We start from the raw sequence: 57,671 nt of genomic DNA, 5'->3' as shown, positions 1-57,671 counted from the left end.
TACTTCTCTAGGTGATGCCTCCGTATCCAGGCGAGCCTCCAGGGCAGCCATATCAGCGGGCAACGGGGCTTGGAAAGTCATACGGCTTTGCAAAATGGGATGGTCAAACGCCAGCTCACATGCGTGCAATGCCTGACGGGCAATCCAAGTATCTCGTTCCTCCCGAACAGCCATGGTCTGCCCATCGATCTCATGCACAGGAAGGGTCTTGTACATCCGATCCCCAATTAACGGGCAGCCGATCGATGTCATATGTACCCTTATCTGATGGGTTCTGCCGCTCTCCAGCTTCAGGTTCACCGCACTGGCGCTTCCGCCCGCCCATCGGACAACGGTCGTGTATAACGTTCTTGCCGCATACCCGTCAGGTGTAACGATTCGACGATGCGGCTCTTCGGGATCACGATCAATCGGGCCATCGATGGCCCCCTCTTCTTGGGCAGGACTACCGTGCACTAAGGCAATATATTGTTTATCCACCGTTCCTGCGATCATCTGTTCAGACACATGCTGGTGCACATATGGATTTTTTGCGATTGCCAGCACACCCGATGTTTCCTGATCCAGTCGATGAATCGGCCTGAAGCGGAATCGCTCGCCTTTGGACTTCCAATAATGGACAACCCCGTTTGCCAAAGTACCTGTGTAATGCCCATGTGTTGGATGTACGATGACACCGGTATCTTTGTTCACGATAAGCAAGTGCTCATCTTCATACAGTATCGTAAAGGGAATCGGCTCAGGTAAAATATCATCCGACTCTTCCTGTTCCATTCGGACTTCCAGGACGTCACCTGCGCTAACTTTGACGCTGATGTATACCCGCTCGCCATTCAACATAATTCCCTGCTCTGTAAGTTTGATTCTCGACAGGAGCTTGCGCGAAACCTGTAGGCGCCGCTGAAGCACGGTTTTCAGCAGCCAGCCATCTTCATTTTCGGGAACCGTGTAAATAAGTGGTGAATAATAATCGCTCATTCTTTGTCTTTGCGGCGGAATACTTTTTTGCTCCGCACATACTCAATGTCAGCTACCTGTTGTCTCGCATTAGCAGTCCGAGCTACAACGAAGAAATAATCAGACAGACGATTCAAATAACGTCGTACAGAAGGGTTGATATCCGTGTGCTGTCCGAGTGTTACGGCGCGGCGTTCAGCGCGACGACATACTGTACGGCAGACATGTAATGTGGAAGAGAGCAAACTGCCCCCTGGCAAAATAAACCGTTCCACCTTCGGATTTTCCGCATCATACAGATCAATCCATTGCTCAAGCCGGGTGACCATCTCATCCCGTACTTTATATTTGGTTTCGCTAATTTTTACAAAGGCGAGATCGGACCCGCAATCAAACAATTCTTGCTGAATTTCGAGCAAGTGTTCACGCAAATCCTCAAATTCCCCATTTGCTTGATCAATAAAACTGATGGCCTGCCCAACAAAACAATTCAGCTCATCAATTGTCCCGTAAGCTTCAACCCGGTCATCGTCCTTGATGACCCGTCCACCAATGACTGAGGTCTGCCCCTCGTCACCTGTTCGTGTATATATGCCCATTGTAATCCCTCCTATTGTTAATATCATTCGCATGGTAGAACGCTGGGGTTAAATATAAATGCATTGCCCTTCTAGAGTTTAACTTAATCAGTATACTTGACCTGCTATGAATACGGGAATGCTATTATTTTCAGAAACCAGTGAGATCCTTCACACGTATATATGAGTTGGTGTACTCTGCCGAGTATACGCCAAATCCTTGCAAACCAAAAGTAGAGGAGACGATTATGCAAAACTGGATAACCGATTTCATGGAACAATACGGCTACATAGGCATTGCACTCATTATTGCGCTTGAAAACGTATTTCCCCCCATCCCCTCCGAAATCATATTACCTTTTGGCGGCTTCATGACCACCTACACCAGCCTGACCCTTCCCGGTGTTATTATTGCTGCTACCATTGGTTCTGTGCTTGGGGCTGTCATTCTCTATGGGATCGGACTGCTGATTGATGTCAATCGGCTGGAGAAGATTGTAGAACGTTGGGGTCATATTCTGCGGATCAAAAAAGAAGATATCCACCGTGTCGATGCATGGTTTGACAAATATGGAATGTGGACCGTACTATTCTGTCGCATGGTTCCCCTTGTTCGAAGCCTGATCTCAATTCCTGCCGGCATGTCCAACATGAAATTTGGTTTATTCCTACTCTTCACAACCATTGGAACACTGGCCTGGAATATTATTCTCGTCTCGGTTGGTGCGGCTCTCGGTGCTTCATGGGAGAGTATTCTGCACTTTATGGACGTGTACTCCCTGGTCGTATATGTACTTCTGGCGATTATTGTTGTTGGCTGTATAATCTGGTGGATCAGACGCAATAAAACTCGGAAATAAAGAAATTTACACGCATAGCTTTTGTCATAAAATAAAGCCTCCGCACCACCATTTGTGGTAACGGAGGCTTCTTTAGGCTCGTCCATCGTTTAACACTATGAAATACTAATCTTCATATCGCAGCCCTCGATCTTTGAGATCAACAGGCAAGCCAGATATCAACAGATACATCTGTTCCGAATGCGCCTGCAACGCCCGGTTAACTGACGCCATTCTTGCTGCAAAAATTCGTTCTTCCTCTGAAGGATATAAAGAACCGTGCATTTCATTGGTAATCACGAGCAGCTTTCCCTGGTAAGACAGAAGGGCGTTCAGCAACAGCTGTGTCTCTGAACGCTGCTGATCCAGATCATCACTTGCCCTGAACCCGGCTGACATCCATGCGGTCAGACTATCCACAATGACAATCCGCTGATCTGCCAGGAAGAGATTGGATTCTCGATTAATCTGGTGAAGCACCTCCGTCAGGTGCTGGCCGTTCCCAGCCTGGATGGCACGATAATGAGCGGATGGCAATTCGGGAATCACGGGATCATGATCACCAGTGGATAAATAGATGCCCTCCCGGCTAATCCGGGCTGCGTATCCAAGCGCAAATCGGGTTTTACCACTGCCTATGCCGCCTGTGACCGTAATTAGCAATCCGCTCCCCTCCTTCAGTAGCCATACTAGATTGCATTTACTCTGTCAGCGCCTTCAGCACTTTCTTGGACTCTTCGACATTAGACGCCGACACCGGAATGGTAGCAAACAGATTTTGCGCAGCATAATCTACATCTTTGAACATTTGCATGTCTTCCAAGGGAATGCCATAGAGATGTGATTCTGTCTTGATATCTGAACCGTCATCTCCTTCACCCTTTTCAACCAGGACCCCGCCTTCAAATACACCGCGCTTATACTTCTCCGCATCAAATGTATCATCCAGCGGAATATTGGAGCCGTTACTTCCGTACTGCTTCATATCAGCCTCAGGCAAAATGAAAATATCATGACCACCGGCCGCGTACTCTACCATAATTTTCTGCACATCATACATCGCACTGGTGATAACCTCCACCTTGGGCTCCTCGCCCAGCTTCTGCTGCAAATTAGCTTGCAACTGCTCCGAGATCACGGATGGATTTCCTTGGTTATCAATGATAAAAATTGTAAAACCGTCCTTACCGCCACAGCCAGCAAGCAGAAAAATCATAGAAATGATTGCGGTAAGCCCCCAAAATCTCTTCATTCCAGTTCCCCCTTTAGTCTCCTATGTACAATATATCACAATTGTTCCACGCAAAAAAATAACCCTACCTATCCAAAGCAATCTGTTCATAGATCAAAAAAAAAGACCCTTTCCGGGTCTTCTTCCAATCGAATATGCGTAACGTTTCGATACAACGAAAAATTACTTTCCTTTAATCGGATTAGCCTTCATGTATTCATTAATCTTCAAATCTAGCAAACTGCTAATTTCAATTACAATATCGGATGTGAATGATTTCTCTTCAAGGAATATCTGTTCCATCTTGCGGCGTAGCATATGGATCTCATCTTCCAAGGAAACGTTATGCAAAGATGCGTGATCCGGTTTCACCGACCATCGGTCGCCATGATCGCCTTCTGCCAAATAATGCCCACGATTAGTCGGTAAATCATATTCAACACAAAACAAAGCCAACCCCTCCTTGGAAAAATTAGTTTCCAAATACAAGAAAAACTTATTTCAAATTGAAATTATATCACAATATTTTGTAAAAGAAAGTTATTTTTTTCTAGTTTGAAGAAAGTTTATGTCGATCAGAAGCTTCTAATCCCTATTAACCCTCTTTTTGCAGTTTGTAAACAAAGTTTCCGATTCGTTCCAAGGCTTCATTCAATTGGGTCACAGATGTTGCATAGGAACAACGAAGAAATCCTTCACCTTGTGGACCAAATACATTACCAGGAACAGCCGCCACTTTATTTTCCGTTAGCAAACGCTCAGCAAAAAGATCCGAACTCAGCCCCGTCTTCTGGATACTAGGAAATGCATAAAATGCTCCCTGGGGTTCATGGCAGTCCAGTCCAATATCTCTAAAACCCTGCACGATAAGGCGTCTGCGCTGATTATAGGATTCAACCATTCTATCCTTCTCACCCAAACCGTTCGTCAATGCCTCAAGCGCGGCCACCTGTCCCATAGCAGGTGCACACATCACCGTGTACTGATGAATTTTGAGCATGGCTGCAATCAGTTCAGGATGTCCGCACATATACCCAATTCGCCAGCCGGTCATCGCAAAAGCCTTGGAAAACCCACTAACCAAAATGGTACGTTCCTTCATATCCGGAATCGTAGCGAAACTAACATGTTTTTGCGTATACGTCAGCTCAGCATAAATCTCATCCGCAATGACGATCAGATCATGCTTTTTAATCACTTCAGCAATAGGCAACCATTCTTCATAGGTCATGATGGCACCTGTCGGATTGCTCGGATAACAGAGGATAAGAACCTTCGACTTCGGCGTAATTCCCGCTTCCAGCGCCTCGGCAGTCAGTTTAAACTGATCCTTCGCATACGTTTCTACACCAACCGGTATACCTCCACCAATCGAAGCGATTGGAGAATATGCCACATACGAAGGTTCTGGAATCAGAATTTCGTCTCCGGGTACAATCAATGCACGCAATGCCAGATCAATGGCTTCACTGCCACCAACGGTAACGATAATTTCGTCCTTTGGATCATACTTGGTATCAAATTGAGTATCCAGATACTCGCTGATGGCTTCCCTCAGTTTCGGCATACCCGCATTGGAAGTGTAACTGGTCATGCCTCTTTCGAGTGAATATACACAAGCTTCACGCATATGCCACGGTGTTACAAAGTCCGGTTCACCTACACCCAGTGTGATGATATCCTTGTTATCGCCAACCAGATCAAAAAATTTGCGTATGCCGGATGGCGGTATCTGTTGAACCAAAGGTGCCAAATACGAAGTCATTTTCTTGTTGTTTCCTGTTGTCTGTTCATTCACTATCATGACGCATCTTCCTTTACGGCGAGATCATGAGACGGTTGTCTTCCTGATGGTCTTCAAAAATAATCCCGTCCTGCTTATATTTTTTAAGAATAAAATTCGTTTTGGTTGAAAGTACAGAGTCAATCGGAGACAATTTCTCCGATACAAAATTAGCGACTTCACGCAGGTTGCCACCTTCTACTTCTACGAGCAGATCATATGCACCTGACATGAGATATACCGATTTCACTTGCGGATACAGATAAATGCGTTCAGCGATCCCTTCGAAGCCACGACCACGCTCAGGCGTAATCTGTACTTCAATCAAGGCCGTTACTTTCTCATCATCAATCTTGCTCCAGTTCACAACGGTTGCGTATTTCACAATCACGTGGTCCTGTTCAAGCTGGGCCACGGCGTTCTTGATCTTATCTTCCGACTCCCCCAGCAGCGTCGACAGCAGTGCGGGAGTCCTTCTCGCGTCTTCCTTCAACAAATCCAGAACTTTTAATTGCAGATCGTTCAGATCCTTCATGTCTTTCCCTCCAGCGTCATCCAGCTTCCTGAAAATGAATTAATACTTATATTACATGAATTCAACGATCATGCAAAGACAAAAACCGCCCGCCCTGAATTCGGGCAAGCGGTGGTATGGTCTGTAACAGTACCTGCTTCAAACCATAATTACAAAGGTTACATGTAATAAGGGTTACCGTAATTCGGTTGATGCTGGGGTACATTAGGCGCCTGGTTGTAAGCACTGGCCTGCGTATTCTTTTCCTGAATGAACTGCTGGCATTTCTGTTGGGTCTGGTGGGCCGATTGAATCTGCTTGTCCACATCCTGGCGCAATGCCTTCGAGCCTACCGAATACATGTTGTTCTGCTGCATCACATTAAACAGCTCACCTTGCAAACGGAGTGTATCATTGGTCAAATCTGTGAACATCCGACGTGTAATGGGACAGGAAGCTTCGGTTGTTGCTGTCGTATATTCGCGCGCGGTTCGTCTTAAATCCGCAAGAATCGACTTCAACAAATCCTGTTCCTGCATAAAAGATCCACTAGATGATAAAGATTGAGAATACACACGATTTCCTCCTATACGGTTAGATTCGGCTTCTATTACTGTGCTTGTGTTGGAGCAATAGATTGATGTTGTTGCAAAGCATTAACGAGTGTGTTCAGATGCTGTTCATGGGAACGAACATAGTGATTCAGTGCCTGCTGAATTTGCGGATTATGTGAGATAGAAGCTGTAGCCGCGCACTGCTTGATCAGCAGTTCTTCATTGGTTATTGAATCCGCAATATAATTCAATTCTTTCGGACTCAGCGCTTGCATGGATTGATTCTGCATGTTTCGTTGACCTCCTCGGCATAAAGTTTATGCGCAATTATTGTTAACCCGGTCACTCAAAAGTATACAAACGTAATCATGAAGGAGATGTTTCTAATGGATCTGGTCTATGGTACACCGTTCTGGCCTTCCACTTTCAACCCAAATTCTAACTATCCCTCGCTACAAACCGACATCTCCTGTGACTGCTTGATCATAGGTGGTGGTATGGGGGGGGCACTGACTTCCGAATTGCTTACGGAGCGTGGAGTTAATACGGTTGTTATTGATAAGAGAAAGATTGCGCATGGCAGTAGTTCAGCCAATACAGGACTTTTGCAGTACACAAACGACAAAACACTGACCTCCTGTATCAATACCTTTGGTGAAAAGACAGGCGTGCGCTTCTATGAACTATGTCGTGAAGCCATGCAGAAACTCACACAAATTGCGGACAGGCTGGATACCGATCCCTGGTTTATTCCACGGACCAGTCTCTGTTTTGCCAGCAGCATTGATGATGTAGCCATGCTGGAGGAAGAATATCAAACGTTGAAGCATTATGGCTTTGAAGCTGAACTGTGGAATTCCGACAAAATCAGCACCCATTTCCCCTTCAGCAAACCTGCCGCATTATATACGTTGGGGGATGCTGAAGTGAACCCGTATCGTTTTGTTCATGCCTTGTTTGAATCGGCAAGCAAACGAGGAGCACGAATCTATGGACAGACTGAGATGATTCATTGTGAATTCGATGATGATGGTGTGCTGTGTCATACTTCAGGTGGGAAAATCCGCGCCAGCAAGGTTATTTTTGCTGCCGGTTATGAGACGCAGGCCATCAAAAAGGATCAAGGAGCCTACCTACAAACCACCTATGCTATCGCTACTAAACCGTTGCCTGACCTTAAGGAATGGTATGAGCACAGTCTGATCTGGGAGACGGCACGCCCTTACCTGTATATGAGAACCACACCAGACGGACGGATCATTGCTGGCGGTCTGGATGAAGAGACACCGAGGGAAGATCAGCGTGAGATTCGGGCAAGACACCGGGGAGATACACTCCTGGAAGAAGTTCGCTCTTATTTCCCACTGGAGGGTCTTGAAGTTGATTATGCCTGGGGTGCCGTATTTGGCAATACGAATGACGGACTTCCGTTTATCGGCCCACATCCTGAATACCCGCATTCTTATTTTCTTGAGGGTTATGGCGGTAACGGTACAGTGTACAGCATGTTCGCTGCTTCTATTTTGGCCGATGCTGTTACAGGAGTTGAGAATGGCGATATGGAACTTTTCTCATTAACGAGAACGAGTAAACCTTCTCCTGTGTAAGCAACGCCTCAAATAAATAAGGGTACAGCTCAGGATTATTCCCTGGACTGTACCCTTTTCCCTATGCTGAGGGTTCTTGCTGATCCGGATGTACTAACAAGTTGCGCATGAATATCCAGCCAATAAGCGGGAAAGCCCCAAGCGCCACAATAAGCCAGGTTAATGTTTGTAAAGAAGGGCCATTCATGACCGTCAGAATAAATACAGCAAGGCCAAATAAACGACCGACCATCAAACAAAGCTCCCTTAATACGACAAGTTCAACCCTTTTCTCTACATTTTCGCCGCTCGCTCCCATCAGGTCGAATCCTGCCGAAATCATTGGCAAAATATACAACGGCATCGACAAGGCAGATCCAATTCCCATAATTAAAAGCGTACCATAGCTGACCTTCCATAATAGCGGAATTAACACGATGAATAACAGTATCGCACCGGCTAACATCCCTCTGGACCTGTATTGCGGCTTAAACCATTTTCCTGCGGCCCAGTAACTCACCAGTGCTACGGCTGAAGTAATTAGCGAGAACTGCCCTAGTTTATATTCCTGCTTAGTTGCCACATAGACAAGCAATGCAATCAGAAAGGCAAATACGCCTTCCCGCACGCCTTGTGCAAACAGTCCCATGCCAAGCGGTCTCCATGCGCTATCCTTGGCAGACAACTGTCGCCACGGTTCAGACCAGCGGTATGTGCCGCTGACCTCCCTTTTTTTCAGAAAAAAACTGAACACAACGGCAATCACATATATGACCAATGACACCGTAAAAATAAGGCGATAACCCGAATTATCAACCATTCGTGAAATAATAAGACCTGAGAACCACGGACCGATGATGCCTGTCATGGAACCCAGCAGACCCACCCAGCCATTGAACAGGTCCCTATTCTCCCGGTCAGTCACCTCAAAATAAACCACATTGAACGCAATCCAGAACAATCCAAGTGCACATCCAAACAAAATCCCCAGAGGCCATATCCAGTCAACCGCTTTTGGTCCCGCCCATAAAACAAGCATGTAAAAAATACCTGACAAGGCCGTTCCTAATCGCAACGCACTCATTTTGTTATGTTCCTTGACCCACTTTCCCGCAAGCCAAAACGTGAGTCCAAGTGCAATTTGCTGGCTGATCGTAAACCATCCCAGCATGGCGTAGTCGGGACGACTTTTCCACAGATACACATTCAGAAACGTTCCCGACAAAGCTCCGGCTAACACAAACAATCCATTCACGCCTAGTAGCAGAATGGATTGTCGGCCCAGAGAAATCTTCATCTGCTCCCTCCTTATTCCACCTGAAGTCAGCACTTCACAGGCAAGGTCTAAGGGTTAACGTACCCCAAGCAGAAGGAAAACATGATGAACTTCTCCGATTATTATATTTTCAGAAACGTCTTACTCTCTTATTTCCGTGCACTCAAATTCTGGATCAGACGCAGACGGTCATCTTCGGACAGGTTATATTGAACCTGGAAGCAACCTGAGCATACATACATTTGTACAGAGAACGGCGCATCCAGCAACGAATCCGTACCAGAGACAGCATTGGCAACAGGATTGAACGTATCCTTGGTTGCCTTCTGTGTACCCGTGAGGATCATGAATTCACGGCAGTGTGGGCATTCCGGAACCTCTTCTTGCAAATCAAGCTGCTTCTCCACGCCTTCTTCGTATTGAATCAGATCATTGCCCTCATCCGCATATTTCGTCAATGTACGAAGCTCCGGCAATTTCAGCTCTACTTCATCTCCCCACAAATTGGCGAGATCCGTAGTTTGTTCATCGTCCTCAACATCATCCATATCATAGATGTCTTCCTCGGCTTCATTGTTCTCTTCATCACCGATATTGATGTTTAGAGTACGATATCCCTTTAATTCATTATGACAGTAAGGGCATTCTTCTTCTGGACCTAGCTCCTCATCCCATACAATTTCGGTGTGGCACCATGGACATACTGTTGGTTCCATATTAAATCAACCTTTCTCTTTCAGATAATCATGTGTTTAACACATATATGATGCCTATGGCAAAAAATACAATCGATGCAGCAAACAGAATCCGTATCAATATCTTCATGAACGGTCCCCCTACATGATGCTCGCGCCAATAACAAATGACAACGAGACGGAAATAATCATGGATATCAATCCAACGGCCCGGTTATCCGCTTCAATCTCCTTGTCAATGGAGAACACCGGTGTCAGAAACTCGAATAGAAAATAGGCAATGAGCAGAAGGACAAATCCTACAAATGACCACGTCATAGCTTCATACACCGATGATTTGGCCTGAATGCAGAAATGAAGCACGTTGCAGATTCCAAAGATCTTGCCTCCTGTAGCCATCGCAACCGCCACATTGCCCTTCTTGATTTCATGCCAGCATTTGTACTTGGTCACCAGTTCAAAGCAAGCAAGAAATACAAGCAGCTCCATAATCGCTACGGAGAAAAATCCGAGCACCATCCCCAAGGGATGAGACAGCAATTCGTCAATCGTCCCTTTCACTCATCGTTCCCCTTCCCCATTCTGCCGCCTGAACTCACTCAGGCGGCAGAACTTCTTTCATTCCTGGTCGGGCTATTCCAATTCTGCGACGGTCACACCGTTTCCGCCTTCTCCGTAATTGCCCAGCCGGTAACTTTTTATATGTCTATGCTTACGCAGGTAATCCTGAATACCGGAACGCAAAATTCCTGTTCCTTTACCGTGAATAATATACACCTGACCCAGATTAGCAAGGAAAGCTTCATCGATAAAACGATCTGTCTCCATCAAGGCTTCTTCCAGATTCGTCCCCCGCAAATCCAGTTCACTTTTCACATGGTCATCGCGAGTTCGTTTCACGCCGGTTACCGGTTTCTGCTTCGGTTTGGCTTCTGCTGGTGCAGACTGCTGTAATTCCAGGTCATTCAGGGATACTTTCATTTTCATGATCCCCAATTGAACCATGGCATCCTTGGTGCCTGACATCTCCACCACATGACCTTTTTGATTCAAACTGTAGACAAGAACTTCATCGCCCGGTCCGATGGCCCGAGACTTCGTTGCCGTTGAAGTGCGCTTAGCCGTCTTCTTGCGTTTCTCAGGTTCAGCTTCATCCAGTTGTTTGCGAGCAGCAATAAGTTTGTGCTCCTTCACGGATGCGCCTTCTTCCATAGCGAGCTGACGAAGATCAGTTATAATCTTCTCAGCTTCCGCTCTTGCCTTGTCCACAATGTTGCGGGCATCTTCTTCCGCTTTTTCAATGCGTCGGTCACGCTGCTGTTCCAGCTTCTCCAGTTCGGCTTGATGACGGCTGCGCAATTTCTCCATGTCCTGGCGCAGACGTTCCGCACTCTCACGTTCTTGCTCCGCAGTAAGCCGGTTCTCTTCCAGGGAAGCGATCATATGCTCTACACGCTGGTCTTCTTCTTTCACTTCGCCACGCGCGTAATCCAGAATGTATCCTGGCAGACCTAGCCGCTCCGCAATTGCAAACGCGTTACTCCGTCCCGGCACACCGACGAGTAGTCGGTAGGTAGGGCTCAGTGTATTAACGTCGAATTCCATGCTGGCATTAATAACACCTTTTCGCTCATAAGCGTAAGCTTTCAGCTCACTGTAATGCGTTGTTGCTACCATGCGGCATCCGGTCTGATGCATATGCTCCAGAATGGAGATCGCCAGTGCAGAACCTTCTGCCGGGTCGGTACCTGCCCCAAGTTCGTCAAGCAACACCAGACTTTTGGTTGTCATGTTCTTCAGTATCCGAATGATGTTCGTCATATGACTGGAGAATGTACTCAGGTTCTGTTCAATGCTCTGTTCGTCACCAATGTCCGCGTAAATCGCATCAAAAACACATAACTGGCTGCCATCTTCCGCTGGAACGAACAAACCTGACATTGCCATGAGGCTCAGTAAACCAATCGTTTTGAGTGTTACTGTCTTACCACCCGTATTTGGACCCGTTACGATAATGGATGTATAATCGTTGCCGAGTTCAATGTCGGTTGGCACTACATTTTCAATCGAGATCAGCGGATGGCGTCCCTTTTTAAGCTTGATGAATCCGCGATCGTTCATGCGTGGCAATGTGGCTTTCAATTCTCGGGCAAGACGTGCTTTGGCAAATATGAAATCCAGCGATCCCAACAGGTCAACATCAACCAATAACCACTCTGCCTGTTCACTGACAAGTGCCGTTAATTTCTGCAAAATCACTTCAATTTCGCGTTCTTCCCGGATTCGGGTCTCGCGCAATTTGTTATTCATCGCAACGATGGATTCTGGCTCAATAAACAGCGTTGCTCCTGAACCGGATTGATCATGTACAATCCCGCCAAAGTACGAGCGATATTCCGATTTTACGGGAATCACGAAACGGTCTCCCCGAATGGTAATCAGCTGGTCCTGCAGCATTTTGGATACCGTAGAAGAACGGATCATCGAATCCAGTTTCTCACGGATGCGAGCTTCACCGCCGCGCAGCTCACGACGAATCTGCGCCAGTGTTACACTCGCGCTATCTGAGACTTCGGCATTGTCGTCAATACAGATCCGAATCGCATCTTCAAGCGTTTTTTGCTCAGATAACTGATCACTGATATAGAAAATCGATTCCACCTTTTCATCATCGTGGAGTGCAGCGATCTGACGTTTCAATCGACGTGCTGCCATAGTGGTGTTGGAAATTCCCAGTAACTCATGCGGGTTCAACGTGCCCCCTATTTCGGCGCGTTTGATCGAAGCAGTAATATCCACAATTCCCCCAAAAGATGGAGAGCCTTTCAGACGATCAAACGTAAAAGCTTCATCGGTTTGCTGGAGCAGTCTCTTCACTTCTTCCAGTTCACTGATCGGCTCCAATTGTTCCGCTTTCTTTTTTCCCATCGTAGTCTGGGCAAAGCTTTGCAATGTATTTAAAATTTTGCGATATTCCAATGTTTTTAAAATTTTCGTGTCCAAGTGTACAACTCCTTCCAAACTATAACTGTATTATAACGAAAGAAACTTTCTAGCGCTATTTAACGAATCCTTCCACACATAACTTGGGACATAGCGCCGCAAACTACAGGTGTCAGGATTGTGCAACCTCACCATTGAACAGGATGTACAATGCTCAATCCGATCTGAATAAAGGAGGTATAACACCATGAATTTTCTGGGACATGTCGTGCGATTTATCATCGCCGCAATTGTATTGATGGTCGTCAGCTGGATCGTACCCGGATTCGCCGTCGGTGGTTTCTGGAGCGCACTGATGCTTGCTCTGGTTATTGCTCTGCTTGGCTGGGTTGTTGAAGGCATCTTCGGTAAAAGGGTTAATCCTTTTGGCCGCGGTATAGTCGGCTTCATCGTCAGCGCACTGGTGATCTGGATTGGTCAATATGTCGTAGATCATGTACATGTCAGTCTGCTTGGTGCTGTTCTGGCTGCATTGGTCATTGGGATCATTGATCTGTTCATCCCGGTTTCCACCCCTTTTGATGCCGGAAGAAGATCCAAAGATCACGCATAGGCTCCAACGGTACCCACTCCTCATAGACTGTTGCTCACTTCCCCTAAACCTCTGATGGCTTAAACGCCTGATGAGGTTTATTTTTTTAGGTCGTGTGCATGCTTATGTTCAAAAATACGACATAGGCAGCATGTACAGGCATCGTCAATTTGCGGTATGATGACTGGAGAAATCATTCAAATTTTATCCATATCACGCTTTTTGAGGAGGCATATGATGAAGAAAGGCATGGCATGGCTTGCGGCCTGTATGTTGATTCTGGTCCTTGCTGCATGTGGTGGAACTGGACAATCCGCAGAATCAAACGGCGAGTCCGACTCGGGTGCAACTGCAAGCGAAGAACTGGTAATCAAAGCAAGCAACTATGAATTTGACCAACCTGAATACCATTTGAAAAAAGGTGTCCCGGTTAAGATTGTTTATGAAAATACAAACGGAAACCATGGTGTTCTCGTGCCTGAGCTGAACCTTCGGCTGGATACCAGGAACAATTCCAAAGTGATTACTCCCGACAAAGCAGGGGAATTTGAAATGTCCTGTTCCGTCTATTGCGGAAGCGGTCACGGCAGTATGATCTCCAAAATTATTGTTGAAGAATAGTGTTCAAGACAAGGAGCCCCCGTAGCGACGGGAGCTCTTTCTTCATTATAACAAATTGTACAAGAGTGCGCTGTCCAGGATTCCAGTTATGACATAATCATCAGCTAGGTCTGATCCTGCTCAATCAATTCAATCCATTCGTTATATTCCGTCTGCAATTTCGTATATTCATCCCGCAATTGGCGGTAATCTGTATTCAGTTGCTCCGCCTTCTCCTGCTCCATCTCACGTTCAACCTGCAGCAAACGTAACTGATTGGCCGCAAGTTCATACCGCTCACCGATATCCAGCAGTTCATTTTCCATCGTCTGCTTTTCTTCGATTGCTTCCGCACGCTGCTGGGCAAGCTGCTGCCGCTCGTGTTCCAGCTCTTCTACCTTCTCCACACTGGCAGCACTTTCTTTCTGCCAGAGATTCAATTCATTCTCCAGTGTAGTCCATCGATCTTGCCAGGACTGTTCCTGAGCCGCCCATTCATCTGCACGACGTTGCCAAACCTGATCTTGTTGTTCCGCTTGTTGTTCTGCTTGTGCTACTCTTGAGCTTAGCTCAACTTCCCGATCAGTCAGCTCTTTCAGGCGAGAGGAGAGCTCTGCTTGTTTGGCAGACAATTCTTCATGCTTAATCTGCCACTCAAGTGCTTCTTCTTCTGTCTGAGTCAGTATGCTACCTTGTTCATCGATACGCCCAGATAGCTGATTAGCATTCTGTCTTGATTCTTCAAGCGCACGCACGATTTCTTTCTTTTCTTCGCTCATCTCATTCAGCTTGCGAGTATAGTCTTCTTCACGCTGCAGTGCATCACCATAATCCTTACGGATTTGTTTATAATTTTCCTGCAGCTTGTTCAGTTCTTCACGAGCTTCATTCAATTCACCATCAAGCTCTTTATGTTGTAGCTCCAGACGACCAGCTTGCGCAAGATAACGTTCTGCTTCTTCGCTGGCGTGACGAGCTTCTTCTTTAACAACGGATAATTCATCATGAAGGGACTGTACACCAGACTCTAACGTTTCATTCTGTTCTGCAGCTTCAAGTACCTGTGTCTCCAATTCGCCGATCTCGATCAGACGTTGTTCAGCCTGCTCTTTCCAAGACTGCTCGCTCTGCGTCAGTGCACCAAGTTCATGTTGCAATGTGCGTACTGCCGCATGGGCCTGCTCAAGCACTTTTTGCAACCTGCGCTGCTCATCCTCGGACTTCACTTCGGCTTCACGGAGTTTTTTGATTTCCTGTTCAAGCTGACCGTGCTGATCCTGTACTTTTCGCAGTTGTGCTGTCAGAGAAGATTCACGTTCAACGGTCTCGTTATACTGCTGTTTCCATTGCTGTTCCGCTTCCCGGAAATGTTCGGCCTCAGCTTCTGTGTTGCGGAGTTGTTCAGTCAGCAGAGCACTGTCCGCTTTTAGTTGTTCCAGCTGCTGCTCCAATTCCGTAATTCGACGAAGCTGAACATCTTGCTCCTGTTTGTATACGGCTTGTTCACTGCGCAACGTTTCAGTTTGATTACGCTCGTGTTGGAGCTGTTGCTCCTGATCCACAACAACCTCTTGAGCATTCTTGAGCTGCTTGCGTACCTCGGCTAATTGGCCTTCAACATCGATTAAGCGCGATTTGGCCTGTTTACGTTCTTCTTCCAACTGCTGCTTCAGCTTGCCTTGCTCTTCTTGCAGCAAAGCTTCAGCAGTTGCCGCAGCTTCGTTCGCCTGAGTCTGAGCTGCTTCATGGATTTGCTGAAGCTGTTCTTCATAAGCCGCTTCTTTTTCCATCCATTCCAATTCCGCCAGTTCGGATGACTCCTTGAACGTTGCATTCAGCTGTTCAATCTCATCCAATCGCTTCTGCTCTGCTTGTTGCTGCAGTGCGGCTTGTTCTTCTTTTGCCTTCTCAGTCAGTTCTCGAGCTTGATTGACGGCAGCTTGCTCTGCCTGCTGTATACGCTGCTCCATCTCGGACTGAAGTTCACGGTATTGAAGCTGGGCTTCTTCCTGAACCTTTTGCAATTGAGACTCGGCTTGTTCCAATTCAGACAAAATTGCCGCTTCTGCTTGCTCCTTCGCCGTTTGTACTTGCTGTGCAGCCTGCACCTCAATTTTTTGACGTTCTGCCACGGCCCGAGCTTCGGCTTCTTTCAGTTGAGCTGCCGTCTTATCCTGCAGCTCCTTGTATTGTGCAGCCGCTTTAGCTTGGGCTTGCTGCAACTCATTTGCTGAACGTGTCTGTGCTTCTTTCAGCTGAGCTGCCGCCTGAGTCTGTGCATTCTTGAGTTGATTCGCTGCTTTTTCTTCTGCTTCTTTGAGACGCGCCTGTGCCTTCTCCTCAGCCGCTTTCAGTTGCGCCGCCGTTTGAGCCTGAAGCTTTTGCTCGCGACCTGCTGCCTGAGCGCGTTCCTGCTCCAGTAATGTATTCAGCTTGGCTACTTCTGCCTGCTGATCCTTCTGGAGTTTCGCGATGGCCTGTTCCACCTCAGCCTTAAGTTTCATTGCTTCAGCGAGTTCTTGGTCACGGCGTTCCAGTTCCTGCTGATGTTCATTTTGTATGGCATTCAGCCGATTGAGTTCATTTCTCAATTCGGTACGTTCACCGGTCAGCATTTTCAGCTCATTCCGAATTTCCTGAGTCTGAAGAGACTGCTCAGCCATATGTACAGCTGCCAGAACTGCAATACGCGGGGTATCCAGTCGGGAATTATGTTTGGAGATGGCGCTCATTCGCTCATCCACCAGGTTAGCTACTTGTTTCATATAGTCGGCACTGCTGCCAACCAGTTTATAGGAAGTCCCGTAGATCTCTACGGTGACGCGTGTACGATCAGGTATAGTCACAGTTGTGCCCTCCTTAAAGTCTGTATGTTGATTCTAAGCTGTAAAACAAAAAAAGTCACATCGATCCTCTAATGCTAAGGATTCGATGTGACTTCAAGCAATTCCTGCTAATCTTTGTTCAAAAAATTGACTTATGTTCTATTTACGCAATTCGGCTCCAAATTGCTCCTCCAGACGAGCAACAACACGAGCATGAACCTCGGTAATTTCCTCATCTGTCAATGTGCGTTCACGGTTGCGATAAACGAGAGCCATCGCTACGCTCTTCTTGTCTTCACCCAACTTGCTGCCTGTAAACACGTCGAATACCTGTACGGTTTGCAACAGTTCCCCAGCAGATTCACGAATTGAGCGCAGCATATCCCCAGCTTCGATTTCTTTACTCACAACAACTGCGATATCCCGCTCAACTGCCGGGAATCGTGGAAGCTCACGATAACGGATATCCGCATCCGCTTCACTATAGATAGCTTCAAGCCCGATCTCTGCGAGATATACATCGTTCAAATCATATTGCTGTTGCAGTTCAGGATGCAATTGACCCATCGTACCAATCAGTTTGCCCTCTCCGCCATCTTTTGCTTCAAGGTATACCGACGCGGAACGACCAGGGTGGAAGCCTTCTGGACTGTTTGCTACCAGGCGAATGCGCTGCTCCAGGCCCACATAGGCGAACAGGTTCTCAAGTGCACCTTTCAGATCGAAGAAGTCCACTTTCTCTACTCCCACATTCCACTGCTGGGATGCACGATTTCCAGTGAGCAACAAGCTCAGGACCGGAATTTCATGCGGTTGCTTCGTCAGCTTTTCTTCTTCAGTGAAGAACACACTACCTACTTCGAATACAGCCAGTGAATCATGTTTGCGGTTCATGTTATACACCGTGGCATCCAGCATTTGCGGCAAGATGCTCTTACGAAGCACGCTGCGGTCCTCACTCATTGGCATAGCCAGCTTCACGGCTTTATTGCCTTCTGTTAGAGAAGGGAACAAGGATACTTTATCCGGGTGTACGAATGAATAGCTGATCATTTCCTGCCAGCCACTACCTGCAAACAAACCACGAATGGTACGGCGCATTGCTTGTGAACGCGTGTAAGCACCCGGTGTTGTTGGTCCTTCGATCAACGTGGTTGGAATATTGTCGTATCCGTACAGACGGGCAATCTCTTCAAACAGATCCACATCAAGTGTAATATCCCCTCTGCGGCTAGGCACTTCAACATCAAGCAGACCCTGCTGCGCATCACCACATGCAAAGTGCAAACGAGCGAAGATGGTTTTCACTTCAAGCAGGGACAACTCGGTTCCCAGATAGCGATTCAGTTTATCCAGCGACAGCTGCACAACATGTTTATCCGCAGCGGCTGTTCCAGCTTCCACAATCCCCTGATGAACTTCGCCTTCCGCATAACGCTGAATCAATTCAGCCGCACGGTTCAATGCCGTAATGACAGCAGCCGGATCGACTTCTTTCTCAAAACGCATGCTTGCTTCGGAACGCAGCCCCAGTTGGCGCGACGTTTTCCGAACGGTTCCGCCGTCGAACTTGGCGGATTCCAGCAACAGATTCACTGTGGTTTCCGTTACCTCGGAATTCTCGCCACCCATAACACCCGCAATGGCTACCGGTTTCACGCCATCCGTAATGAGCAGCATATGCGGCTCCAGCTTGCGCTCCTGGCTATCCAACGTCACGATCGTTTCGCCTTCTTTGGCCATCCGCACTTCAATATGGCCCTTCTCCAGCTTATCTGCATCAAAAGCATGCAGCGGCTGTCCGTATTCCAGCATGACATAGTTCGTGATGTCAACGATATTATTGATCGGACGGATGCCAGCGGCCATCAAACGGTTTTGCATCCACTGCGGGGAAGCTCCCAGCTTGATCCCAGTTACATAGCGGGCTGCATAATGACTGCATTGTTCGTCAGCCGTAATCTCAACCGAGATATGATTCGCAGCCGCATCACCGATTTCCACCAACTTTTGAGTTGGATCAGGCAGTTTCACTTCACGACCAAGAATTGCACCTACTTCATAAGCTGCACCCAGCATGCTCAAACAGTCGGAGCGATTCGGTGTCAGGTCCAGTTCAAGAACATGATCGTCAAGACCAAGCACTTGGCTGATTGGTGTGCCAATTTCCGTTTGTGCCGGCAATACGAGAATGCCTTCTTGTTGGTCCTTCGGCAGCAACTTGTCGTTCATGCCCAGTTCTTTCGCAGAGCAGATCATGCCAAGGGAAACAACGCCGCGCAGCTTGGCTTTTTTGATATCGAGTCCACCAGGGAGCTTCGCTCCTACCAGGGCAACGACTACCTTTTGACCGGCATCCACATTTTTCGCACCACACACGATCTGCAGATCTTCTTCCTGTCCGGCATCAATCACACATACATTCAACTTATCAGCGTCAGGGTGTTTCTCCTTACTCTTCACGTAACCAACAACCACTTTGTTTACGCCCTGGTTCCGGTTCTCCACTACATCAATCTCAATCCCCGCACGGGTGAATTTCTCTGCCAACTCCTGCGGTGCCACGCCTTCCAGCGCGATATAATCAGACAGCCAATCTGTCGATACTCTCATGGACGTTCACTTCCTAATCTATGAATTGGTGTTGCAAATGAAGGGCGTTCGCCCTGTATGCTACTTCGGTAATTACAGTCGTCCGAATTGTTTCAGGAACGCCATATCACTGTTGTAGAAATGACGAATATCATCAATGCCATATTTCAGCATGGCGATACGCTCTACGCCCATTCCGAATGCAAACCCACTGTATTTCTCCGGATCATAACCGCCCATCTCGAGCACTTTCGGGTGAACCATACCGCCGCCCAAAATCTCAAGCCAACCGGTCTGTTTACATACCCTGCAGCCACTGCCACCACATTGCACACAAGTCACATCCACTTCAGCACTTGGCTCTGTGAACGGGAAGAAGCTTGGACGGAGACGAATTTCGGTATGTGAACCGAACATTTCGCGTACGAATTGCAGCAAGGTACCTTTCAGGTCACTCATGCGAATGTTCTCACTAATAACCAAACCTTCAACCTGATTGAACTGGAACGAATGCGTCGCATCGTCATCGTCACGACGGTATACTTTACCCGGACAGATGACTTTAACAGGCACTTCACCTTTCATGCTTTGCATCGTACGAACTTGAACCGGTGACGTATGCGTACGCATCAGCAGATCTTCTGTTACATAGAAAGAATCCTGCATATCACGTGCCGGGTGGTTCTTCGGCAGGTTCAGTGCTTCGAAGTTGTAATAATCCATTTCAACCTCAGGACCTTCCGCTACGCGGTATCCCATACCGATGAAAATATCTTCGATTTCCTGTACCACTTTGGTCAGTGGATGCAGTCCGCCTTGACGTCCGCGACGTCCTGGCAGGGTCACATCAATTTTTTCGGATTGCAGACGTTTCGCCGTCTCTTCCTTCTGGAACTGCTCCTGCTTGCTGTCAATGACTTCTTCAATCGCCCCGCGAACATCATTGGCAACCTGACCAATCACCGGACGTTCCTCTGCACTAAGCGCACCCATACCGCGCAAAATCTCGGTCAATGCACCCTTTTTCCCCAAATACTTTACACGCAGATCACTCAGCGTCTGTGGATCGTTCACGCCAGACAGTTGCTCCAGCGCTTCGATCTTTAATGCCTCCAAACGTTCTTTCATGTGTAAATGCCCCCTTTATGTGGTTTAATGCAACAAAAAAAGGCCTTCTCTCCCCTGAAGGGACGAAAAGACCGTGGTACCACCCTTGTTAGACATTCAGTGCTGCCCGGCCCTTCCGGCCTGCAACATGTTTGCCTCACTCTATACGGAATAACGACCGTTAACCGTTACCCCCTACTGACTCCTGCGATGAATCGCAAGATATGGTTCAGGGAACCGCTCCGGAGTGAATTTCAGCAGCCTTGTTCTACAGAAACGCTCTCAATCTACGGCGCTTCCTCCCTGTACAGAGGCACTGCTTACTTGTCTCCATCATCACGTTTGCATGTCAGATAAACCTTCAAATTTACTGATGATCGTCCATTATTATATGCAAAATCGCCCGAAATAGCAAGCTGTAAAGCCGCATGATCAAACGTTAAGCCAAAAAGTAAAACGGCATAAGCTTCGTCAATCGATTACTTCTGTTTTCGCAGCTCGTGCAACTGTTTTAAACGACGCTGAATTTCGCGAACCTCGGCAACTTCAGCCGCCCGTTCAATTACATCATCAGGCTTAGTCAACACATCATTGCCCCCACTGTTCATGGGAGATAACAATTCGGATAAACGCATTTCAAGCCGCAGCCGTTCATCATCTGACTCCCGAACCTCAAGGGCAGACTCTCGCAGTTTGATGGATTGCTCCCAGTCCACCACTCCGCCTTCATACAGTGTAGCCTTCCCACCGGGTTCTAAATCAAGCAAGCGGCTGGCGAGTACTTTGGTCAACATACGGTCATGGGATACGAGTACCAGTGCTCCGGATGCCTGCTTCAATATATTCTCCATCACTTCCTGTGTGTCAATATCCAGATAATTGGTCGGTTCATCTAACACCAGTACATTAGATCCCCCGAAGTACAACCGCAGGAATGCAACTCTGCACTTCTCTCCCATACTCAAATCCCCAATACGCTTGAACACATCATCTCTTGAGAATAAAAAGCATCCGAGAATGGTACGTGCAGCACTTTGTGTCATGGATGGAAGACTGAGCAAACAGTCCAGAAGTGTCTCTCTTTCCGGTAACCCCTCAAGCTCTTGCGAAAAATAACCGATCTTCAGTTGTGGATGACGTGTCACTTTGCCCTGGGATGGTTCCAGATCTCCAATCATCAGTTTGAGCAGTGTCGTCTTGCCTGTGCCATTCGGACCACGTACGGCAAGACGATCTCCACGTTCGACTGCAATCCGGAGATTGTGAAGCAATGTCGGGCTCCCCGGATAAGCAAAGCTAACGTCTTCCAGTGCAAGGAGTTGGCGGGCAGCCAGCGTGTTCACCTGCAGCTCCATGTTCAATTTTGCAGCTTCGCGGGGTTTATCCACGCGTTCCTTCTCCAGGCGCTCCAGTTGCTTTTGCTTGGCATGGTAGCGGGAAATGTTCTTGTTGGCTTTCGCTTTGTAAAAGCTCTGAGTTATTTTCACTTCCACATCGCTTGCTGAATTATGAGCCTGATGAAACCACTGCTGATAATTGCGAATCGTCTCTTCTAGCGCTTTCCGTTCCAGCTCCTGCTTGCGATAGGTTGCTTCCTGCTCACGTAATTCGCGTTTCTTATGGCCTTTGTAATCAGTGTAACCACCTTTATATTTGGCCAGTGCATCCGGACTAAACTCAATGACACCCGTTGCGACCTGATCAATAAAGGTCCGGTCATGAGAAACAAACAACAATGTTCCAGCATAGGCCGAAAGCCATTCTTCAAGCCAGCGCATGCTCTCTTCATCCAGATGATTCGTCGGTTCATCCAAAATCAGAAATTTGGGTTTACTGACCAATAATCCTGCGAGACGGGCCTTCGTTTTTTGCCCACCACTCAAAGAATGATACGGCCGATTCCAATGTTCCGACGATAACCCCAGACGAGTCAGTACCTTCTCTACCTCAGTCTCCCACATATACCCGTTCAATTGCTCATATTGCTCCATCGCTATCGTATAAGCTTCGAGCAGCCGCTGCTCATCTGCCGCTCCACTGTTGCTCATCCGTTGTTCCAGTATTTCCAGGTCACGCTTTACTTCGTAAATCCGTCCACTTTCCTGCCGGACAGCATCAAGCACATTCATCTCAGGCTTGATCAATGAGCGCTGGCGCATGAAACCCCACTCCTGCTGCGGAATGTGACGTTCGATGCGTCCGCCACCTTCTTCTTCTCCAAGAATGATGCTTAATAAGGTGGTCTTGCCACAGCCGTTGCGACCTAGAATGGCTAGCCGCTCACCTTCATTTATTTCAAGATTTAATCCTGCAAACAACTCATTCCCGTTCCACTCTTTCGATACTTCATGTAGGCGTACCAATGTCATCATGAGGCCTCATCCTTCCTGCAATTCAAAATAAAAAAACCGCTGGCATCAGCCGGCGGTAGGCAATTCAGGATTGGATAAAGCGTCAAAAAACAAGCATAAGATACCCCACGGTATGAACAAAGAACCCTTAAAAGGGTACACACAAGCAAAGCCAGAACAGCCTGCCTGTTTCCATACCTGATCCCATAGCTGAATTTGGACACACGAATCCCCTCATTGCTCAGCCGCTTTTTGGCTGACTGCGTCATAAACTCTCTGCAGTTACTGGGGTTCAATTCATGTGTTTTACTTCATGGGACGTATGGTTACCTCTCATTCATGTGTAGTATCGATTTCTCCGTTATTGTACCAGATGATGGGGAAAAAGCAAAGGTTTTGAATTTGGAGTCAGTGATATTCTCCATTCAAACATGACTTAAAATACACTAACTAACTTCTAGAAAAAGAAAAAACCCTTGTTTTCACAAGGATTTCAGGTGTTGCATTAGTTAAGCGGGTGATGGGAATCGAACCCACGCTATTAGCTTGGAAGGCTAAAGTTCTACCATTGAACTACACCCGCATATAAAAATCGGGATGACACGATTTGAACATGCGACCCCCTGGTCCCAAACCAGGTGCTCTACCAAGCTGAGCTACGTCCCGTCAAGTTCCGAGGAACATTAACATGAATTTTACAAAATTAATATACCATGATCATCCAATGCTTGCAACTTCTTTTTACCATTTCTCCCCTAATCTTTCGAAACAAAACAAGACAGAAGCGTGTCCACGCCCCTGTCTATCCTTACCCCGTGGGTTTATCCACATCTCTCAAAAATTTTTTTTCAAAATCGGCTGCCACAATGGGTTTGCTGAAAAAGTACCCTTGAGCCTCATGACAATGCTGATCACGAAGAAATGAAAGCTGGTCCTCATTTTCAACGCCCTCAGCTGTCACTTTCAACTGCAGGTGATGAGCCATCGACGTAATGGTCGACACAATTGCCGCGTTATTGCTGTCCTCCATCACTTCATTGACAAAGGAACGGTCAATCTTGAGGCGGTCAATCGGCAAATCTTTCAAATAGTGCAGTGAACTGTACCCGGTACCAAAATCATCAATACTGATGTGCACACCAATTTCCTTGATTTTGCGCAACTGCTCAAACGCACGATCCTTGTCAAACGTCATGCTCTCCGTAATCTCGAGCTCAAGCCAAACAGGTTCCAAGCCTGTTTCCTTGAGAATGCCGCTGATGTTGTCCAGCAGATGGGAATGTCTGAATTGTCTCATGGACAGGTTAACCGATACACACAGCTTGCGGTAACCTGCTTCTTGCCAGCGCTTGTTCTGTGCACAGGCCTCACGCAATACCCATTCTCCAAGTGGCACGATCAGCCCACTCTCCTCCGCAAGAGGAATAAATTCCCCAGGGGATACTGACCCTCTCAGCGGATGCTGCCAACGTACCAAAGCCTCCATACCCACAATCAAACCACTAGCTAGATTAACCTGCGGCTGATACACAAGATAGAACTGCCCTCGATCCAACGCTTTGCGCAAATCATTCTCAAGCTGCAAACGTTCTTGGGCTTTCATCTGCATCGCATGAGCATATCGGTTTAGCTCTATTCCCTGCTCTTTGGCATTATGCAGCGCTGTATCCGCATTTTGGATGATCTCTTCCGGTGAGTCTCCGTCATGCGGAAATATCGCCATACCAATACCCAACGTGAGATGGTACTCGTTCCCATCCACCGTTACAGGTTTTTCGAACAGTTGCAAGATCGATCTAGTCCGTCGCAACGCCGTATCTGTTGTGCAGAAGTCTGTCATTGTCAGTACGAATTCATCTCTTCCCAGTCCGAACACTTCCTCTCCCGGGAGCGAAGAATGATTCAAACGCTGTCCAACCTGACGAAGTACACGGTTTGCCGCTTGTTGCCCCAACGAATCATTAATCGTTTTGAACCGATTAATATTCAATACCAAGACTCCAACAAGCTGCTCCTCTACCATAGCTGCATTCATCATCACTTTCAGTCGCTGAGAAAGACGACGGCGATTCGGCAGCCCTGTCACATCATCATGGTGAGCAATAAAGTTCATTTTAGCTTCAGCCACCTGTTGTTTGAGGAAAGGCGTATCCACCACAGACGAATACAGTCCCTTCTGGATGAAGAAATAACCCAAACAATCGCTTAACAGACCTAGCAACAGATTGAGATCATTAATCTTCGTAGCAGAGACAAAGTAACATTCTCCAAAGAAGAAACAGAGGATTGCACAAAGGATGGTAGGCAGATCACCATCTTTACCTTTTTTCCATTGAACGAATAACACAACAGCAGTCACGCCATACAGGATTCCGATCAGAAAATGAATTCGGGTAAACATGCCTCCAAGTACATTGCCCACCAGCAAGTTCGGCAGTACAGCCCATTCCTGAATAGCCACTGTATACAAAACAACAAAAATGCCGAGTGTTCCGCTGAAGAGTAAAAATTTGCGTGGTAACGCAATTTCCCTCTCGCTAACTGCATATATGAACAGCAAACCTGCCGCACAAACAAGAGATCCCAGCGACATCATCTTCAGCGAGAATTCTGATTCCACCATTGCGCCATTCGGCATTTCTTCGGCAAAAGAAACGATGTGAACCAGTTCAAATAAACCAATTAATAAAAACAGTGTAGTCATAAGGACCCTTCGGAGGGTCAGTCTTTGAGTCTGAAATAACCAGCTTTGATTATAAATGCCGATACAGGCCGCTGCTGCAGCGAAGCCACCCAAGAGTGTCAAAACCGGGTAACCCGATATGATCAGATCAGAGCTTGCAGAGGAACGAAACCATTGACTTGCGAGGAAACACAATAAGCCGCCTATCGCGACCCAACCTATTTTTCTCTGATCTTGCTGATTAGCCTTCATGCCGTGTTTTCCTTCCCGGGATCACCTATCCTGAAATAACTTTAACGATATAAATTTACATTGTTACAATATTCGACATTTTTACATCTACCAACGTTCAATTCACATGCGAATACATGCTATCTGGTACATAATAACATTTATTTCCGCAGACGTGAACAAAAAAATAAGCACTCCTAGGAATATTTATTCATAGATATGTAGAAAAACAAGGCAATAAGAACTAAAAAAACATGAACTCCTCATTGGAGTCCATGTTTTTTTGATTTGCAACTGTATTTTAGACTAATTTTCGCCACATATGCATCATTCGACTTAAAACGCTAATGCGCTAAAGTTATAGTCGTATTAGATCCATCTCTTGTTGACTTGAAGTCAATCTCAAGAATTATGCAACAAGCTTATTTGTCAAAATTCACTTCTGGTGTTGTCAATTTATCATAGAAATCAACAACCTTGTCTTTGTCTTCCGACGAACGCAGTGCCATCGCCGAGCGAGGATGCTCGTCCAATGTACCTGTAATCATATAAGGCAAAATGTAACCCCACTCTTCTTTTTCACGGAGAGGGACCATCAATTGCTCCAATACACCCAGTACTGGACGCAGGTTGTATTTTGTGCCTTTCAAATGAGCAACGAGCAGTTCAGTAGGACAGTTTCCTGCAGCACGTCCCATACCGTATACGGAAGCATCCAGCAGTTCAACGCCAAGCTCAGCTGCTACCAACGAGTTCGAGAACGCCAGTTGCATGTTATTGTGTGTGTGAACGCCAAGACGTTTGTTCGGCAGATGAGTTTTGAACTTCTCCACCAGATATTTCACATCGTTATGATCCAGGCTTCCATAGGAGTCTACTATGTATACAACATCCACAGAACTTTCCTTGATCAGTTCAAAAGCTTCCAGCAGTTCATTTTCCATAACATTAGACAATGCCATAATGTTCAGCGTTGTTTCATATCCACGATCGTGGAATGTTTGAACCAGAGCAAGTGCCTTGTCTACATCTTTGCTGTAACAAGCTACACGGATCAGATCCAGCATGCTTTCGCTGCGCGGCAGAATGTCATTTTCGTCCACACGTCCAACGTCAACGAGTGCAGACAATTTGGTATTGCCTTTTTGCGGAATTACTTTGCGCAGGAAATCATCATTCAGAAAACGCCATGGTCCTGCTTCTTCTGCACCTTTCAAGAGCTTAGGTGAGTTTTTGTATCCAATTTCCATATAATCAACGCCCGCTTCATTCAATCCAGCATAGAGCTGTTGAACAAAGTCCACGCTAAAGTCCCAGTTATTTACCAATCCGCCATCACGGATTGTACAATCTACTATTTTGCAATGATTTGTCTTCATTAATGTCTGCTCCTTTTCTGACCAACTTGTGTATTCCTCTCATGATACTTGAACGTAACAAGAAAAGTAAAGGGATTCCCGACTTATTTACTTCGATAAGATTTCCATATCCGATCAATCTCACTCATCTCGGAATCGTCTGGAGATTTCTTCCCATAGCGCACAACGTTATAGGTATCTGGTAGCATTGCAGAGAGCTTCTGATCATCTTCTCTGGCCCCATGCTGAACAATCGTCTCCGCAGCCTCCAGTGGCGTATGTGCACCCTGTATATGCACGCCCCGATGTGCAGCTCTGTCAATCCACTTTCGATAATAATATCGAACACGTTCAGCTTCCTGTGAGGGCAGCGACTCCTTCTTGCGGAACCAGGATTTGCGCGTTTTTGCAGGCACCTCTAACGTTTCGCTAATGTCCACATACTCCGTCCGGGGTTCTACCTTCTTCTGACCGGGCTGCAGTAGCCCTTTGAAACGCTCCATAAGTTTGTTTATCGCCTTCTGTCCCAAACGTAGGATAAGCCACAAGATCACAACTGCGACAGCCCCCATGACTACCCAACCCAGGATATCCCAGAAAACAGAGGGCTCCCCTGCCGGTTCCATCCCTTCAGGTATCATTGGCGGTTCATTTGGAGCTGTAGGCGTAATAGGTGGCTCCTGATTGGAACTCGAACCTATTAAACCTCTGATCCAAGCAAGCAGACGGTCACGCAGTGGTCCTAGCCAGGCAACAAGACTGGGAAAAGCACCAATTCCTGCGATCACAATCAGCATCCATAACAGACGCTGATGATTCGCCCGGGCAAACTTACGTAACACGATCCTTTTTGAGCCATCATTTAATATCGCCCGATCCAGCTGCACACTGTATTGGCCTACCAACCAGCCAACAAAACTGATTAATCCCGCTGCATATATGGTTCCGGTGTAAGCCCGAAGAGGTTGCATGAATTCAATTCCATTGGCCGCCCCACTAAGCACAATTGCACTGACTACACCCCAAATCTGCAAGCGCCAAATCAAAATCGAACGGAAGACAGGTTGAAAATTCAACCCAATATAGGCTGAAATAATACCCCATACCACTGCCGTCAGCAAATCAGGTAAAGGAAAAGCCCACACTAGTGCGATAACCAATGAGACCAACAGCCCCATAAGCAACGCTGCACCCCATCGAATAAACGTGTTTTTTTCACTGATGGTTGGTAACCTGTGTTGTACCCACTGACCTAACCAGCCAGCAATAACAAAGATAGCCATTAATGTGTATGGAAAATGTCCCGTTGCATAGAGAGAAGTAAGCGTTAATAGCGGATAGAAATATACTCCAATCAACAGAACGGCCGACAAGGATAAAAGTACTTTTTCCTTGGTATTGTTGCTGTTGGACTCATTCATGCACTCACCGCCTTGGAATCGCTTTTCCCGCCCTCTACGGGGAGTACGGTCACACGGTGGCCTTGCTCATGCAAACGCGCAATTTCATGTTCCATAGCTGGAGATACATAGGACGTAATTAAGAGATAACTGCGAACCTGCTGAGCCTCTTCATTCCGTTCGACCTCATCACTCAGGAACTGCTCCATGGGAACCATGCATTTCAGCTCCGTCTCTGCCATAGCTTCCAGTAACATTTCCAGATGAGGACTGCCGTAATCTGGCTCAATCCGTAATGGATCACGCCCTCCACTTACACGGTAGCCATTATGAGCAAATCCTGCGGGTAACCCTCTTCCAATCGCATCTACCGCGGCTGTTGCCGCATAACGGAGTGCCCGTTCGATCATCTCGGGGCGGGTAACGACACTCCACATGTCTGCTGACTCCTGAATGTTAACCACAATCCAGGATTGAGGGTCCGCAGTCCATCCCTGCTTATAAACCTGCAATTCTCCTGTGCGTGCACTCGCTTTCCAATGAATACGGTTCATCGGATCACCCGCACCATACGGTCGTACCCCGAGAATCAGAAAGGGATCTTCAACAATCCAACGGGATACTTCAACCTCACCCTGCCATACCTGATAAATCGCAGGCAGATCCTCCGCATGAACAAGTGAAGGATAGACGACCATGGACAGATGAACGGGAATAGGCTTCGAGGTACGCCAAAGGCCGAACAAGTCCCCTCCGGTCATGGTTACGGTGTTTAACGTGTAGATCCCACGTCTACTGCATACAAAAGGATGCTTGCGCGTAATACGGGTAAACGGTTTCAAAGTAAAGATACTTTTATGATTCTGATAAATATCTCCCTGACTGATATCCATGCCTGAGCCGGAACGGAATACAAATGAAACTGGCATCATAGCTTCAAGTCTGAGCCATGGAACCGATATTCGTTTTTCATTCGCAATCGTCTCAACCATCTCCAGCTCATCCCCGGCGTAACAACGCATTTTGCTGAACTGTCTGGTATACTTCAGCTTGCGTAAAGCCGGACGGCCGAACCATATGCCGTGTACTCCAATAACAATGCCTCCAACAACGACAAGCCATAGTAATGCCATATGTTATCGCCCGCTGCCTGTAGCAAGATTCTCCGTCGGCACTTCAATCTGGCTCAGAAGTTCCTGAATAATACGCTCCGCCAAGCCCTCTTGTTGTCTCACACGGTTACGGAATACAAGCCGATGGGCTAACACGGGCTCCGCCAATAATTTAATATCATCAGGGAGAACGAAGTCTCTGCCATGTAAAGCAGCCCAGGCCTGACTTGCCTTGAGCAACGCCTGAGCTCCTCGTGGGCTTACGCCCAGTGAAAGCTCGGGATGCTGCCTAGTCGCTTCTGTCAGACGGATAATATATCGTAATAGATCTTCGTCGATTTGGACCGATGTATAAGTGCTCTGTGCCTCAAGCAGCTGCTCGCGACTAATGATAGCGGACAGATCGGCAACAGAAAGGCTCGCTACCGTACGTCTCAGAATTTCTACACTTTCTTCACTGCTTGGATAGCCCATTCGGATCTTCATCATGAAACGATCCATCTGTGCCTCGGGTAATGGAAAAGTTCCCTGGTTATCTACCGGGTTTTGTGTGGCAATGACGATAAATGGTCGTTCCAGCTGTCTGGTTGAACCATCAATACTGATCTGCCGTTCCTCCATACACTCCAGCAAACTGGATTGGGTACGCGGTGTAGCCCGGTTAATCTCATCTGCCAGCACCAAGTTGGCAAACAGGGGGCCAGGTCTGAATTCAAAGTCACCTTCTTTTTGGTTGAAAAAATGAATACCTGTCAAATCGGATGGCAACAGATCCGGTGTGAACTGAATACGCTGGAAGGTACAATCCAGTGAAGAGGCTACAGATTTGGCCAACATGGTTTTCCCCGTACCGGGTACGTCCTCCAACAGAACATGCCCTGAGGCAATGATGGCTGTCATTACAAGCTCAATCGTATGGTCTTTTCCCACAATGATCTTCCCTACATGGTCCATTAGCTGTTTGTTCATTTGTTCCATTCCCTGGATATTCATAATTGGTTCTTCCTCCCGTAAATTGAGCTATGTATTCGCATTCATTCTAACTATAACCCTAATCGTCCCAACAAAAAACAACAGGAATCGGCGGGTAGGCCAATTCCTGTTTTCATAACTCTTGCCTCTACACCAAGGGAAGCATAATGATGAACCGGGTGCCTTCCCCTTTTTTGCTATCCACAGAAATATTGCCTCCGTGATTTTTGATAATGCGGTAACTCACGGAAAGTCCCAGCCCTGTTCCGCTCTCCTTGGTGGTGAAAAACGGGTCAAACAGGCGCACAAGGGTGTTGTGGTCCATTCCCTGTCCATTATCAGCAATGGATATCTGCACATACTTGTTCTCGGTTCCCGTAGAGATCTGAATCAAGCCAGTATGCTCTTCGCCCACATCCTCGATGGCATCCATTGCGTTTTTAACCATATTCAAAATTACCTGCTTAATCTGTTTGACATCAATGGACACATTTAACGGGACTTCTGCTTCATCCAGGGTGATCTCGCACCCCTTCATCAATCCTTCGCTTTCTGTCAGCAAGACCACCTCTTTGAGCAAAGAGTTAACAGAAATAATGGTCTTCTGAGGAGCTGACGGTTTCGAGGAATTCAGAAATTCGTAGATAATGTCGTTCGCCCTGTCAATCTCCGTTAGAATGATTCGAGCGTACTCGTCTTTCCCCAATTGCAACAAATGAGGACGAAGCAACTGGATAAATCCCCGGATAGCCGTCAAAGGATTGCGAATCTCATGGGCAATCGATGCCGAAATCCGCCCCAACATTGCAAGTTTGTCATTCTGATAAGCGGTCTGCTCAATCTGTTTATAATCGGAAACATCCTTCACACTGAAGAGGAAGTCCCCATCCATCTGATCCCCGTACGTTACTGTAACCAGCCAATGCCTGCCATACTCGTCAATCAATTCATGATAGCGCTTACGATGAAAGATAGTTTCCCGATAGATGCGTAAAATTTTCTTTTTCTTGAATCGGCTCATCTGTGGATGATGCAGCATTTGCATCAGGGTGCAGCCGCTCAATAGACTCCTAGGAAGCTCCAACAATTTTGCCATTTGAACGTTAATAAACGTCAATACACCGTTACTGTCAAACAACATTATACCGCTATCCAGATGTTCCAGGACATTCTCATACTTGTTGTTATCCAGATGTACAGGCGGGAATCCATTCGTTGGTCGAGGCACTGTATCCTGAAATTCACTAATCATGTCAGGTTCCTCCTTTTCACGTAAATGATAAACTTGCCATTCGGACATCATATCATCACAGAAACAGGAAGGGCCGATTTTATTTTTCATTACCGGTGCCCTTTCATTAGGGGGCTGAGCCGAAAATATGGATGGCATGTCCGGAACCCAAGCTGGTCTATTCCGGGTAACCAAGAGTCGATCCGGAAAACATTATACGTCTGTTCCATTCTAACCTTCTCCTATTCCCAAACACGAACATTTTTTGCTCCGCCTCTTTTGCAAGTCTGTTTTTATCATAGACAAGTTTATAGAAGGGAGTCAATCGGAGAAAGTGTCGAATGGAAATTATTTTAAGAAAAACCGTGAATTAGTTTCTATATACAACAAAAACGAAGCTTATTCGCTCGATTAGCGAATAAGCTCCGTTTGTATAGTTTAAATTTTAAATAATTAAATTCAATCTATAGTCCACTCTTGTTATGCTGAATTTTGAGTCTGCGCTGACTCATGACGGCTAAGCGACGCTTAAGTTCACTTTCCCACTTCTCATCCTTCATTTCCTTGGCAAGACGAAGTAGATCCAGAGACATGTCGATCTGACGCTGCACAATGACCATAGCATCCTCGCTTTCACGATTCACGCAATTTTCAAAAATCGCATCTTCGTCTTCCGTCACGTAATCTTGAAAATCAATCTCCGACGCACCATCTCCATGCGCATATTCAGCCAAAATTTCATATTCATTTTCCACTTTATAATGCACTTCTACCCGGTGACACACCGGACAAAACAGCAGGGGAACATTATGAACCTGGGTGCGGTAATGCTTCAGCGTGCCCTTTGTTCCCACCATACTTGCCCCACAACAGTAACTCATTTTTGTTCACCCTCCTTATAACGTGCCGAGACTTTTTAATGGATAGCAGTCCCGTACACTTCAAGCACTTCCGAAAAAGGAATAGTTCCATCAGTGTATCACATTCATGTACAAATTATAAATGCAGAGCACCGGAATATTTACCGGGTTTCCATACCCTATTCGCCTTAAGGCCCTTCGATTCCTCTTTCCAGAGATAAAATGAAGGCTTTCTTCTATTACATCATTACCACGTTTACGTCCCTGTTTAAACACTTTTCTTCCTTTAGGCTTTATATTCTCGCAAAAGGGTGCAAAAAGCCCTCAATCCCATGAGGGATGAGGGCTTGAACAATAAACGTTCAAGTTCAATCAGGCTTACAGGTTGTTGTCGCCTGGTTTCCAGTTCATTGCACACAATCCACCGGATTGCAGAGCTTGCAGTACACGAAGTGTTTCTTCAACACTACGGCCTACATCATTGTGGTTAACGACTTGGTATTTCAATTCGCCTTCTGGATCGATGATGAACAAGCCGCGCAGTGCAACGCCTTCTTCTTCGATCAGAATGCCATAATCTTTAGCAACTTGTTTCGTGATGTCGGAAGCAAGTGGGAAGTTCAATTGACCAAGACCATTGCTGTCTTTAGGTGTGTTGATCCAAGCTTTGTGGCTGTGTACGGAGTCAACGCTCACGCCAAGAACTTCAGTATCCAAAGCTTTGAATTGCTCAGCAGCATCACTCAAAGCTGTAATTTCAGTTGGGCACACAAAAGTGAAATCCAAAGGATAAAAGAAAAATACGAGCCATTTGCCACGATAATCGGACAGTTTTACGGAACCAAAGTCTTGTCCATCTCCCGATACTGTTTCCATTGCAAAATCCGGTGCGGGTCTACCAACCAAACGTTCTGCCATAACTAACAATTCCTCCTTTGGGATTATGTAAGCACTCACATTGAATGCTCATCATCAAGAAAAACGAGAACGCTTTTCCTGTAATTAAAATGGGTTTGTTACTTGATAACAAGTACAAGTAAAATGTTATCATCCGGACTTCTCAAAGTCAAGATTATAATCGTTGTTTTATTATAATAATTATAAATAAGGATTTTTCGTGGCAAAAATCATAAAGATACAGCCCTCTGCAATTCCGGATCGGAGCAAAGGGCTGTACTGTTCTTACTATTATTAAGCCTGTTTCTGAATTGCCGCGACAATCAGATCGCCCATTTCCGTCGTGCTGATCGCTTTGCTCTTGTCTACAGCGATATCGCTTGTACGATGTCCCGCATTTAGTACATCAGACACAGCTGCTTCAATTGCATCAGCACCTTCTGCATAACCAAAGGTTGTACGGAACATCAATGCCAGCGAAAGGATCGTTGCGATCGGGTTCGCCAGTCCTTGACCTGCGATATCTGGTGCTGAACCGTGTACTGGCTCATACAGACCAAAGCTGCCTTCACCCAGCGATGCAGATGCCAGCATGCCGATCGAACCTGTCAGCATCGCTGCTTCATCACTAAGGATATCTCCGAACATATTTTCAGTCACAATAACGTCAAAGCTGGATGGACGACGCAGCAACTGCATTGCACAGTTGTCTACAAGCACATGTTCCACTTCAACATCCGGATATTCCGGTGCTACACGGTTAACGACTTCTCTCCAAAGACGGGAAGTTTCCAGCACGTTAGCTTTATCTACCGAAGCCAATCTTTTGCTACGTCCTTGGGCAATTACAAAAGCCTGACGAACGATGCGCTCCACTTCAGTTACATTATATACGCATGTATCCACTGCTTCTTCGCCTTGTGCACCTTCACGTCTGAACTTTTCACCAAAGTAGATTCCCCCGGTCAACTCACGCACGACCATCAGATCCGTACCTTCCAGCACTTCCGGTTTCAAGGTGGAAGCATCCTTCAAGCAATCAAATACCACTGCCGGACGCAGATTTGAGAACAATCCGAGCGCTTTGCGAATGCCGAGCAAGCCTGTTTCCGGACGCAATTCCTTGCTGTTGTTGTCCCATTTTGGACCACCAACGGCTCCGAGCAGCACAGCATCTGCACTCTTACATACTGTCAGTGTTTCTTCAGGAAGCGGCGTACCTTTCTCATCAATAGCGATTCCACCAAACAGCGCATGCTCTGTCTCAAAACGGTATCCGAACACTTCCTCCGTACGTTTGAGAACTTTCTCTGCCTCTGCTACAACTTCAGGACCAATTCCGTCACCTGCGATAACTGCAATTTTTTTCACGTCTGCCATGGGTTGTCCACTCCTTATATCCATTCATTCGGTTATTCACTTCAATAATTAACGTGTCATTTTTAACTCTCTCCTTTGTATCATATTCAGAGGTCATTTGACCAAGATATACAATCTATGACTTTAATAGTTTTTACCTATAAGTGGTTTAAGATTGGTTGTTCTGTACCTCTGACTGAGTTAAAATAAAGCCTGAAGACAAATTCAGGTAACTCAGGAGGGATTGCAATCATGCGATACACGTACTTGGGAAAATCAGGTCTTAAAGTCAGCCGGATCTGTCTCGGCACGATGAACTTTGGTCCTGCTACAGACGAAAAAGAGGCATTCCGTATCATGGATGCGGCACTCGATGCTGGTGTGAACTTTTTTGATACCGCTAACATTTACGGCTGGGGCGAAAATTCGGGTCTCACCGAAGAAATCATTGGGCGCTGGTTTAAACAGGGCGGCGGCAGACGTGAAAAAGTTGTACTTGCGACCAAAGTCTATGGCTCTATGCACGACGATACAGACGGTCCAAACAACGATGCAGGTCTCTCCGCTTACAAAATCAGACGGCATCTGGAAGGTTCCCTCCGCCGCCTGCAAACCGATCATGTTGAATTGTACCAAATGCACCATGTTGATCCCGCCATCTCGTGGGACGAGCTTTGGGGCGCGTTTGAGAACGCTGTTCATCAAGGCAAAATTGGTTATGTAGGTTCAAGTAACTTTGCTGGTTGGCAGATTGCTGTTGCCCAAAGCGAGGCCAAAAATCGCCATTTCCTCGGTCTTGTATCCGAGCAGCATAAATACAGTCTTAACTGCCGTTTGCCTGAGCTCGAAGTGCTGCCCGCAGCGAAAGAACTGGGCCTTGGCGTTATTCCATGGAGTCCGCTTGATGGTGGTTTACTTGGACGCAATGCCCTCCAGAAGCTGAAAGGTACACGCAGTGGAGGCATTGCTGAACGGATTGAATCCCATCAAACTCAGTTGGAACAATTCGCAGCACTTTGCCGCGAACTCGGCGAACCACAGGATACCATAGCTTTGGCTTGGGTTGCCGCCAATCCAGCAGTTACCGCACCCATTATTGGGCCTCGTACGCTGGAGCAGTTTGAAACTGCGCTTAAATGTTTGGATGTACCTTTGGAAGAAGCGGTCCTCAAACGTTTGGATGAAATCTTCCCAGGTCCGGGAGGACAAGCTCCAAACGCTTATGCTTGGTAGTTTTAGCAATTAGCATGGACATATAGAATTTTTATCATAATGATTAGTTCGCTTCCCAGTAGGAAGGGGAAAGCTTTAGTTTTATGTTTCCTTCATATGCTCTTCGCTATGGGTAAGCTTCGCCAGCCCATCCTGAAAGGAAGCACCTGCTAGGCTTATAACTGCCAAAAAACAAGCACCCGGATTGGGTGCTTGTTTTTTTATTTCAGTTAAACACGGTTTAACATTTATTGAACAGAATATGTGAGGTTCATGCTAATTGGCTTTCTAGCATACCAAGTAGAAGAACTTGATCCACTCATATTAAAACTAGCAGCTTTCAAAATGTCAAAGCTAATTCCAGAACTGGTGCCGTTAGTACTCGAGTATGTTAATACTCCACTACCACTAGCTTCGATTTTGTAAGTCGGGAATGTGTTATTTACCGGGATAGCAACTACATCTTTATCTTCCAGTGTAAAACCATTCGAATTAATAATTGACATCGTTTGACTAGCAATGCTATTTATTTGGGCAAAGCTTCCTGATCCTGATACAACCATTTTAACTAATAATTGAGTCTGAACAGGTCCATCCGTTCTTGTTTTAGAAGTTGAGAGAATGTTAGAGCTAGCTAAACCTAGAGCTTTTGCTTGTAAGTTAGCTTCTAAACTCTCACTGTAAACTTCAGCAACTTCGCCTGTGTTTTTGTCAATAACTTCAACTTTGACTGAATTTGCTTCTTCATGTCTTACAAGCTCTTGATCTTCCGCAACAGGGATATCGATAGTCGTTAATAACATTTTAACGCTTTCGGTTTGCAGACTATTTGACGAAGCTTCCGCCGAATTAGGTTGAACACTTACTAAAAACGAAAAGGATAACACCAGAGACAGAACAGTTTTGTACAATTTGCCCATTAAATATCACTCCTTCATTTTTTTGGGGATTGTTCATCACGACTTCACTATAAACCAACTGAGAAATTATGTAAAGTTTATAACATGTTTTTACTTACACTCAAAACAAAAAGTGCATAAGGCTAATGTCCTATTTATATTTTAAAACACAAAAAAAAATCTCACTAGGAAACCTGCTGGTAATTTTATACTGTTTTTCATTTTCTCAAATGCTTTTTATCGCCTGTATTAAAGCTTCGAGAACCTTAATTAAGAATTATACAATTTTAATTATTTTCAGCAAAAAAAGGTGATTACATTCAGTTTTAGTTTATCTGAACATAATCACCTTCGCACAAAAATATTCTTTTAAAAACAGTACTTGAGACTCATTTTGAATTTTTCGATAAATTAGAGATTTACATTAACACGATTCGTATATGTCTTGCGTTTCTCAATCAACTTGTTCAATCCATCCACATAAGCACGTGCACTGGCACCCAGTATATCGGTACTTACGCCACGTCCTTGTACAGAAATCTGATTTTGAGTAAGTACGACGTGTACCTCACCCAGTGCATCCTTACCATGCGTAACAGATTTGATCGAGTAATCGGATAACGTTACTTCTTCTCCGCTCACTTGGTCAATGGCATTATAGATCGCATCTACTGATCCATTTCCTTCTGCTTGTTGTTCCACCGTATCACCATCAAGTGTAGCAATACGAACTTTAGCCGTTGGAGTAGATTCATCACCATACGTCACAAAGATGGATTCCAGTTTAAACACCTCAGGTGCATCCTGCAATTTCTCTTCGATGACCGCCAGCAAATCCTCATCTGTCACTTCTTTTTTCTTATCAGCCAGATCTTTGAATTGGGCAAAAGCACGGTTCAATGCTTCATCTTCCAGTTCATAACCCAACTCAATCAAGCGCTCACGGAAGGCATGACGTCCCGAGTGTTTACCCAGTACGAGCTTACTTTCCTTCAGACCGATGGTCTCTGGCGTCATAATTTCGTATGTTGTTTTCTCTTTCAGCATGCCATCTTGGTGAATTCCGGATTCGTGTGCAAACGCATTCGCACCAACAATCGCTTTATTTCCAGGCACAACCATACCCGTCAAACGACTCACGAGGCGGCTGGTCCGAGCAATTTCAGAAAGTTGCAGCGAAGTTCTCGCCTGGAAAAATTCCTGACGTGTCTCCAGTGCCATGGCAATCTCTTCAATCGCGGTATTACCTGCACGTTCACCAATGCCGTTAATGGTGCCCTCAATTTGATCGGCTCCATTCAGGATGGCTGCAAGCGTGTTGGCAGTTGCCATCCCCAGATCATTATGACAGTGTGCACTCAGCTGCACTTTATCAATGTTGTGTACGTTTTCCTTAAGATGTTTGAAAATATTACCGTACTCATATGGGCTCAGATAGCCCACCGTATCCGGGATATTTACAACAGCTGCCCCTTCTTCCACTGCCATATTTACCATCTCAACGAGGAAATCATACTCGGTACGACCTGCGTCCTCCAACGAGAATTCAAGCTTCGAAAAAGTTCTCTTCGCATAACGAATTGCGGAACGAGCTGTATCGAGAACCTGAGCTCTGTCCATCCGCAATTTATGCTGACGGTGAATAGGTGAAGTTGCCAAAAAGATATGGATACACGGGTCTTGAGCGCCCTTCAATGCCTCTTTCACCGCATCGATATCCTGCTCTCTGGAGCGGGACAAGCCAATGACGGTAACGTTTTTGACCGCTTTGGCTACTGCATTAACTGCCGCCAAATCGCCTGGAGAGGCCGCGGGGAAACCGGCTTCCATCCGGTCAATACCAAGCCGCTCGAGCTGGTGCGCAATTTCCACCTTTTCACGAGTATTCAGATTGACCCCCGGGGATTGTTCTCCATCACGCAGCGTTGTGTCAAATACATAGATTTTACGCACGCCTCGCACCTCCTAGACTTGTATTTTATGTTCCTCTAAACCAGTAATAGCGGCACACGCATATGCACGGCCGCTATTCCCGGTTGAAGCTGTAAGTTTACTAGATTACCTTAAAACGAATGCTTACTTCTTGATCCAGTGCATCATCTCACGCAATTGTCCGCCAACCACTTCGATTGGGTGTTCAGCTTCATTGCGACGAGTTGCTGTCAGGAATGCACGACCGGATTGGTTTTCCAGGATGAAGTCACGTGCAAATTTACCTTGTTGGATATCTGTCAGAACTTCTTTCATTGCTTTCTTCGTATCTTCAGTTACTACGCGAGGTCCAGTTACATAGTCACCGTACTCAGCTGTGTTACTGATGGAATCACGCATGCTTGCAAGTCCACCTTCATACATCAGGTCAACGATCAATTTCAATTCGTGCAGACACTCGAAGTATGCCATTTCAGGAGCGTAACCCGCTTCTGTCAATGTTTCAAATCCAGCTTTTACCAGGGCGCTTACACCGCCACACAGAACAGCTTGCTCACCGAACAGGTCTGTTTCTGTTTCTTCACGGAAGGAAGTTTCGATAACCCCTGCACGCGTGCAACCGATACCTTTAGCATAAGCCAAACCGATATCTTTTGCTTTACCTGTTGCATCTTGCTCAATTGCGATCAGGCCCGGTACACCGAATCCTTCCACGTAGGTACGACGTACCATGTGACCAGGGGACTTAGGAGCTACCAGCAATACATCGCTGTCTTTTGGAGCAACGATTTGACCGAAATGAACATTGAAACCGTGGGAGAAGAGCAATGCAGCGCCTTTTTTCAGGTTTGGTTCGATTTCGTTTTTGTATACAGAAGCTTGTGTTTCGTCAGGCAGCAAAATTTGAACTACGTCTGCACGGCTAGTAGCTTCAGCCGGGGACAGAACTTCAAATCCGTCATTTTTTGCAGTGTCAAAAGATTTACCTTCACGAAGTCCGATGACTACGTTCAATCCACTGTCACGCAGGTTTTGAGCTTGGGCATGGCCCTGGCTACCGTAACCGATGACCGCAATCGTTTTTCCTTTCAATACGTTAAGCTCTGCATCCTGTTCATAATAAGTAGTTACTGGCATGTTTATAAGTCCTCCTTTGTATTGTAAAGAACCCTTCATTAATGAGCGGGTGTCTCAAGGGACCGGCACGCTTTTCCTGCTTTAGCGTCTCTGGTCTGATCCGATCCGTTCAGACACCCGCCCATTAATGCGGGTGTGTGGCTATATAGTCAAGCGTTACATCACTAAAATGTTAAATTGCAACTTGTACGGGACTGGCACCTCATCTAAGATGAACGGTATTTCTCAGCTTAATGCTGCTAACACATCATTGTCGTTCCGTCGATAAGCATCAGACCATGCTTTTTTTCTCAATATAATTGCTTAAACGTTGCCTCGTACCAATGCAGTTATGCCTGTACGTGACAGTTCGCGAATGCCGTATGGCTTAAGCAGTTCAATCATCGCATCAATTTTATCTGTATCCCCGACCACCTGTACAATCAGGCTGCCTGGACCAACATCTACAACAGATGCGCGGAATGTCTCCACCACACCCAGAATTTCTGGTCGTTCAGATGGCTCTGCCTTTACCTTGATCAATGCAAGTTCACGGGCAACCATCGGTTTCAGACTGAAATCAACCACTTTGATGACATCGATGATTTTGTAGAGTTGCTTTTCAATCTGTTCCAACGTTTTGTCATCACCGATCGTCACAATGACCATCCGGGACAAACCCGGTTCCTCGGACTGACCTACCGTGATGCTCTCAATGTTGAATCCCCGTCGACCGAACAACCCTGATACCCGCTGCAGGACGCCAGGCTGATCGTTGACCAATATCGAAATCGTATGTCTTATCATTCCTCAGCATCCCCCATCAGCATTTGATCGATTGTCGCTCCTTGCGGAACCATTGGATATACGTTTTCTTCCTTGCGTACTACGAATTCAACAACGACCGGTCCTGGTGTATCCAGGGCTTCTTGCCAAGCACGCTCGGCTTCTTCCTTGTTGGTTGCACGCAATCCTTTTACGCCATAAGCTTCAGCAAGTTTTACAAAATCAGGGCTGCCTGCCAGATCGATATGACTGTAACGGTTCTCATAGATGATCTCTTGCCACTGACGTACCATTCCAAGGACCTGATTGTTGATAATAACAATTTTCACCGGGATATTGTTAATGGCACAGATTGCGAGTTCTTGAGAACACATCTGCATTCCGCCATCACCGTTGATGGAAATAACGAGTCTGTCTGGATTGGCCATTTGAGCGCCGATTGCAGAAGGGAATCCAAAACCCATCGTTCCCAGTCCACCAGAGGTTACCCATGAACGTGGTTGGTTGAATTTGTAATACTGAGCAGCCCACATTTGATGCTGTCCAACGTCCGTAGTCACGATTGCTTCGCCTTTGGTTGTATCATTGAGCATTTCCACAACCCATTGCGGTTTTAATACTTCATCTGAATCTGTGTAGCTGTAAGGTTTCTCTTGTTTCCATTGTTTGATCTGATCTCTCCAAGCATCCGCACGTTCAGCACGTTGAACCTCTTTGTTCGCTATTTCGAGAACCGTTTTCACATCACCAACGATTGGAATGTCGGTTGCGATGTTTTTGCCGATTTCAGCCGGATCAATATCAATGTGCACAATTTTGGCATGTGGAGCGAATCCATCCAGCTTGCCTGTTACCCTGTCATCGAAGCGTGCGCCGATGTTGATGAGCAAATCCGATTTTTGTATCGCCTGATTGGAAGTGTATGTTCCGTGCATACCCGGCATCCCGGTCCACAATTCGTGCCCACTTGGGAATGCTCCAAGTCCGAGAAGTGTTGTCGTGATTGGAATGCCTGTCTTCTCCACAAATTCGAACAGCGCTTCGTGTCCACCGGAGTAAACTACACCGCCGCCTGCCAGAATCATCGGACGTTCTGCTTCCTGAATCGCCTGAGCCAGACGATCAACCTGAAGTTTGTTCGGTACTGTCCGTGGGTTGTACCCTCTCAATATAACAGGTTCAGTGACGGGTTCAAACAACGTTTTGTTTGCCGATACATCCTTCGGAATGTCGATCAATACGGGACCTTTACGACCAGTATTCGCAATATGGAACGCCTCATGAATGACACGTGGCAGATCTTCTACGTCTTTTACCAGGTAACTATGTTTGGTGATTGGCATTGTGATTCCGGTAATGTCCGCTTCCTGGAAAGCATCTGAGCCGATCAGGCTGGAAATTACATTCCCCGTAATGACTACGAGTGGTACGGAATCCATATACGCTGTTGCAATACCCGTAACTAGATTCGTTGCTCCAGGTCCGGAGGTAGCGATACAGACACCCACTTTTCCGCTCGCCCGTGCATATCCGTCAGCTGCATGAATAGCGCCTTGTTCGTGACGAGTTAACACGTGCTTGAAATCCTCGAAACCATACATCGCATCGTAAATGTACAACACTGCGCCGCCCGGGTAACCAAAAACACACTCTACACCTTCCAGCAACAAGCTTCTCAGCAGAATTTCGGAACCGCTAATGACCTCCGGCTTCATCCATTTTTCACGTAATTCATCTGTCGATCGTACTTCTGGAATTTGAGCTCCCATCAGTCATCCTCCTCTCGGAATTTACATCATTCTGACATTTAAAGTTACAAAAAAAACCTTCCATCCCTGCAAACAAGTTTATGCTTGCGAGGGACGAAAGGTTGTTGCTTCCGTGGTACCACCCAACTTTGTCCGAAATTTCGCAATAACGGACCTTACCAGGTACAAAAAACGATAGATCAAACGGATATACCCGTTCTCCATACCTGTTGTCTGTAACGCAGACATACGATTTTCCCTAATAACCCAATGGAGTGACATCCAATGCTTTTCAGGAAAACAGCTCCGAGGTGAGCTCGTATATAAGGGGTAATGGTGGTGGTTTCAGCAATTCCAGCCACTCTCTGAGCAAAAGAGCCCTTAAAACTTCGTCCTCTTCATAGCCGATGAAATATTCTCGTTAAATGTTAGGAACATTATATGATTCCTCCAACCGATAAGTCAATACCCCTTTTGTATAAAAATTCAGAACGTCCTTAATCCTTCACTCTCCATCTTTAACGTTACCCCAATCCCAACGCTTCATTCAGTCACCTTTCAACTTGCCTCAGGCATAGGATATACGAGCAGCACGACTGGTCCTGAAAGGAGGCTTCCGATGGTGATTCGGCAACGTAAATCCAAGCTGGATGATGCCGCCATAATGAGGCTGATTGACTCTCAACTTGTTCCTCTATCTCATATGAGTGAAAGTGAAATCAATAAAATACGCAAAGAAATACCCCTGCGAATGAACAGGGGCATGACCTTTGTTGTCTCATCGAATCCTGACAACGAAGCCGTCGCATTCATCCATTTTCTCATGCACGGTGAACTGCTGTATGTGGATATGATGGCTGTTGCCACAAAAGAACAGCGAAAGAAATACGGTCAGACCTTGCTGCTCAAAGCGGAAAATTTTGCGGCATCTCGTGGTTGCAAAAGATCCAAAGTGATGGTGGACGAAGGCAATACCAAAGGTCTTCGATTTTACCAGAAAAATGGATATAGCACCATTCGATACATTATGTTAAGCCGCTGTTACGAGTTAGAAAAAACATTATAAATCTGTTTAGAAAAAGCCCGGTGGCCGTGGTCCATAGGGTCCATATCCTGGCCCTGGGCCATATCCACCACCAAATCCCGGTCCATACCCCGGTCCTGGTTTTGGCCCTGGGCCATATCCCGGACCACCACCTGGACCAAAACCGAATCCAGGGCCAGGGCCGTAAGCATAAGGAAGCGTAGCGATGGCGAGTAAATCAAATAATACCAATGGCAAAATAGCTTTAGTGTGTACTTTTTTGCCAACGTGACGTTTCAGCACCAATTTATTACCCGATACTTTCAACAGTCTTCCGGTTACCCGAGTACCGTCTTTTTTGATCGCGACAATATTTTTGCCTATTAATTTCATCGCTGCATCACGCGTAACATGTTGTTTCATACTTTCCCCTCCTCCTCGGATCGTTCAAAACAGTGTATTCGTCCAGAGCCGGCTTCGCCTGTTTCTTTGTCCCTAAATGAAAATATGGGTGCCTTTCTCTATAACAGTTTAAAAAACTAGTAATCTGATATTTTTCTTTGTGAAACAAAAAAAGGTTCGCACGAGGCGAACCTTTTCTAGTAAAGCATTATGCGGGAAATCATAATTCTGTCGTTACCTTTTCCCAGGGTCGTACGCTTCACCGAGTGCAGACGGAGCAGAAGAACGTCCGACAGCTGCTACAAGTACGATAAGTGTTAATAAGTAAGGCAACATATAAATAATTTCCTGGGGAATACTTTGGGTCCATTCAAACATCTGTACGTAGTTACGAATGGCTTGTGAGAAACCAAAAAATACAGCGGCACCAAAAGCACCAATCGGATTCCACTTACCAAAGATCATCGCTGCAATTGCAATATAACCTTGACCAGAAACCGTATTATGCGAGAACGTTCCTGTTGTAGTCAATGTAATTGCCGCGCCGCCAACAGCAGCAAGCGCGCCACTGATCATAACAGCAATATAACGGTAACGACGAACTTTAATACCTACGGTATCTGCCGCACTCGGATGTTCACCTACAGAACGAAGACGTAACCCGAATGGCGTTTTGAACATGATGTAATACGTCAGGAATACAAAAAGAATAGCCAGATATGTTGTTGGGTAGACATTTTTGAAGAATGCTTCCCCTAATAAAGGTATATTCTCCAGCACCGGCACATTGAACTTATTAAATCCTTGTACCAATGGGGAATCTCCCGCACCCTCGAACAACAACTTAACCAAATATAATGTACTTCCTGTCGCCAGAAAGTTAATTACAATACCGCTGATAATTTGGTCCGCCTTAAATGTAATAGAGGCAACCGCATGAATTAGCGATACAACCACTCCAAGTACTACTGCGAACAAAATCCCCATCCAGGCAGACGTCGTTCCACCCATGCCAGCTTCTTGTGCATAATGCGCAGCAATCCCCGCAGCAAACGCCCCAAATACCATGAAACCTTCAAGTCCAAGGTTGGTCACACCGGATTTTTCCGAGAAAATCCCACCCAGGGATGCAAAAATCAATGCCGTGGCAAAGACAAGCGTCGTATTGATAATTTGCCCAAGTGTCAACAAGTCCATCTACAACACCTTCTCTTTCTTGCGCTTGGAATAGAACGGTTTAAGTACCCAGCGCACGATGCCTTGTGCCGCAATGAAGAAGATAATCGAACCGATAACAATCCGAATAATCTCGGGCGGTACATCCGCAGCAAAGCTCATTCCTGCAGATCCATATGTGAGCGTACCAAACAGCAATGCGCCGAGCAGCACACCAAACGGATGGTTTAATCCTATAAGTGCAACGGCTATACCATCAAATCCAGTTCCAGGTGAACCTGTCATTAGTGTTTGGTAATGGAATACCCCCAACACCTGAAAAGCCCCTCCAACACCTGCAAGCATACCGCTAATAAACATGGCTTTTACGATATTGCGATTGACATGCATACCTGCATACTCAGCCGCATTGGGGTTAAGACCAACCGCTCGAATTTCATAACCTTGTTTCGTTTTCCACATGTAAATATAGAAGACCACGGCTATAGCTAAAGCAATTAAAGTTCCAAGATGAACACGTGAGTTTCCCATTAATTCGGAGAGCCAAGTAAGGCTTATCGAAGCAGAATCACTAATATCTGCTGAGCGGTTCTCGCCTGGAAGTAATAGAAATTGCCGAACGATCAGGTTGGCCAGATACAGACCAATCCAGTTCAGCATGATACTACTGATAACTTCGTTAACCCCACGCGCTGCTTTCAGGTAACCGGCAATAGCTGCCCACAAACCACCAAATACCGCACCAGCAATCAAAGCCAGTGGAGCATGAATGTAGATTGGCAGACCTGCAAACTTCACGCCTACAAAAGTCGCCGCAGTCATACCGACGAGGAATTGACCTTCTCCCCCGATATTAAACAGTCCTGCACGTGCCGCAAATGCAAATGCAAGTCCTGTCATAATCAGTGGTGTCATTTCCCGAACAGCTTCACCAAAATTGTACATGTCTCCGAAAACCTTCGTAAACAATGCACTGTACGCTTCAATCGGGTTGTATCCGCCGATCAGCATGACAATACCACCAAGGATCAAACCCATAATGATGGCTACAACAGGTAATATAAATGAATCACGGGTAAACCATTTTAATACGTTATTCATGCACAGTACCTCTCTTTTGGGTGCTGCCCGCCATCATTAAGCCGAGCTCCCTATCATTGGTTTCTTCCGGCAGCACCTCGCCCACGATCTGTCCTTCATAGATGACGGCAATTCGGTCGGATACGTTGATAATTTCATCCAGCTCGAATGAGATCAGCAATACCGCTTTGCCCTGATCACGTTGTGCAATCAATTGTTTTTGAACAAACTCAATAGCACCTACATCCAGACCACGAGTTGGCTGGGCAGCAATAAGCAGTTCAGGATTTTTATCAACCTCACGTGCGATAATGGCTTTCTGTTGGTTCCCTCCCGATAAGGAGCGGGCTTTTGTTTCAATGCTTGGTGTACGCACATCAAATGCCTCCACAAGACGTTTCGCTTGCTTCTTGATCGCATCGAAGTTAAGGAATCCTTTACGCGTATAAGGAGCTTTATAATATGATTCTAGAACAATATTTTCACTCACAGAAAAATCAAGAACAAGTCCATGCTTGTGCCGGTCTTCCGGAATATGGGCTACACCCGACTCCGAAATATGGCGCGGAGAATGATTAGACAGTTCTTTACCCTCAAGGCGAATCGAACCGCTATCTACTTTACGCAGTCCGGTAAGAGCCTCAATCAGTTCGCTCTGACCATTACCATCGACACCTGCGATTCCTACGATCTCTCCTGCACGTACATTCAGGTTGAGTTCGTTCAGAACCGAGATACCTTCTTTATTTTTGGCGGTCAATTTGCTAACTTCAAGCACATTTTTTCCTGGTGTAGCCGTTTTTTTGTCCACTTTAAATGTGACATTTCGACCAACCATTTTTTCTGCCAACTCATTCGGATTCGTTTCTGATGTTATAACTGAATCAATCACTTTACCACGGCGAATAATTGTCACCATATCGGAGATTTCCATGATTTCTTTCAGTTTGTGTGTAATCAGAATAATGGACTTGCCTTCGGCCACCAATTTTTTCATGATTACCATCAGTTCTTTGATTTCCTGAGGTGTTAATACAGCAGTAGGCTCGTCAAAAATAAGAATGTCTGCACCACGATACAACGTCTTTACAATTTCAACACGTTGCTGCATTCCGACGGAAATGTCATGAATTTTGGCATGCGGATTCACTTTGAGTCCATACTGTTCAGACAGACGCTGCACTTCAGCAGCAGCTTTTTTATAATTAATGTTGAGACCTTTCCTTGGTTCAGATCCCAAAATAATGTTCTCTGTTACCGTGAACGGCTGTACAAGCTTAAAGTGCTGATGCACCATGCCGATGCCAAGATCGATTGCTTTGTTAGGGCTGTCGATGATGACAGGCTTGCCATTCACTTCAATGGAACCTTCATCCGGCTGATAGAGACCAAAGACAATATTCATCAACGTTGATTTACCAGCGCCGTTTTCGCCCAGTAGAGCATGGATCTCGCCTTTACGAAGCTGAAGGCTGATGGCGTCGTTGGCAACAATGCCTGGGAAACGCTTCGTGATTTGTTTCAACTCAACGACGGGGGTTGCTGCACCCATGTAATCACCCTTATACCTGATATAGTGTGGTTCCGCAAACGTAAGAAAAACGTCTAACGACGTTTATTCAAGGAAGATGACCGCATTTTAGCGGTACTTTTTCTTAGGATCATCGAATCCTTCAGTTTCACCGAAACTTCTGCATTCCATAATCTTAAGAAAAGCTCCTACCGGAGCGTTGATACGAAGTCTTTTTGCTTTTGCCGTGGGATAATCCCCAAGCAAATAATGCGTAGCTTGTACAATTGTTATGATGACCTGAGCAAATTTTCCTACTCTGACAATCATAAGGCCGGTCAAGACCGGCCTCGATGATTATTCATTTGTACAACAGAATCAAATTACTCTGTAGGAATTTTGATTTCGCCGTTGATGATTTTTTCTTTGTACTCGTCCACTTTTGCAAGTATATCCGCAGATACATTGGCAGTTGAAGTATCAGCAATACCTACACCATTGTCCTTCAACGTCAGAGTTTCAGCTCCGCCTTTGAATGTTCCATCAATGATTTCTTGGTTTACTCGCTTAACAGCTTCGTCAACTTTTTTGATCATAGAAGTCAGTGTTACCTCGTCACCAAACTCCAGGGATTGGTCTTTATCCACACCAATAACCCATACATCTTGACCTTGTTTCTTACGAGCGATCGCTTCATTGAACACACCATTACCTGTAGCACCAGATGCGTGGAAGATAATGTCTACGCCTTGATTATACATAGTAGCAGCTGCGGCTTTACCCAAGTCAGGTTTATCAAAAGCACCTGCGTAGTTTGGAATAAATTGGGCGTCAGGATTAACTGCTTTTACTCCTTCTCTGAACCCTACTTCAAATTTCTTAATAAGAGTGCTCTCAGCTCCACCTACAAAACCAATCTTATTAGTTTTAGTAGTCAGGCCAGCAACTACTCCCACAAGGAAAGAACCTTCTTCTTCTGCAAAAGTAACTGATTTAACGTTAGGAGCATCAACTACACTATCAATAATCGCAAGCTTGGAGTCTGGATTTTGATCAGCCACAGATTTAATGGCTTTTTCTAGCTGATAACCGATACCCCAAGTCAGGTCATATCCACCTTTAACGAACTCGTTCAGGTTTGGAATGTACTCTTCATCGGATTTACTTTGCAGGTATTTAACAGCTACACCTGTTTCAGTTTCAGTTGCTTGCAGAGCTTCCCAAGCGGATTGGTTAAACGATTTGTCGTTAACTCCACCTACGTCAGTAACCATACCGATTTTCAAATCGGATTTAGCTTCAGTGTTTTCGCCACCTGTAGTTCCTCCGGCATTTGTTTCCTCTTTCGGTTTGCTACCGCAACCTGCGAGCATAACCGATACTGCCAGCAACATGACCAAAGACAAGCTGAGCATCTTTTTCATTTCTCTGTTCCCCCTTAATGATATATACCTAATTCCTGTCCAGGCCAAAATGGAACGGATCAACAGATCGATAATATGGCTTTTATGCAGAATGTATGGTTTCTTCGACATTAAAAGCGCATTCTTACCACTAAACAATTGTGTCACCTGTCGAAAAACCGAACATTATGACTTGAAGAGAAAATTTTAGGACTAGCCTACTAGAGGTGATTATACATTCAACCCGTGGTAAAATCCAGATGTTTCATCACCAAATCTCACTTATTTTTGCTCTTTTTTTATTGAAAGCGCTTAATAATTTAACGATTTAACACACTAACGTTACAACGATGTGATGTTATATAACAAAAACGTATCACACTCCCTAGAAGGATGTGGAATTCACCTGTTTTTGTTTGCAATATTTCACCGTTCGTATTTTATGTATTATCACAGCCTGTTATTCACCCGTTATATGCTTTCATTGTGCCCTTACAGATTGCAGCATATTCGTCGCGCATAACCAGACTCTTTGGAGTAGATCAATCTTTAAGCCGTAAAAAAAGCCGCCATAGGTACGGCGGCTTGCATAAACAATTTTAAGCGTTGATTTTGCCTTTAGCTACAGTAGCCAAAGAGTTGAACGCATTGATGTCGTTAACGGCCAGATCAGCCAACATTTTGCGGTTCATGTCTACACCAGCAAGTTTCAATCCATGGATCAGTTTGTTGTAAGACAAACCATTCATACGTGCTGCAGCATTGATACGAACGATCCACAGTCTGCGGAAGTTACGTTTTGTGTTGCGACGGTCACGGTATGCGTATACCAGGGATTTCATTACTTGCTCGTTAGCTGTTTTAAAAATACGGTGTTTGGAACCGAAATAACCTCTTGCCAGTTTCAAAACCTTTTTATGACGACGACGTACTACAAAACCGCCTTTTACTCTTGCCATATTAAAAGAACCTCCCAATAAATATTAAATGTATCCGTGGTATGTGTACGGCCTAAGCCGATCCCCCATACGGATTTACTATTTCAAGTTAGCCAGACCTTGTTTCAAACGTCTTACGTCCCCGGCAGCCATTACTGGGTTGCCGTTCAGAACGCGCTTAGCACGTTTTGATTTGTGGGAAAGCAAGTGGTTTTTGTGAGCTTTGTAACGCAGGACTTTACCGGAACCGGTAATTTTGAAGCGTCCTTTCAAACTGCTGTGTGTTTTCATTTTAGGCATTTTGTGTTTCCTCCTCCAATGTTATCAGGCTTTAGGAGCCAGAATCATGATCATACTGCGGCCTTCCAATTTTGGTTGACGTTCGATGGTGCAAAGTTCTGCAACCTCCACCTTAACGCGTTCCAAAATCCGTTGACCAATGGCGGCATGCGCAATTTCACGTCCGCGGTAACGAACGGAACATTTTACCTTGTCGCCTTCTTTCAAGAACTTAACTACATTACGAAGCTTCGTTTGATAATCATGCTCCTCAATATTGGAACGGAACCATACTTCTTTAATGTCAACAATTTTCTGGTTCTTACGGGCTTCTTTGTCTTTCTTTTGTTGCTCATAGCGGAATTTGCCATAGTCCATGATGCGGCATACCGGCGGTTTAGCCTGTGGTGCCACATTGACCAGGTCCAAGTTCAGGTCAATCGCCATTTGCAGTGCTTCCCGAATCGGCGTGATCCCAATTTGTTCTCCTTCAGCTCCGACAAGGCGTACTTCCTTCGCCCGAATCTCATCATTAATCATGTGATCTTTACTAATAACCGTCCACCTCCAGGTCATTTTGAATATCCTGTTACACAAAAATAAAAGGGATGCCGGTTAAGCTACCGACATCCCTGTAATCAACACAATTCTTCATGAGTAAACACTTCATAAATTATTGGGATCGTTGACCAGCCAACATGTTTGTTGATCAGGTGAGAAGTCGGACTTCTACTTGTGATTCCATAGCTATTCATTTAACGCACTTAAATACTATAACATCCTGCAAAACTATTGTCAACGTCTCTACAATATTTTTTTTACAGACATGCTTTCATCCAAGTCAATCATTCATTATCCCTGCTTACTCTGCACCTCATCCAAACGTACAACACGTGTATGTTGAGTATGGCTCCATTGTTTGTTGTTCTGCGTGAAGAACGCGTAGAACGTAATTGGATACCATGAAAGAAGGTAAATCGGGAACAAGATCAGGTACAGATACACTTTGGCAAAAGTAACCTTTTCCAGCGCCATGGACAACAAGAATGTCAGGACATTCAGACCAATCGCTACGAACCCTACCCAAAGCGGGAAGTATCCGTATATGTTTGCGATATGTGGACCACTGAATATCGCTGTATCCACCCACAGGACAGCAGTCATCAGGAACGTAAGCAAAACAACGTACACGTTTGCTCCATACACAGCAAGGTCAAACTTCACCAAGCTTCTTTCCTTGATACTCTGCCACAGCAGCGGGAAGAAATATCTACGCGCAACCGTAAAGTGACCTTGCATCCAGCGAAGACGTTGTCTTGCTGAAGCTTTAAAGGTTAACGGCTTCTCATCAAATACTTTGGCATCATAGTTAAAGACAGGATATACATTACGCTGAACACTGCGCATCGTAAACTCCAAATCCTCAACCAGACTTGTAGCGCCCCAGCCAATTTCCTTGAGCAGGTTGGTCTCGAAGCACATTCCAGTACCTCCGAGGAAATTCGCCATATTCAAATTATGACGGGACAACTGCCACAGACGGTTGATGTACCAGTAAGATACACCATATGCTGCAGTGATCCAGGAATCCTCCGGATTCTTGGTATCAATGTATCCTTGAATTACACGCGAACCATTGCACAAGTCGTCATTCATCTCAAGCAAGAAGTTACGGTCAACCAGGTTATCCGCGTCAAACATGACAACTGCGTCATACTGACGTGGCAATTTCCACAAGTATTTAAGCATCCATTCAATGGCATACCCTTTACCTCTGAGATCAGCATTCGTACGTACACAAGCATTTAATCCATGCTGTCTTACAATTTGAGCCGTTCCATCCGTACAGTTGTCACAAATGACAAACACATCGTACAGATCTTCCGGGTAATCCAGTTGTTTCAAGTTCTCCATCAAAGCACCAATAACTTGTTCCTCATTGTGTGCTGCGACGAGTACAGCGAATGATTTTGTCGCCGGATAATGTTTCTTTTTCTTTTTCTTAATCAGACCGAACAGCGAAAACGTGAATTGGTACACGGCTAGCAGTGCCAGAAGGACCTGCATCGTGACGAATATAGCGTCCAACATCGTTCTCTGTTACCCCCTTTTTTTCAAAACCAGATTACTTTAAATGTTTCTCTTCCTGGATTCTGCACTTTTATTTTTTTGTGATGCGCAGAATATGACCCTGTTCTTTTGTTTACTACGCAAATATTTCAGACAATGTTTCAAGCATGGTTGATGCCAGTTGGCTGCTTTATCGATTTTGTATTCTTTTCAGCCATTTGTCAAAACCGCAATTCCACTTCCTGAAGCAGAAATGTGAACTTTAAACGCTGAATAGGCACCTCGTGATACTCCAACCTCGCATTCATGCCTGTTATATCTTATTTTCAGCCGTTTACTTGATTTTTATTTCTAAAGTCCCTGCTTTTTTCATCAGGCTGATACATATCGACAGAGGCTCTATATCAAATAACGTAAACAGACCTCAAAAAGTTCAGTCTTAAACTTACATTTTTTTAACCGCATTTCAGCCATGTTGAATCATTGTATCTTTTTTAGATAGTCCGAGTCAAAAAGTTAAGTTGGGTGTATATCCACTCTTTAACATGAATTTTACCTTCTTCACATGTGTTCTTCTTGAAAAGGACAACATTTAAAAATATGATAAACATATACCTGAAATAACCTCAAGTTCACGAAAAAACGGTTATATACTATTCAGGACGAAACCGGACACAGCAATTTACCGGAAATACTGCCGCCAACATGGGGCCTGACTGGCAGGAGGCCAATATGAGCCGTTTATTCGTAAAGTTTCAAGAGTATGATCGAAATGTATTTATGTGGATTAATGGTCGACTTCATAATCGATTTATGAACTTTTGGCTGTATTATTTCACCCATCTGGGCGGAGCAACATCTTCTATTGCAGTATCCTTACTAATCTGGCTGCTGGCTCCCGCTCCTTGGAGTACAACAGGACTTCAGGCATGCATCGCTCTAGCGGTTAGCCACATTCCCGTAGCAATCGCCAAAAAACTGTATCCGCGCATTCGGCCTTACCTGGCCCTACCGGATACGATTACGTTCCGCAATCCCCTGACGGACCATTCGTTCCCTTCAGGGCATACTACTGCCGTATTCTCGGTTACGGTTCCTTTTATGACGATGGAGCCGTTCCTGTTGCTGTTGTTACTCCCTGTTGCATTAATTGTCGGATTTTCACGAATTTACCTGGGATTACACTATCCCTCAGATGTTCTCGCAGGTGCTACGATCGGTACTTTAGTCGCACTTGCAACTGTTGCTTTATGGACATAATGTGAATATGTTAGACTAAGGAAAACCTAGCAGGAACAGGTGAAGCAAGCGTGGAGAAAAAAAGAGTATTACTATTATCTGAAGGCTTTGGCGCTGGTCATACTCAAGCCGCTTATGCGCTGTCCAGCAGTTTGCGAAAACTTTCGCCGAATGTGCAAACCAAAGTGCTTGAGTTGGGGAGTTTTCTGAACCCCAGAGTTGCGCCACTCATCATTACAGCGTACAAAAAAACGGTCATTAACCAGCCCAAGCTCATCGGGTATGTATACAGGCACCAATATAAAAAATCCTTGAACCGGCTGACTACACTCGCGTTGCATAAACTGTTTTATACCCATACACGCAGTATTGTCCGTCAGCTTCGTCCGAATGTTATTGTATGCACCCACCCTATTCCCAGTGCTGTCATATCCAGACTGAAACGTCTGGGTGTGCAGGTTCCACTTTGTACAGTCATCACCGATTATGACGCGCACGGGACATGGATTAGCCCAGAAGTGGATCTGTATCTTGTTTCTACAGATGAGGTAAAGTCCAAATTAATGCTGCGGGGTGTATCTTTAGACAAAATTCGCGTTACCGGCATTCCGATCCACCCCAACTTCTGGGAACATCCCGGGCGGGACGAGATCCGAGGGAAATTCAATTTGAAGAACATGCCTACTGTGCTTGTGATGGGCGGTGGTTGGGGAATGCTTAGTGATGAAGTAGTTAACCAATTATTGACACGCTGGCATGAGGATGTTCAGATTATTTTCTGCCTTGGCCGCAATGACAAAAGCCGAATCAGCATGGAACAAAATCCGTTTTATAAAAAAGATAATATCCATATCATCGGGTACACCAATGAAGTGGACAAATTAATGGAAGTATCTGATCTCCTGATCACCAAGCCGGGTGGAATGACATGCAGTGAAGGGTTGGCAAAGGGAATCCCCATGCTGTTCCATAATCCCATACCGGGTCAGGAAGAAGAAAATGTTCAGTATTTCACCGCACGAGGTTTGGGGGAGCCCATTACTTCCCTTGATGTTGTTGTGAAATGGATGAATAAACTGCTTCATAACTACCCTGACATTGTTCGCAAACGCAAACGCCACATGGCGCAGATTGCCAAGTATCACCCAATGCAAAGCGCACAAAGTATTATCGACCTTCTGGATCTGCGTCCCTACTCGGCAGACCAAGCCAGACTGTAACGGCTTCAAACAAGCCTGCATGTACACAGCAAAGGTGCCTTCGAATCGAAGGCACCTTTTTTTAATATGAAGAATAGTACAAACTATTGAATACCAGCCGACTTCAAGTAATCCTGCCACTGCTTGGTATACTCGGTCTGAATCTTCTCAAGGCCTGCCTGTTTGGCTTTTTCCATAAATGTATTCAGACCCGCTTCTACATCCTCCACCAATCCCACATTTAACGGATAGAGATACTGCTTCTCTACCTGCTCCAGTGCAGCTTTCTCAGCTTGATATGGCGTCCAATCCTCAGCAAATCCAGTAAAGATATCCGGCTTTTTCATTTTGTCCAGCTCTTTGAAAATAGCCAGTACGTCATCAAAGCTCTTATCATAGAGCATGAATTCCGGATTACGCCAAGCCCAACCATTCATGCCTTCGCGCGGAAATCCATTGGTCTGGGCATCGCCAACCATTTTATAATAACCGTCTTGAACTTCAAAGTTCTTGCCTTCCACACCATATTCGGTAAGCCAGTTGTAACGTTTGTCGGTAACCAGTTTTTCATAGAATGCAAGTGCTTTCTCCGGGTTTTTGCTGCTGCGCGGAATTGCAAAACCATTGTGGATCGGGTGAACTGGTTGTGCAAACCCTTTGGCATTCGGGTAAGGGAAATAACCGAGCTTCCAATCCGGGTGAGTGGACTGGACCTTGATCACATCCGCATTAAATTTGTTCGGGTTCTCACCCGACAGTACAACAGCCGATTTGCCATTTTGCAGCAATGAGTTGGACGTATCCTTTACATTCAGCACGTTTTTCGGAAAAAAGCCTTTGTCCATCCAGCGTTTGTACGTTTTCAGGTCCTCCAGATGCTGTGCAGACCCCCAATAGGAAGTGATATTGGATGGTGTGTCATACATGATGTCCAGACCATAAGGGAGCTGACCTGCCGTATTCACCAGCTTGGATGTCAATTGTCGAATACCATGGGTATGGTTCGCATTGCTATCCGCGATTGGAATCATATTCGGTGCATTGGCTTTGATACCCTCCAGATAGGCTTCGAGTGTCTCCAGAGATTCCGGTTTGGGCAGATTGTACTTCTCACGCAAATCCTCACGGTACGCAATACCCTCAGTAACATATTCAGTCCATGTCGATGGTACAGTATAGATCTTGTCATTGACTTTTACCGCGTTCCACATGTCATCAGGTACATAAGCTTTGAGCGTTGGTGCTGCCTTAGGCAGTAATTCATCCAGAGGCAGGAACGCTCCTTTTTTCGCATAGGACTGATAGAACGTCCAATCCGCGGTAAAAATCAGATCAATCGGTTGACCGGAAGACAGCAGCAATTTGTATTTTTGGTCCCAGTCTGTCCAGGAGGTATAGTTAAATTTCACATTGACGTTCAGATCAGCCTCAGCCAGCTTGTTGATTTCCGACTCAATCACAGGCAGATCCTTGGGGGCATCACCAAGCATGTAGAATTGCAGTGTTACCTTCTCCCCTTTGTTCTCAGAAGAACCTCCCTGCTCACTTCCTTGCGCAGATCCCCCCGAACCGTTATTACATGCGGCAAGCACCCCGGCAAACAACATCAGGGCAAGTACCATAGACAGGTGCCGAATTGTTTTGTTACGCATACGCATCCTCCCTTTTTGTGGTCAACCTTATATGTTAGCGCAGACACGCCATGATTCAGACGCAGACGGATAGACAGCTATCCCGCCATCTGCACCCACAGCGCGTGCACGTTCTAACCTTTCACCGCACCAATGGTAAGACCCTTGACAAAGTACCGCTGCACAAATGGATACAGGAACAAAATGGGTCCAGTAACCACAATAGCCATCGCCATTTTGGTCGATTCGGTAGGTACATCCTGGCTAAGAGTTATGCCGGTACCAATCGCCATCTGGTCAATGAAGGTAATCGTGTTCATGGTGTTATACAAATAGAATTGCAGCTGGTACATATCCGGGTTGTTAATGAACAAGGATGATGTGAACCAGTCATTCCAGTATCCCAGTGCCAGAAATAACCCTACAGTGGCAATGCCGGGCATCGCCAGTTTCAGTACTACGCTAAAGTAAATGCGGAAATCATTCGCACCATCGATTTTGGCTGACTCAATCAGCTCATCCGGAACGGTTGACCGAATGAAGTTTTTCATCAGGATAATGAGAAAAGGCGTCATCAATCCCGGAAAAATCAACACCGTATACGTGTCCGTAAGATTGAAATAATTTGCAAGCATGATGTACCAAGGAACCAATCCCCCACCAAAGAGGGTTGTAAAGTAGATGAAAAATGAGAAAGCGTTCCGGTACTTGAAATCTTTGCGTTGCAGTACAAATCCCGCCATCGTAATAAGAAATAGTCCAAGGGCCGTACCCACAACGGTTGTAAATACCGTCACGCCATAAGCTTTGAGCACCTGGGTCGGAAATTTGAACACCATCTTATAACCTTCCAAGGAGAAATCGGTGGGAAAGAGGTGATACCCGTCTCTTACAATCGATT

General features: G+C 45.8%; 52 protein-coding genes and 2 tRNA genes (2 of these 54 only partly in view). 8 read left to right on the top strand and 46 right to left on the bottom strand.

What is annotated here, in order from left to right:
* Both AC4PM4_RS18695 and AC4PM4_RS18690 read right to left on the bottom strand, forming a co-directional pair.
* Positions 1 to 978, bottom strand: partial view of an RluA family pseudouridine synthase gene (locus tag AC4PM4_RS18695; RefSeq protein WP_491614263.1) — the 5' portion only. The gene continues 6 nt to the left of window position 1, outside the view; 978 of the gene's 984 nt are visible here — the first part of the coding sequence; its start codon is at positions 976 to 978; its stop codon lies beyond the left edge, outside the window.
* Positions 975 to 1,556 (bottom strand): cob(I)yrinic acid a,c-diamide adenosyltransferase, encoded by a 582-nt coding sequence (locus tag AC4PM4_RS18690; protein WP_063564220.1) that lies wholly within the window; start codon positions 1,554 to 1,556, stop codon positions 975 to 977. Before AC4PM4_RS18690 ends, AC4PM4_RS18695 begins: the two co-directional genes overlap by 4 nt.
* Positions 1,557 to 1,783: 227 nt before the next feature.
* Between AC4PM4_RS18690 and AC4PM4_RS18685 the strand changes: the two genes are divergently transcribed.
* Entirely contained in the window at positions 1,784 to 2,395 is a 612-nt protein-coding gene (locus AC4PM4_RS18685) for a DedA family protein (RefSeq protein ID WP_024628348.1), read from the top strand.
* A gap of 105 nt (positions 2,396 to 2,500) precedes the next feature.
* Here the strand turns inward: AC4PM4_RS18685 and AC4PM4_RS18680 are convergent, their stop codons facing one another.
* From AC4PM4_RS18680 to AC4PM4_RS18650, 7 genes are all read right to left on the bottom strand, one after another.
* The gene (locus tag AC4PM4_RS18680) at positions 2,501 to 3,037 is read right to left on the bottom strand and encodes a bifunctional adenosylcobinamide kinase/adenosylcobinamide-phosphate guanylyltransferase (protein ID WP_491614262.1); all 537 of its coding nucleotides are present in this window, start codon (positions 3,035 to 3,037) and stop codon (positions 2,501 to 2,503) included.
* A gap of 37 nt (positions 3,038 to 3,074) precedes the next feature.
* Positions 3,075 to 3,626 carry a type 2 periplasmic-binding domain-containing protein gene (locus AC4PM4_RS18675; protein ID WP_063564218.1) on the bottom strand — a complete coding sequence of 184 codons (552 nt, stop codon included), beginning with the start codon at positions 3,624 to 3,626 and terminating at the stop codon, positions 3,075 to 3,077.
* A gap of 162 nt (positions 3,627 to 3,788) precedes the next feature.
* The gene (locus tag AC4PM4_RS18670; protein WP_323374397.1) at positions 3,789 to 4,010 is read right to left on the bottom strand and encodes an aspartyl-phosphate phosphatase Spo0E family protein; all 222 of its coding nucleotides are present in this window, start codon (positions 4,008 to 4,010) and stop codon (positions 3,789 to 3,791) included.
* A gap of 190 nt (positions 4,011 to 4,200) precedes the next feature.
* Entirely contained in the window at positions 4,201 to 5,409 is a 1,209-nt protein-coding gene (locus AC4PM4_RS18665; RefSeq protein ID WP_063564217.1) for an aminotransferase class I/II-fold pyridoxal phosphate-dependent enzyme, read from the bottom strand.
* A 13-nt stretch (positions 5,410 to 5,422) separates the two neighbouring features.
* Positions 5,423 to 5,923 carry an Lrp/AsnC family transcriptional regulator gene (locus AC4PM4_RS18660; RefSeq protein ID WP_024628343.1) on the bottom strand — a complete coding sequence of 167 codons (501 nt, stop codon included), beginning with the start codon at positions 5,921 to 5,923 and terminating at the stop codon, positions 5,423 to 5,425.
* 158 nt (positions 5,924 to 6,081) lie between these two features.
* The gene (locus AC4PM4_RS18655; protein ID WP_063564216.1) at positions 6,082 to 6,477 is read right to left on the bottom strand and encodes a spore coat protein; all 396 of its coding nucleotides are present in this window, start codon (positions 6,475 to 6,477) and stop codon (positions 6,082 to 6,084) included.
* 35 nt (positions 6,478 to 6,512) lie between these two features.
* Positions 6,513 to 6,746 (bottom strand): hypothetical protein, encoded by a 234-nt coding sequence (locus AC4PM4_RS18650; protein WP_063564215.1) that lies wholly within the window; start codon positions 6,744 to 6,746, stop codon positions 6,513 to 6,515.
* A gap of 96 nt (positions 6,747 to 6,842) precedes the next feature.
* On the opposite strand from AC4PM4_RS18650, the gene AC4PM4_RS18645 reads away from it, so the two are divergent.
* Positions 6,843 to 8,063, top strand: coding sequence for an NAD(P)/FAD-dependent oxidoreductase (locus tag AC4PM4_RS18645; RefSeq protein WP_090808658.1), 1,221 nt, complete (start codon positions 6,843 to 6,845; stop codon positions 8,061 to 8,063).
* 61 nt (positions 8,064 to 8,124) lie between these two features.
* On the opposite strand, the gene AC4PM4_RS18640 is transcribed toward AC4PM4_RS18645, so the two are convergent.
* From AC4PM4_RS18640 to AC4PM4_RS18625, 4 genes are all read right to left on the bottom strand, one after another.
* On the bottom strand, positions 8,125 to 9,339 hold the full coding sequence (locus tag AC4PM4_RS18640) for an MFS transporter (RefSeq protein WP_072734041.1): 1,215 nt from the start codon (positions 9,337 to 9,339) through the stop codon (positions 8,125 to 8,127).
* Between the two features lie 128 nt (positions 9,340 to 9,467).
* Complete coding sequence (locus tag AC4PM4_RS18635; RefSeq protein WP_063564212.1) at positions 9,468 to 10,034, bottom strand: hypothetical protein; 567 nt, start codon at positions 10,032 to 10,034, stop codon at positions 9,468 to 9,470.
* A gap of 120 nt (positions 10,035 to 10,154) precedes the next feature.
* A complete protein-coding gene (locus AC4PM4_RS18630; protein ID WP_162842430.1) occupies positions 10,155 to 10,574 on the bottom strand; it encodes a DUF350 domain-containing protein in 420 nt (139 codons plus the stop codon).
* Positions 10,575 to 10,646: 72 nt separating this feature from the next.
* Positions 10,647 to 13,016, bottom strand: a complete 2,370-nt coding sequence (locus AC4PM4_RS18625; protein ID WP_491614260.1) for an endonuclease MutS2 — start codon at positions 13,014 to 13,016, stop codon at positions 10,647 to 10,649.
* 187 nt (positions 13,017 to 13,203) lie between these two features.
* Between AC4PM4_RS18625 and AC4PM4_RS18620 the strand changes: the two genes are divergently transcribed.
* Both AC4PM4_RS18620 and AC4PM4_RS18615 read left to right on the top strand, forming a co-directional pair.
* Positions 13,204 to 13,569: a phage holin family protein gene (locus AC4PM4_RS18620; RefSeq protein WP_053780442.1), complete on the top strand. Its 366-nt coding sequence runs from the start codon at positions 13,204 to 13,206 to the stop codon at positions 13,567 to 13,569.
* Between the two features lie 216 nt (positions 13,570 to 13,785).
* The gene (locus tag AC4PM4_RS18615; RefSeq protein WP_063564210.1) at positions 13,786 to 14,169 is read left to right on the top strand and encodes a cupredoxin domain-containing protein; all 384 of its coding nucleotides are present in this window, start codon (positions 13,786 to 13,788) and stop codon (positions 14,167 to 14,169) included.
* A gap of 104 nt (positions 14,170 to 14,273) precedes the next feature.
* On the opposite strand, the gene zapA is transcribed toward AC4PM4_RS18615, so the two are convergent.
* The 15 genes from zapA to leuB all read right to left on the bottom strand — a co-directional run bounded on the left by zapA (position 14,274) and on the right by leuB (position 35,147).
* On the bottom strand, positions 14,274 to 16,994 hold the full coding sequence (zapA, locus tag AC4PM4_RS18610) for a cell division protein ZapA (protein WP_491614259.1): 2,721 nt from the start codon (positions 16,992 to 16,994) through the stop codon (positions 14,274 to 14,276).
* A 138-nt stretch (positions 16,995 to 17,132) separates the two neighbouring features.
* Positions 17,133 to 19,586, bottom strand: a complete 2,454-nt coding sequence (pheT, locus tag AC4PM4_RS18605; RefSeq protein ID WP_491614258.1) for a phenylalanine--tRNA ligase subunit beta — start codon at positions 19,584 to 19,586, stop codon at positions 17,133 to 17,135.
* Between the two features lie 72 nt (positions 19,587 to 19,658).
* Positions 19,659 to 20,693: a phenylalanine--tRNA ligase subunit alpha gene (pheS, locus tag AC4PM4_RS18600; protein ID WP_024628331.1), complete on the bottom strand. Its 1,035-nt coding sequence runs from the start codon at positions 20,691 to 20,693 to the stop codon at positions 19,659 to 19,661.
* Between the two features lie 458 nt (positions 20,694 to 21,151).
* Complete coding sequence (gene abc-f, locus AC4PM4_RS18595; RefSeq protein ID WP_488731387.1) at positions 21,152 to 23,044, bottom strand: ribosomal protection-like ABC-F family protein; 1,893 nt, start codon at positions 23,042 to 23,044, stop codon at positions 21,152 to 21,154.
* A 491-nt stretch (positions 23,045 to 23,535) separates the two neighbouring features.
* A tRNA-Gly gene (locus tag AC4PM4_RS18590) sits at positions 23,536 to 23,606 on the bottom strand.
* 9 nt (positions 23,607 to 23,615) lie between these two features.
* A tRNA-Pro gene (locus AC4PM4_RS18585) sits at positions 23,616 to 23,689 on the bottom strand.
* Between the two features lie 142 nt (positions 23,690 to 23,831).
* The gene (locus tag AC4PM4_RS18580; RefSeq protein WP_090808643.1) at positions 23,832 to 25,958 is read right to left on the bottom strand and encodes a bifunctional diguanylate cyclase/phosphodiesterase; all 2,127 of its coding nucleotides are present in this window, start codon (positions 25,956 to 25,958) and stop codon (positions 23,832 to 23,834) included.
* Positions 25,959 to 26,359: 401 nt separating this feature from the next.
* On the bottom strand, positions 26,360 to 27,316 hold the full coding sequence (locus AC4PM4_RS18575; RefSeq protein ID WP_063564204.1) for an aldolase catalytic domain-containing protein: 957 nt from the start codon (positions 27,314 to 27,316) through the stop codon (positions 26,360 to 26,362).
* Positions 27,317 to 27,399: 83 nt separating this feature from the next.
* Positions 27,400 to 28,716: a hypothetical protein gene (locus AC4PM4_RS18570; RefSeq protein ID WP_072734048.1), complete on the bottom strand. Its 1,317-nt coding sequence runs from the start codon at positions 28,714 to 28,716 to the stop codon at positions 27,400 to 27,402.
* The gene (locus AC4PM4_RS18565) at positions 28,713 to 29,828 is read right to left on the bottom strand and encodes a DUF58 domain-containing protein (protein ID WP_072734049.1); all 1,116 of its coding nucleotides are present in this window, start codon (positions 29,826 to 29,828) and stop codon (positions 28,713 to 28,715) included. Before AC4PM4_RS18565 ends, AC4PM4_RS18570 begins: the two co-directional genes overlap by 4 nt.
* Before the next feature lie 3 nt (positions 29,829 to 29,831).
* A complete protein-coding gene (locus AC4PM4_RS18560; RefSeq protein WP_063564201.1) occupies positions 29,832 to 30,800 on the bottom strand; it encodes an AAA family ATPase in 969 nt (322 codons plus the stop codon).
* Between the two features lie 127 nt (positions 30,801 to 30,927).
* The gene (locus tag AC4PM4_RS18555) at positions 30,928 to 32,031 is read right to left on the bottom strand and encodes an ATP-binding protein (protein ID WP_063564200.1); all 1,104 of its coding nucleotides are present in this window, start codon (positions 32,029 to 32,031) and stop codon (positions 30,928 to 30,930) included.
* A 443-nt stretch (positions 32,032 to 32,474) separates the two neighbouring features.
* Entirely contained in the window at positions 32,475 to 32,891 is a 417-nt protein-coding gene (locus AC4PM4_RS18550; protein WP_024628323.1) for a hypothetical protein, read from the bottom strand.
* 357 nt (positions 32,892 to 33,248) lie between these two features.
* Positions 33,249 to 33,788 carry a peroxiredoxin gene (locus tag AC4PM4_RS18545; RefSeq protein ID WP_024628322.1) on the bottom strand — a complete coding sequence of 180 codons (540 nt, stop codon included), beginning with the start codon at positions 33,786 to 33,788 and terminating at the stop codon, positions 33,249 to 33,251.
* Positions 33,789 to 34,061: 273 nt separating this feature from the next.
* A complete protein-coding gene (gene leuB, locus AC4PM4_RS18540) occupies positions 34,062 to 35,147 on the bottom strand; it encodes a 3-isopropylmalate dehydrogenase (RefSeq protein WP_024628321.1) in 1,086 nt (361 codons plus the stop codon).
* A gap of 231 nt (positions 35,148 to 35,378) precedes the next feature.
* Here leuB and AC4PM4_RS18535 point away from each other — a divergent pair, with 231 nt between their 5' ends.
* Positions 35,379 to 36,359, top strand: coding sequence for an aldo/keto reductase (locus AC4PM4_RS18535; RefSeq protein ID WP_488731381.1), 981 nt, complete (start codon positions 35,379 to 35,381; stop codon positions 36,357 to 36,359).
* A 227-nt stretch (positions 36,360 to 36,586) separates the two neighbouring features.
* Here AC4PM4_RS18535 and AC4PM4_RS18530 read toward each other — a convergent pair whose 3' ends face one another.
* The 6 genes from AC4PM4_RS18530 to AC4PM4_RS18505 form a co-directional block, all read right to left on the bottom strand.
* Positions 36,587 to 37,258 carry a hypothetical protein gene (locus tag AC4PM4_RS18530; RefSeq protein WP_090808635.1) on the bottom strand — a complete coding sequence of 224 codons (672 nt, stop codon included), beginning with the start codon at positions 37,256 to 37,258 and terminating at the stop codon, positions 36,587 to 36,589.
* 390 nt (positions 37,259 to 37,648) lie between these two features.
* On the bottom strand, positions 37,649 to 39,190 hold the full coding sequence (locus AC4PM4_RS18525; protein ID WP_488731380.1) for a 2-isopropylmalate synthase: 1,542 nt from the start codon (positions 39,188 to 39,190) through the stop codon (positions 37,649 to 37,651).
* Positions 39,191 to 39,313: 123 nt separating this feature from the next.
* Entirely contained in the window at positions 39,314 to 40,306 is a 993-nt protein-coding gene (ilvC, locus tag AC4PM4_RS18520; RefSeq protein WP_053780427.1) for a ketol-acid reductoisomerase, read from the bottom strand.
* Between the two features lie 303 nt (positions 40,307 to 40,609).
* Positions 40,610 to 41,092, bottom strand: coding sequence for an acetolactate synthase small subunit (gene ilvN, locus AC4PM4_RS18515; protein WP_024628317.1), 483 nt, complete (start codon positions 41,090 to 41,092; stop codon positions 40,610 to 40,612).
* Positions 41,089 to 42,840 carry a biosynthetic-type acetolactate synthase large subunit gene (ilvB, locus tag AC4PM4_RS18510; protein ID WP_076289932.1) on the bottom strand — a complete coding sequence of 584 codons (1,752 nt, stop codon included), beginning with the start codon at positions 42,838 to 42,840 and terminating at the stop codon, positions 41,089 to 41,091. Before ilvB ends, ilvN begins: the two co-directional genes overlap by 4 nt.
* Positions 42,841 to 42,918: 78 nt before the next feature.
* On the bottom strand, positions 42,919 to 43,068 hold the full coding sequence (locus AC4PM4_RS18505) for a hypothetical protein (protein ID WP_163759509.1): 150 nt from the start codon (positions 43,066 to 43,068) through the stop codon (positions 42,919 to 42,921).
* 373 nt (positions 43,069 to 43,441) lie between these two features.
* Here AC4PM4_RS18505 and AC4PM4_RS18500 point away from each other — a divergent pair, with 373 nt between their 5' ends.
* Positions 43,442 to 43,885 carry a GNAT family N-acetyltransferase gene (locus AC4PM4_RS18500; protein ID WP_113051737.1) on the top strand — a complete coding sequence of 148 codons (444 nt, stop codon included), beginning with the start codon at positions 43,442 to 43,444 and terminating at the stop codon, positions 43,883 to 43,885.
* A 6-nt stretch (positions 43,886 to 43,891) separates the two neighbouring features.
* Here AC4PM4_RS18500 and AC4PM4_RS18495 read toward each other — a convergent pair whose 3' ends face one another.
* From AC4PM4_RS18495 to AC4PM4_RS18450, 10 genes are all read right to left on the bottom strand, one after another.
* The gene (locus tag AC4PM4_RS18495) at positions 43,892 to 44,266 is read right to left on the bottom strand and encodes a hypothetical protein (RefSeq protein WP_175383937.1); all 375 of its coding nucleotides are present in this window, start codon (positions 44,264 to 44,266) and stop codon (positions 43,892 to 43,894) included.
* A gap of 213 nt (positions 44,267 to 44,479) precedes the next feature.
* Positions 44,480 to 45,442, bottom strand: coding sequence for an ABC transporter permease (locus tag AC4PM4_RS18490; protein ID WP_491614257.1), 963 nt, complete (start codon positions 45,440 to 45,442; stop codon positions 44,480 to 44,482).
* Positions 45,443 to 46,522 (bottom strand): ABC transporter permease, encoded by a 1,080-nt coding sequence (locus AC4PM4_RS18485; RefSeq protein WP_488731378.1) that lies wholly within the window; start codon positions 46,520 to 46,522, stop codon positions 45,443 to 45,445. It abuts the gene before it with no gap.
* On the bottom strand, positions 46,515 to 48,053 hold the full coding sequence (locus AC4PM4_RS18480) for an ABC transporter ATP-binding protein (RefSeq protein WP_488731377.1): 1,539 nt from the start codon (positions 48,051 to 48,053) through the stop codon (positions 46,515 to 46,517). The genes AC4PM4_RS18485 and AC4PM4_RS18480 overlap by 8 nt, the downstream gene beginning before the upstream one ends.
* A gap of 87 nt (positions 48,054 to 48,140) precedes the next feature.
* Positions 48,141 to 48,341, bottom strand: a complete 201-nt coding sequence (locus AC4PM4_RS18475) for a hypothetical protein (RefSeq protein WP_491614256.1) — start codon at positions 48,339 to 48,341, stop codon at positions 48,141 to 48,143.
* A 53-nt stretch (positions 48,342 to 48,394) separates the two neighbouring features.
* On the bottom strand, positions 48,395 to 49,435 hold the full coding sequence (locus AC4PM4_RS18470; RefSeq protein ID WP_488731375.1) for a BMP family lipoprotein: 1,041 nt from the start codon (positions 49,433 to 49,435) through the stop codon (positions 48,395 to 48,397).
* Between the two features lie 578 nt (positions 49,436 to 50,013).
* Positions 50,014 to 50,373 (bottom strand): 50S ribosomal protein L20, encoded by a 360-nt coding sequence (rplT, locus tag AC4PM4_RS18465; RefSeq protein ID WP_017689664.1) that lies wholly within the window; start codon positions 50,371 to 50,373, stop codon positions 50,014 to 50,016.
* Positions 50,374 to 50,451: 78 nt separating this feature from the next.
* The gene (gene rpmI / locus AC4PM4_RS18460; RefSeq protein ID WP_062320217.1) at positions 50,452 to 50,652 is read right to left on the bottom strand and encodes a 50S ribosomal protein L35; all 201 of its coding nucleotides are present in this window, start codon (positions 50,650 to 50,652) and stop codon (positions 50,452 to 50,454) included.
* 24 nt (positions 50,653 to 50,676) lie between these two features.
* Entirely contained in the window at positions 50,677 to 51,171 is a 495-nt protein-coding gene (gene infC, locus AC4PM4_RS18455; RefSeq protein ID WP_024628309.1) for a translation initiation factor IF-3, read from the bottom strand.
* Between the two features lie 312 nt (positions 51,172 to 51,483).
* Complete coding sequence (locus AC4PM4_RS18450; protein WP_063564191.1) at positions 51,484 to 52,722, bottom strand: glycosyltransferase family 2 protein; 1,239 nt, start codon at positions 52,720 to 52,722, stop codon at positions 51,484 to 51,486.
* Positions 52,723 to 53,433: 711 nt separating this feature from the next.
* On the opposite strand from AC4PM4_RS18450, the gene AC4PM4_RS18445 reads away from it, so the two are divergent.
* Both AC4PM4_RS18445 and AC4PM4_RS18440 read left to right on the top strand, forming a co-directional pair.
* Complete coding sequence (locus tag AC4PM4_RS18445; protein ID WP_063564190.1) at positions 53,434 to 53,961, top strand: phosphatase PAP2 family protein; 528 nt, start codon at positions 53,434 to 53,436, stop codon at positions 53,959 to 53,961.
* 50 nt (positions 53,962 to 54,011) lie between these two features.
* On the top strand, positions 54,012 to 55,160 hold the full coding sequence (locus AC4PM4_RS18440) for an MGDG synthase family glycosyltransferase (RefSeq protein ID WP_400346563.1): 1,149 nt from the start codon (positions 54,012 to 54,014) through the stop codon (positions 55,158 to 55,160).
* Positions 55,161 to 55,243: 83 nt separating this feature from the next.
* Here AC4PM4_RS18440 and AC4PM4_RS18435 read toward each other — a convergent pair whose 3' ends face one another.
* Entirely contained in the window at positions 55,244 to 56,797 is a 1,554-nt protein-coding gene (locus AC4PM4_RS18435) for an ABC transporter substrate-binding protein (RefSeq protein ID WP_491614255.1), read from the bottom strand.
* Between the two features lie 107 nt (positions 56,798 to 56,904).
* Positions 56,905 to 57,671, bottom strand: partial view of a carbohydrate ABC transporter permease gene (locus AC4PM4_RS18430; RefSeq protein WP_491614321.1) — the 3' portion only. The gene runs 73 nt beyond the window's last position; only the last 767 of its 840 coding nucleotides appear in the window; its start codon lies beyond the right edge, outside the window; its stop codon occupies positions 56,905 to 56,907.

It is taken from the genome of Paenibacillus sp. MDV22-iso6, from assembly GCF_058408365.1.
The sequence above is the reverse complement of the archived record's forward strand: the minus strand, read 5'-3'. Positions and strand labels throughout refer to the sequence as shown.

What these genes read in the sequence shown, in the direction of transcription:
- AC4PM4_RS18665 (WP_063564217.1), bottom strand. Translation starts at nt 5,409, where the DNA reads ATGATAGTGAATGAACAGACAACAGGAAACAACAAGAAAATGACTTCG.
- infC (WP_024628309.1), bottom strand. Translation starts at nt 51,171, where the DNA reads ATGATTAATGATGAGATTCGGGCGAAGGAAGTACGCCTTGTCGGAGCT.
- AC4PM4_RS18570 (WP_072734048.1), bottom strand. Translation starts at nt 28,716, where the DNA reads ATGAATGAGTCCAACAGCAACAATACCAAGGAAAAAGTACTTTTATCC.
- AC4PM4_RS18445 (WP_063564190.1), top strand. Translation starts at nt 53,434, where the DNA reads ATGAGCCGTTTATTCGTAAAGTTTCAAGAGTATGATCGAAATGTATTT.
- AC4PM4_RS18580 (WP_090808643.1), bottom strand. Translation starts at nt 25,958, where the DNA reads ATGAAGGCTAATCAGCAAGATCAGAGAAAAATAGGTTGGGTCGCGATA.
- ilvB (WP_076289932.1), bottom strand. Translation starts at nt 42,840, where the DNA reads ATGGGAGCTCAAATTCCAGAAGTACGATCGACAGATGAATTACGTGAA.
- AC4PM4_RS18480 (WP_488731377.1), bottom strand. Translation starts at nt 48,053, where the DNA reads ATGGGTGCAGCAACCCCCGTCGTTGAGTTGAAACAAATCACGAAGCGT.
- pheS (WP_024628331.1), bottom strand. Translation starts at nt 20,693, where the DNA reads ATGAAAGAACGTTTGGAGGCATTAAAGATCGAAGCGCTGGAGCAACTG.
- AC4PM4_RS18615 (WP_063564210.1), top strand. Translation starts at nt 13,786, where the DNA reads ATGAAGAAAGGCATGGCATGGCTTGCGGCCTGTATGTTGATTCTGGTC.
- pheT (WP_491614258.1), bottom strand. Translation starts at nt 19,586, where the DNA reads ATGAGAGTATCGACAGATTGGCTGTCTGATTATATCGCGCTGGAAGGC.
- AC4PM4_RS18435 (WP_491614255.1), bottom strand. Translation starts at nt 56,797, where the DNA reads ATGCGTATGCGTAACAAAACAATTCGGCACCTGTCTATGGTACTTGCC.
- AC4PM4_RS18675 (WP_063564218.1), bottom strand. Translation starts at nt 3,626, where the DNA reads ATGAAGAGATTTTGGGGGCTTACCGCAATCATTTCTATGATTTTTCTG.
- ilvC (WP_053780427.1), bottom strand. Translation starts at nt 40,306, where the DNA reads ATGCCAGTAACTACTTATTATGAACAGGATGCAGAGCTTAACGTATTG.
- AC4PM4_RS18450 (WP_063564191.1), bottom strand. Translation starts at nt 52,722, where the DNA reads ATGTTGGACGCTATATTCGTCACGATGCAGGTCCTTCTGGCACTGCTA.
- AC4PM4_RS18485 (WP_488731378.1), bottom strand. Translation starts at nt 46,522, where the DNA reads ATGAATAACGTATTAAAATGGTTTACCCGTGATTCATTTATATTACCT.
- AC4PM4_RS18560 (WP_063564201.1), bottom strand. Translation starts at nt 30,800, where the DNA reads ATGAATATCCAGGGAATGGAACAAATGAACAAACAGCTAATGGACCAT.
- AC4PM4_RS18645 (WP_090808658.1), top strand. Translation starts at nt 6,843, where the DNA reads ATGGATCTGGTCTATGGTACACCGTTCTGGCCTTCCACTTTCAACCCA.
- ilvN (WP_024628317.1), bottom strand. Translation starts at nt 41,092, where the DNA reads ATGATAAGACATACGATTTCGATATTGGTCAACGATCAGCCTGGCGTC.
- rpmI (WP_062320217.1), bottom strand. Translation starts at nt 50,652, where the DNA reads ATGCCTAAAATGAAAACACACAGCAGTTTGAAAGGACGCTTCAAAATT.
- abc-f (WP_488731387.1), bottom strand. Translation starts at nt 23,044, where the DNA reads ATGATGACATTGGTACGCCTACATGAAGTATCGAAAGAGTGGAACGGG.
- AC4PM4_RS18470 (WP_488731375.1), bottom strand. Translation starts at nt 49,435, where the DNA reads ATGAAAAAGATGCTCAGCTTGTCTTTGGTCATGTTGCTGGCAGTATCG.
- AC4PM4_RS18505 (WP_163759509.1), bottom strand. Translation starts at nt 43,068, where the DNA reads ATGTCTGCGTTACAGACAACAGGTATGGAGAACGGGTATATCCGTTTG.
- AC4PM4_RS18530 (WP_090808635.1), bottom strand. Translation starts at nt 37,258, where the DNA reads ATGGGCAAATTGTACAAAACTGTTCTGTCTCTGGTGTTATCCTTTTCG.
- AC4PM4_RS18685 (WP_024628348.1), top strand. Translation starts at nt 1,784, where the DNA reads ATGCAAAACTGGATAACCGATTTCATGGAACAATACGGCTACATAGGC.
- AC4PM4_RS18640 (WP_072734041.1), bottom strand. Translation starts at nt 9,339, where the DNA reads ATGAAGATTTCTCTGGGCCGACAATCCATTCTGCTACTAGGCGTGAAT.
- AC4PM4_RS18490 (WP_491614257.1), bottom strand. Translation starts at nt 45,442, where the DNA reads ATGGACTTGTTGACACTTGGGCAAATTATCAATACGACGCTTGTCTTT.
- AC4PM4_RS18495 (WP_175383937.1), bottom strand. Translation starts at nt 44,266, where the DNA reads ATGAAACAACATGTTACGCGTGATGCAGCGATGAAATTAATAGGCAAA.
- AC4PM4_RS18650 (WP_063564215.1), bottom strand. Translation starts at nt 6,746, where the DNA reads ATGCAGAATCAATCCATGCAAGCGCTGAGTCCGAAAGAATTGAATTAT.
- AC4PM4_RS18475 (WP_491614256.1), bottom strand. Translation starts at nt 48,341, where the DNA reads ATGATTGTCAGAGTAGGAAAATTTGCTCAGGTCATCATAACAATTGTA.
- AC4PM4_RS18635 (WP_063564212.1), bottom strand. Translation starts at nt 10,034, where the DNA reads ATGGAACCAACAGTATGTCCATGGTGCCACACCGAAATTGTATGGGAT.
- AC4PM4_RS18690 (WP_063564220.1), bottom strand. Translation starts at nt 1,556, where the DNA reads ATGGGCATATATACACGAACAGGTGACGAGGGGCAGACCTCAGTCATT.
- AC4PM4_RS18555 (WP_063564200.1), bottom strand. Translation starts at nt 32,031, where the DNA reads ATGATTAGTGAATTTCAGGATACAGTGCCTCGACCAACGAATGGATTC.
- AC4PM4_RS18575 (WP_063564204.1), bottom strand. Translation starts at nt 27,316, where the DNA reads ATGAAGACAAATCATTGCAAAATAGTAGATTGTACAATCCGTGATGGC.
- AC4PM4_RS18660 (WP_024628343.1), bottom strand. Translation starts at nt 5,923, where the DNA reads ATGAAGGATCTGAACGATCTGCAATTAAAAGTTCTGGATTTGTTGAAG.
- AC4PM4_RS18550 (WP_024628323.1), bottom strand. Translation starts at nt 32,891, where the DNA reads ATGAGTTACTGTTGTGGGGCAAGTATGGTGGGAACAAAGGGCACGCTG.
- AC4PM4_RS18535 (WP_488731381.1), top strand. Translation starts at nt 35,379, where the DNA reads ATGCGATACACGTACTTGGGAAAATCAGGTCTTAAAGTCAGCCGGATC.
- rplT (WP_017689664.1), bottom strand. Translation starts at nt 50,373, where the DNA reads ATGGCAAGAGTAAAAGGCGGTTTTGTAGTACGTCGTCGTCATAAAAAG.
- AC4PM4_RS18545 (WP_024628322.1), bottom strand. Translation starts at nt 33,788, where the DNA reads ATGGCAGAACGTTTGGTTGGTAGACCCGCACCGGATTTTGCAATGGAA.
- AC4PM4_RS18620 (WP_053780442.1), top strand. Translation starts at nt 13,204, where the DNA reads ATGAATTTTCTGGGACATGTCGTGCGATTTATCATCGCCGCAATTGTA.
- AC4PM4_RS18565 (WP_072734049.1), bottom strand. Translation starts at nt 29,828, where the DNA reads ATGGCATTACTATGGCTTGTCGTTGTTGGAGGCATTGTTATTGGAGTA.
- leuB (WP_024628321.1), bottom strand. Translation starts at nt 35,147, where the DNA reads ATGGCAGACGTGAAAAAAATTGCAGTTATCGCAGGTGACGGAATTGGT.